The organism is Streptomyces sp. NPDC054796 (assembly GCF_053611545.1).
Window position 1 is genome coordinate 1 of sequence record NZ_JBSHAO010000020.1, and the last position, 56944, is coordinate 56944.

The window sequence follows — 56944 nt, forward strand, 5'->3', positions numbered from 1 at the left end:
GGCATGGGGTTGCCGGTCCCCGCGCGCGGCGGGGGGGAGAGCGGCCGGGCCCTCCACGTGATCGGGCCGTTCCAGGGCCGGAGCCGGGACCAGGGGCGGCCCGCTGGCCCGTGGACGTCGCTCCCGGAAACGCGTCCCGAAGCGCCGGTAGCGCCGGAAGCGGCGCTGACGACAGTGGCTCAGCGGGACTGCTGGGCCGGAACACCTCGGCTGACCGGCTCCTCCGAACCCTCGTCACCCTGCTGCACACCGGCGGCGGCAGCCGCACCCGTGAGGGTGGCCAGCATCTCGCGGACGTTGGTGAGCTGCGCGTTGATGCTGTCGCGGCGGTTCGTGAGCGCCGCCAGCTCGCGCTCGGACTCGCTGCGGACGCGGTCGGCCTTCGCGTTGGCGTCGGCGACGATGTCCTCGGCCTGGCGCTGCGCGGTCTCGACCGTCTGACGGGCGCGGCGCTCCGCGTCCGTACGCAGCTTCTCGGCCTCCAGCCGGAGCTGCTCCGCACGGTGCTCGATCTCCGCGAGACGCTTCTCGGCCTTGGCCTGACGGGAGGCCAGATCGCGCTCGGACTGCTCCCGGCGCTTGGCGAGGTTCGTCTCGAAGTCCGCAGCGGCCTGGGCGGCCTTGGCGCGGGTGTCCTCGAAGAGGGAATCGGCCTCCTCGCGCTTGGACTGCGCGTCCTTCTCCGCGTCGGCACGCAGAGTGGTGGCCTCGCCCTTCGCCTTCTCGACGATGCGGGCGCCCTCGTCCTCGGCCTTCGCCTTGCGCTCGGAGGCGAACGCCTCCGCGTCGTTACGGACCTGCTGGGCCGCGCCTTCGGCGAGTTCGCGGTGCTGCTCGGCGGCCCGGCGGGCCTCCTCGCGCAGGTCCTTGGCCTCCTCCTCGGCGAGGCGGAGGATCTTCTCGACACGAGCGCCGAGCCCGGCGTAGGACGGCTCGGCGTCGTTGACCTGTGCCTGGGCGTTCTGCGTTTCGAGGTGCAGCTCCTCGATGCGCTTTTCCAGAGAGGTGATTCGGGCCAGTGCGCTGTCACGGTCGGCGACGAGCTTCGTGATGCGGTCGTCCACCTGCCCGCGGTCGTAGCCACGCCGCACGAGCTCGAAGCCGAAGGGGGAGGAAGTGTCGCTCATGGGGTTCCTGTCGAGTCAGACGGGTTATCAGACGGGGGAAGTGATAGGGGGAATCCTAGAGGCCAAGGCGGCGTGTCATCGAGCCAATGCCGGTTTGATCTGGAGAATGCTCGCTCGTTCGAGTGGCTAAGAGCCTGATTCCTTGCCACTCGAACGGGTTGTACCTGCGCCAACACCCGCCTTGACGGCACCGTTTGACCCACCGTCGGCTCCGCCCTTCTTGCCGCCCCCGGAACCCTGGCCGCCACCGGCACCTGGCGTCTCGAAGGACTCCAGTGCTTCCAGCACGTCCTGGACACGGGAGATTTCGGCGTTGATGTCCTCCTGGCGCCTTACCAGCACGTCGAGTTCACGCTGTCCGTCGTCCACCGTACGCTTCGCCTCCGCCTCGGCCTCGGCGCGGATGGCCTCGGCCTCGCGGAGCATGGCGGCCTTCTTCTGCTCGGCCTCCTTGAGCAGCCCCTCCGCCTTCTTGACGGCGGCGATACGGACCTTGCCCGCCTCGGCGTTGGCGTCGTTCACCAGCTCCTCGGCCTTGTCCTGGGCCTCCTTGAGCTGCTCCTCTGCCGCCTTGACGAGCTTGTCGCAGCGCTCGCCCGCCGTCTGCATCGCCTCGGCCGACTCGCGCCGCGCCCGCTCGTGCAGCTCCTCGACCTCGGTCTCGATACGGGTGCGCAGCTCCTCGGCGCGCTCCCTTATCGCCGCCGCGTCGCTGCGGGCCTCCTCCAGCATGGTGTTGGAGTCCGACCTGGCGCTCTCGACCAGCTCCCTGCCCTCCTCGCGGGCCTCCGTCATCAGCCGCTCGGACTCCGAACGGGCCGCGCCCACCATGCTGTCCGCCTGCTCCTCGGCCGCGGTCTGGGTGCGCAGGGCCTCCTCCTGGGCCTTGGCCATGAGCTGGTCGGCCTGCTCGGCGGCCTCGCCGCGCTTCTTCGCGGCCTCCTGACGTGCCTCGTCGCGCAGCCTGTCGGACTCCTCGCGGGCCTCGTTGCGCCAGCGCTCGGTCTCCTCCAGCGCCTCCTCGCGCAGCCGCTCGGCCTCGGCACGCGCCCGCTCGGCTTCCTCCATCGCCTCCGAGACGGTGTGCTCGGCGAGGGACTTGGCCGCGTCCGACTCCTCCTTGGCCTCCTGGCGCATCGTCGCGGCGGCGTGCTCGGCCGCCGCGCGCATCCCCGCGATGTCCTCCTCGGCCTGGGCGTGCAGCCCGGCGACGGAGTCCCGTACCTGCTGGGCCGTCTCCTCGGCCGCCGCCACCAGCTCGGCGGCGCGCCGCTCGGCCTCCTCGACCAGGCGCTCCGACTCGGCCTGCGCCTCCTCGACCCGCTTGCGGGCCGCCGCCAGCAGCTCCTCGCTCTGCTCGCGGGCCTGGGTGCGCTCCTGGTGCGCCTCCTCGCGGGCCTCGGCGAGGAGTTCGCCCGCCTCGCGGTGCCTTCGTGCGGCCTCCTCCTGCGCCGCCGACAACGCCTCGGCCGCCTCCGCGTTCGTGCGCTCGGCCGCCGCGTTCGCCTCGGCCCGTACCCGGTCCGCTGTCTCCTGGGCCTCGGCGCGCAGCCGCTCCGCCTCCGAGGCGGCCTCGCTGCGCAACTGGACGGCAACGGACTCGCCCTCGGCGCGGGACTGGGAGGCGTCCGCGATGGCCTCCGTGCGCAGCCGCTCGGCCTCCTCCTCGGCCTGCTGCTGGAGCGTGCGGGCACGCTCCGCCGCCTCGGCGCGCACCCGCTCCGTCTCGGTGCGGGCCTCCTCGCGCAGCCGCTCGGCCTCGGCGCGTGCCTCCGTCAGCCGCTGCTCGGCGTCGGCGAGCTTGCTCTCCGCCTCGCTGTGCAGCCGCTCCAGCTCCTCGGCCGCCTCGGCCTTGCGGGCTCGCGCCGCCTCCTCTGCCTCCTCGCGGACCCGGCGCCCGGCCTCGTCGGCCTCGCTCCTGGTCTGCCCGGCCTGCTCCTCGGCGGAGGTCCGCAGCTCGTCGGCCTCGGTCCTGGCGCGCTCCAGTGCCTCCTCGGCCTGCTTGCGCAGCGTCGTCGCGCGCTCGATGGCCTCGGTGCGGACGCGCTCGCTCTCGGTGGCCGCGTCCTTACGGGTCTCCTCGGCGTCCGCTTTGGCCTTGGACAGCAGCTCCTCGGCGCGGCCCGCGGCCTCCTCGATCTGCTGGACGGCCTCGCGGCGCGCCTCGCCGCGGATCCGCTCGCCCTCCTCGACGGCCTCGGCCCGCAACTGCTCGGCCTCGCCGCGCAGCCGCCGCGCCTCCTCCTGGAGCTCGACGGTCTTGGCGCGGTACTCCTTGGTGTCGTCCTTGGCCGTGCCCTTGAGCTGCTCGGCGACGTCGTGCGCCTCGGCCCGGAGCCGGTCGGCCTCCACCTCGGCCTCGTGGCGGAGCCGCTCCGCCTCCTCGTTCGCGGCCTTGGTGGTGGCCTGGGCCTCCTCGGACGCCTTGTTCAGCACGTCCTCGGCCGTACGGGCGGCCTCCGCGAGCTGGTTCGCGGACTCCTCCGCCGTGGTGGAGCGCGCCTCCTCCTTGGCCTCCGCGATCAGCCGCTCGGCCTCCGCCTTGGCGTCCTCGCGCAACTGCTCCGCCTCGGCCTTGATGGCCTCGGACTCCTTGGTGGCCTCGCTCACCATGCGCGCGACCTCGCCCTTGGCGGTACGGGTGCGCTGCTCGTTCTCGGACTCGCAGTCGGTGAGCCGCTTGGCCGCCGACTCCTCGGCCTCCGTCAGCTTCCGCTCGGCCTCCGCACGGGCCTCGCGCAGTGCCGTCTCGGCCTCCCGCATCCGCTCCTCGGCCCTGCGGACCAGCTCGGCGGACTCGCGGCGGGCCGACTCCGACTCGCTCGCGGTGGAGGTGCGCAGCTCCTCGGCGTGGTCGCTGGCCTCCTGGGCCTGGGTAGAGGCGGCGTTCAGCAGCCGCTCGGCGTCGGCGCGGGCCCTGCGCAGGATCGCCTCGGCCTCGGCGCGGGCGTTCTCGGCCTCCCCCGACAGCCGCGCGCGGGCCTCCTCGGTGAGCCGGTGCGCCTCGGCGCGCGCGTGGGCCAGCGACTGCTCGGCCTCGGCCCGCGTCTCCTCCATGAGGCGGCGGGCCTGCTGCTCGGTGCGGGCGCGGAGCTGCTCGGCCCAGGCCACGTTCTCGTTGACGTGCGACTCGACGGAGGAGCGGCGCTCGGACAGCTCCTGGTCGAGCTGCTGACGCCTGCGTACGGCCTCGGCGTGCAGTTCGGACTCCAGGCGCGACTGCTGCTCGGCCTGCTCCTGGAGGAGCCGCTGGGTCTGGGAGCGTGCCTCGCGCAGCTCGCGCTCGGCGTCGGCACGCATCTGATCGGCCTGCATCTGCGCGTTGCGCAGCAACTGTTCGGCCTGGTGGGACAGGTTGTCGTACCCGGCCGGGCGCGTGGCGAGGGCGCGGCGCGCCTCGTGCAGCTTGGCGCGCAGCACTTCGACCTGATAGCCGAGGTCGTCGGCGTGGTCGACAGCCTTCTCCCGCTCCTTCTTCAGCCGCTCCATCTCGGCCTCGAACTGCGAGAGGTGGTCGTCAGCCTCGTAGCGGTCGTAGCCCCGCACTGCGCGGTCCCATCCGTCCCCTGGTCGTGGTGAAGGTGAACTGGCCCATTCTGCAAATGGTGTCAGATCATCGGCGGAACGTGGACCGAGCCCCCTGCCCGGAGCCCTCGTCTGCAAAAAGAGAGAGCTCGCCCCGACCGGGAGCCCACTCTACCGGGCCGTGAAGCGGACGTCAGTGGTCCGTTGTGGCCGAAGGGGCGGCAGAGGTGACCAGCTCGGTCAGAACGCCGTGGCAGTCCTTGGGGTGGAGGAAGGTGATACGGGAGTCCATGGAGCCCCTGCGGGGCTCGTCGTACAGCACGCGCACGCCCTTCTCGCGGATCGCGTCCGCGTCCGCGTCGACGTCCTCGGTGCCGAACGCGATGTGGTGGACGCCCTCGCCGTGGCGCTCCAGCCACTTCGCCACCGTGGAGTCCTCGCGCACGGGCTCCAGGAGCTGGAGGTAGGAGGCGCCGCCGTCGTCGGTGCCGTTGATGCGGAGCATGGCCTCGCGTACGCCCTGCTCCTCGTTGACCTCGGTGTGGAAGACCTCGAAGCCGTAGGTCCGTGCGTAGAAGTCGACGGTCCGCTCCAGGTCGAAGCAGGCGATACCGATGTGATCGATGCGCGTCAGCATGGGGACAGTGCAACGCCTGCGCGGCCGGTTACGCAACGTGCGCACGGTCACACCGACGGACCGGTGACCGGGGACCGTACCGCTCAGTACATTGGCGATAACCCTCGTTAACTTCCCGCTGGAAGGGACCCTCATGACTGGTACGTCCAGCAGCACCACCTCCGTGATCGTCGCAGGAGCCCGCACGCCCATGGGACGGCTGCTCGGGTCGCTGAAGTCCTTCTCAGGGGCGGATCTGGGAGGCTTCGCGATCAAGGCGGCACTGGACCGGGCCGGGATCGGCGGCGACCAGGTCGAGTACGTGATCATGGGCCAGGTGCTCCAGGCCGGGGCAGGGCAGATCCCGGCACGCCAGGCCGCCGTCAAGGCGGGCATCCCCATGAACGTCCCGGCACTCACGGTGAACAAGGTCTGTCTCTCAGGGCTCGACGCCATCGCGCTCGCCGACCAGCTCGTGCGCGCCGGCGAGTTCGACGTGATCGTCGCGGGCGGCCAGGAGTCCATGACCAACGCGCCGCACCTGCTCCCCAAGTCCCGCGAGGGCTACAAGTACGGCGCCGTCGAGATGCTCGACGCCATGGCGCACGACGGCCTCACGGACGCCTTCGAGAACGTCGCCATGGGCGAGTCCACGGAGAAGCACAACACCCGCCTGGGCATCGGGCGGCCCGAGCAGGACGAGATCGCGGCGCTCTCCCACCAGCGGGCCGCGGCGGCGCGGGAGAAGGGCCTGTTCGAGGCCGAGATCACGCCCGTCGAGATCCCGCAGCGCAAGGGCGAGCCGGTCGTCTTCAGCAAGGACGAGGGCATCCGCGGCGACACCACGGCGGAGTCCCTGGGCAGGCTGCGGCCCGCCTTCGCCAAGGACGGGACGATCACGGCGGGTTCCGCCTCGCAGATCTCCGACGGTGCCGCCGCCGTCGTCGTCATGAGCAGGGCCAAGGCCGAGGAGCTGGGCCTGGAGTGGATCGCCGAGATCGGCGCGCACGGCAACGTGGCGGGCCCCGACAACTCCCTCCAGTCGCAGCCCTCCAACGCCATACAGCACGCGCTGAAGAAGGACGGGCTGTCCGTCGGCGACCTGGACCTGATCGAGATCAACGAGGCGTTCGCCGCCGTCGCCGTGCAGTCGATGAAGGACCTCGGGGTAAGCACCGAAAAGGTGAACGTCAACGGCGGCGCCATCGCCCTGGGTCACCCGATCGGGATGTCCGGCGCACGTATCGTGCTGCACCTCGCGCTGGAGCTGCGGCGGCGCGGCGGCGGCACGGGGGCCGCGGCGCTGTGCGGCGGCGGCGGTCAGGGCGACGCGCTGATCGTCCGGGTGCCGGGCAAGTAGGCGCGGGCGGCGCGGGTACGGGCCCTTCGGGACGGCTGCCGTGCGGGGCGGCCGTCGCGGGGCGCGGAACCGCGTCACCAGGACCGTTGACCAGCACCGGTGACGGCAACCGGTGAAGAGAACCGGTAACGAGAACGAGGAGAGCGGCGCGCATGGCGGTGGACGTCCCCGATCTGGTGGCGCAGGCACGGGAGGGCAGGCCCAGGGCCGTGGCCCGGCTGATCTCCCTGGTGGAGGGGGCGTCCCCGCAACTGCGCGAGGTGATGGCGCAGCTCGCGCCGCGCTGCGGCAACGCGTACGTCGTCGGGCTCACCGGATCGCCCGGTGTCGGCAAGTCGACGTCGACGTCGGCGCTGGTCGGCGCGTACCGGCGTGCCGGGAAACGCGTCGGCATCCTCGCCTTCGACCCCTCCTCGCCGTTCTCGGGGGGCGCGCTGCTCGGTGACCGGGTGCGCATGGGCGAGCACGCCTCGGACCCCGGCGTCTACATCCGCTCCATGGCCACCCGCGGCCACCTGGGCGGGCTCGCCTGGGCCGCCCCGCAGGCGGTACGGGTCCTGGACGCGGCGGGCTGCGACGTGATCCTCGTCGAGACCGTCGGCGTCGGGCAGAGCGAGGTGGACATCGCCTCGCAGGCCGACACCAGCGTGGTGCTGCTCGCGCCCGGCATGGGCGACGGGATCCAGGCCGCGAAGGCGGGCATCCTGGAGATCGGCGATGTCTATGTCGTCAACAAGGCCGACCGCGACGGCGCCGACGCGACGGCGCGCGAGCTGAACCACATGCTCGGGCTCGGCGAGGCGCGAGAGGCGGGGGACTGGCGGCCCCCGATCGTGAAGACGGTGGCCGCGCGGGGCGAGGGCATCGACGAGGTCGTCGAGGCACTGGAGAAGCACCGCGCCTGGATGGAGGAGCGCGGCGTGCTCGCGCGGCGGCGCGCGGCGCGGGCCGCGCGCGAGGTCGAGACCATCGCCGTCACGGCGCTGCGCGAGCGGATGGGCGAGCTGCGGGGCGGGCAGCGGCTCGACGCGCTCGCCGAGCGCGTCGTGGGCGGCGAGCTGGACCCCTACGCGGCGGCGGACGAGCTGCTGGCCGGGCTGGCGGAGGTCGCCGACGCCGTGGACAGCACGCCGTCCGGGCCGTCGGGCTCGGCAGGGTGACGGGTCACTCCGTGGCCGTGGTCTCGACGGTGATGCCGGGGCTCTCCGCGTAGAAGCACAGGTGGTCCTTGATCGCGGCCACGGCCGGCTTCGGGTCCGGGTACGCCCACACCACGTCGGCGGCCTCCGTGCCCGTGCCGGTGACCGACCAGTACGAGGCGTCGCCCTTGAAGGGGCAGTGGGTGCGGCTGGCCGTCGGGGTGAGCAGATCCGTGCGGACGTCCTCCGGGGGGAGGTAGTAGCGCACGGGGTAGCCCGTCTCGTGCAGCAGCTTGGGGCGAGTGGTGTCGGCCAGGACGGTGCCGTCCTGGAGGACGCGCACGCGCTCCGTCCCCTCGCTCACCTCCACCACGTGCGTGCCCTTGCGGCCGTCGCCGTGCCCCTGCACCTGGTCCTGTGCCTGCCCATGGTCCTGTCCGTCCGTCATGGTCGCGCTCCTCGGGTGTCCTGTGGTGGTGTGTCTCCGGTCACAACACGTTCCCCGGCGCGGTTCTTCCCCGTCAGACGGCGCGGTACGAGGCGCGCGAGAGCGGCGCTGTCAGGGCCGCCGTCAGCAGGGACCGCGCTGTCGAGGTGGGGTGGACCGGGTTCGAGAGGGTGCCGACGTGCGCGACGCGGATCTCGACGGTGTCCTCCTCGCGGAGGGTGAAGCCGAGACCGGGCACCACTCCCGTGCCCGTGAAGAGCACGGCGCCGTCCGGGAAATCCTGGCAGCGGAAAAGGTGGTCCACGAGGTCCCGCGGGGTGCGGTGGAGCGCGGCGGTGGACGTCGTCGCCTCGTACGCCACCCGCCCGGAGCGCCGCACCGTGAGCGCGATCTCCAGCGCGGCGGGATCGGGGACCTCCCACGCGGGCACGATGCCGGACGAGACCGCCGTACTGCCCGCGTAGATCTTGGCCTGCGGGAGGTAGAGGGGGTTCTCGCCCTCGACGGAGCGGGAGCTGACGTCGTTGGCGACCACATAACCCACGGTCTGCGCCCGGCTGTTGAGCACGAGCCCCAGCTCGGGCTCGGGCACGTTCAGCTCGGAGTCCTCCCGTACGGCGATGGGCTCGCCGTCGGTCAGCACGCGCCAGGCGGGGGATTTGAAGAAGAGTTCGGGGCGCTCGGCGTCGTAGACCCGCTCGTAGACGGACTGTTCGGTGCTCTCCGCGACGCGGCCCTCGCGGGAGCGCTCGTAGGTGACGCCCGCCGCCCACACCTCCGTCAGCCCGTCGAGCGGGGGCAGCAGCAGGACGTCGGACCTCGCGTCGCCCGTGGTACTGGCGAGCGCCCCGCGGAGCTCGTCCGCCGACAGCCGCAGGAGGTCGGCGACGCGGGGCGTGTCCTCGAGGGCGCGTACGGCGCCGGACGCGTCCTCGACGCCCGTACGGACGGTGCCCTCGGCGTCGGCGAAGCGCACGATGCGTGTCATGGGTGCCTCTCCCGTCGTGGTGCGGTGGTCCGGAACGTCACGCTGGTCACGGTGGTCTTCCCGCGCGCCGCGGCCGGGAACCGGAAACGGCCAGGACCCGCGCTCGGCGGGCCCTGGCCGTGTTCCGTGTCCGGCGACCGGTGCCGGGTGTGCGGCGGCGGGGTGTCAGTCGTCGTCGCTGTCGTCCTTGTCGTTCTTGTCGTCGTGGTCGTCCCTGTCGTCCGCCTTGTCGTCACGGTCGTCGGAGTCGTTGTCGCCGTCGTCGTCGGCGAGCTGCGACACCTTGCCGGAGGTCACGTCGACGGCGAGGTTGTGCTCCTTGCCGTCCTTGCCGACGGTCTCGACCTCCCAGACCGTGCCGTAGCGCTCGCTGTCGTCGTCCAGGTCGACGGAGGTCACGGTGCCGCCCGCGTGGGACGCGCCCTTCTCGGCAGCGGCGGCGGCGTCGGTCTTCGCGCCCTTCAGGTCCTCGCGGACGTAGCTCTGGCCGCGGTCGTCGTCGCCGTCGTCGTCCTTGTCCACGTGCGTGTCGAGCACCTTGCCGTTGCCCGCGTCCAGGGTGACGTCGTGCCACTTGTTGTCCTTGCCGAGGACGTCGACCTCCCAGACCAGGCCGTTGCCGTCGTTGTCGAGGTCGGCGCCGGTGACCGTGCCGGGCACCGACTTCAGCGCGTTCGCCACGGCCTCGGCAGCCGTGATCTTGGCGGCCTTGGCCTCGCGGCCCGAGTCGTCGCCGTCGTCGTCCCGGGAGTCGTTGTCGTCCTTGGCGTCCGCCTTGTCGTCGCGGTCGTCCGCGTCGTCGTCGGAGAGCTGGACGCTGGAACGGTTCTGCTGCTGCGACTGCGGCAGCGTGTTCGGGGCGCTGTCACCGGCGAAGGCGACGGTGGAGGCGGCTCCGCCGCCCACGAGGGCCGCGGCGGCGACGGTGGCGATGACGATCTTGCGCTTCATGGTTTCTGCTCCCCCAAGGGGTCGGTTGCCTTGCGATGTGTTCACCACCGTGGCGGTCCGATGCTGAACAGAAGCTGAAGCCACCTGAAGAACGCTTCAGGAAGGCTTTGGCAAGCTGGCCCCATGCGCTTGCTGATCGTGGAGGACGAACGGCGACTTGCCCAGTCGCTCGCCAAGGGCCTGACGGCCGAGGGCTTCGCCGTGGACGTCGTCCACGACGGCACCGAAGGACTGCACAGGGCGAGCGAGGGGGACTACGACCTGATCGTCCTCGACATCATGCTCCCCGGCATGAACGGCTACCGCGTCTGCGCCGCGCTGCGCGCGGCGGGCGACGAGACCCCCGTGCTGATGCTCACCGCCAAGGACGGCGAGTACGACGAGGCCGAGGGCCTGGACACCGGCGCCGACGACTACCTGACCAAGCCCTTCTCGTACGTCGTCCTCCTCGCCCGCGTCCGCGCCCTGCTGCGCCGCCGCACCCGGGGTGCCAAGACCTCGCTGCGGGTCGGCGAGCTGACCGTGGAGCCGGGCAGTCAGCGGGTGACGGTCGGCGAGCGCGAGGTGGAGCTGACGGCGAAGGAGTTCGCCGTGCTGGAGTACCTGGCGGTGCGCGCCGGGGAGGTCGTCTCCAAGTCCGAGATCCTCGATCACGTGTGGGACTTCGCCTACGACGGCGACGTCAACATCGTCGAGGTGTACGTCAGCGCCCTGCGCCGCAAGGTCGGGCAGGGCTGGATCGCGACCGTCAGAGGCGCGGGATACCGGTTGGTGGACGCGGGTGCGTAAGGGATCGGTACGGGCACGCGCCGCGGCAGGCGCCACCGCCGTTGTCGCCGTGGCGCTCGTCGCCGCGGGGCTCGTGGTGATCGCGGTGCTGCGCAGCGGCCTCGCGGACAACGCGCGGCTGAAGGCGGAGACCTCGGCGCGCGAGACGGCGGCGCAGGTCACGGACGTGGACGCGCGGGACGTCGGCGACATCGACGCGCTCGGCGAGGACGAACCCGCGCAGGTCGTGGACGGCGCGGGCAAGGTGCTGGGCGCGAACGACGCGCTGCGCGGACGCGGCCCCGTCGCGGACTTCAACCGCCCGGACAAGCCCGACAAGCCCGACACGCCCGACACTCCCGACTCCGACGACACGGAGGAGCCCTCGTCGGGGGACGACGACGATGACGACGAGCAGGGCGCGGACGAGCAGGGCGCCGACGACGAGAGCGACGAGCCCGTCGAGGTCGACCGGGACAGCGAGTCCGGCACCGTCACCTTCCCCGTCGACGACGACGGCGAGGTGACCTACGACCGCGCGGACGCCGTCGCCGACCAGGACTTCAGCGTCGTCGCCGTGCAGAGCGCCACCCGCGACGGCACGCCCGTCACCGTCTACACGGGCGCCTCCCTCCAGGCGCAGGAGGAGGCCGTCTCGGACGTCACCCGCGCCATGCTGATCGGGCTGCCGGTGATGCTCGTCGTCGTCGCCGGGGTCACCTGGCTGGTGACGCGGCGCGCGCTGCGGCCCGTGGAGGGCATCCGCGGCGAGATGGCCGCGATCACCGCGAGCACCGACCTGTCGCGGCGCGTGCCCGAGCCCGACACGGGGGACGAGGTGGCCAGGCTCGCGCGCACCACCAACGAGACGCTGGCCGCGCTGGAGTCCTCCGTCGAACGCCAGCGCCGCTTCGTCGCGGACGCCTCGCACGAGCTGCGCAGCCCCATCGCCTCCCTCCGCACCCAGTTGGAGGTGGGCGCCGCGCACCCCGAGCTGCTCGACGTGGACGGCGCCGTCGAGGACACCGTCCGCCTCCAGGGGCTCGCGGCCGACCTGCTGCTGCTGGCCCGCCTCGACGCGGGGGAGCGGCCCTCCGACGCGCGGGTCTCGCCCGCCGCGCTCGTCCGCGAGGAGGTCGCCCAGCGGGCGGGGGACCGGCATCCCGTGCGGGTCGGTGAGCTGGCGGACGGCGAGGTGACGGGGTCGCGCGGGCAACTGGCCCGGGTCCTGGGCAACCTCCTGGACAACGCGCAGCGGCACGCGGCGTCCGAGGTGACGGTGTCCGTCCGGCGGGTGGACGGTTCCGGTTCCGGTTCCGGCTCCCCCGAGGGCGGCGGGCCGTGGCTGGAGGTGGAGGTCGCCGACGACGGGGACGGGGTGCCCGAGGGGGAGCGGGAGCGGATCTTCGAGCGGTTCGTGCGGCTCGATGACGCGCGCAGCAGGGACGAGGGCGGCGCGGGCCTGGGGCTCGCCATCGCCCGCGACGTCGCCACCCGCCACGGCGGCTCCCTGACCTTGGCGCCGACGTCCCCCTCGCCCCGTGGAGCCCGCTTCCGCCTCCGCCTCCCGGAGGCGAAGGCGGCCCCCCAGGGCTAGAAGCGGCCCCTGCGGACCCTCAGCTTCTCCGCGATGGGCCGCAGCGAGTCGTGGAGGTGGGCGAGGTCCTCGGGGGACATCTGGTCGATGAAGTGGCGACGGACGGAGGCGACATGGTGCGGCGCCACACTCCGCATCGTCTCCCACCCCTGTTCCGTCAGCACCGCGAACAACCCCCGCTTGTCCGACTCGCAGCTCTCCCTCCGCACCAGCCCCGCGTTCTCCATCCGCGTGATCTGGTGAGAGAGACGGCTCTTCGACTGGAGCGTGGACGCGGCGAGGTCGCTCATCCGCATCCGGTGCTCCTCGGACTCCGAGAGGTTGACGAGGATCTCGTAGTCGTTCATGGTCAGGCCGAACGGCTGGAGATCGCGCTCCAGCTGGTACATGAGCAGGCGGCTGACGTCCAGGTGCGCCCGCCATGCGCGCTGCTCGTCATCGGTGAGCCAGCGTGTGCCGTTGTCGGTGTCCATGGGATGAGAGATTACCTAGCCTCGTACAAGCGTGCTCACACGGTCTTCACAGACCGAACCGGCGCTGGAGGCCGCCGAGCTGTCCGGGCAGTTGCGGCGTTTGCTGACCGCTGTGGCCGCCTCCCTGACCCTGGCCGTGGCCCCCGCCACCCGGCACCCCGGCCTGCTGCGGAACCGCCCCGGTGTCCTGTTCCGCCATCAGCACCTCGGTGGACTGGATCAGCACGCTCCCGGCGCCCACGAACTCGAACTGGTGCTCCTCGCCGGACGCGCCGCCGATCCCCGTGAGGGCGCGGACGCCGCCCATGACGCCCTTCATATAGCCGTGGTCGTAGTGGTGGCACGGCGAGGGGCAGTCGGCCCAGCCGACGAGGGCCTGCGGGTCGACGCGCACGGGCGGCTCCACGAAGTGGACCTCGCCGTTCGACGCGGCGACGAACTTCCCCGTGCCGATCAGGGTCAGAAAGCCCGGGATGATCGACTGCTTCAGGGAGAGCGAGGGCTCGAAGGCCAGCAGGTTGCCCGAGCGGATGGTGAGGTTGCCGTCCGCCAGGTCGTAGGAGTTGACGTCGAAGGCGCGGTCGGCCAGCAGCATCTTGCCCCGGCCCTCGGCGACGACCCAGTCGGAGGCGTGCAGCGGCGAGTGGAAGCTGGTGGCGACGAGCCGGTCCAGGGCGCCGTGGCCGACGCCGTTGAAGTCGATCTGCCCGTAGTAGGCGATCATCTTGCCCTTCTGGAGGAACCACTGGCCGTTGAGTTCCACACAGAAGGTGTAGGAGTTGACGTTGTCGTTGGACGGGAGGGTGTGCGCGTCCAGCGGCTGCGGGGCGGTGGTCACAACTTCTCCTCACTTGCCTGTACGAAAACGGCGCCGTTGCCTGACAGCTCCAGTTGGAAGCCCTCGCCCGAGCCCCGGCCGACCATGTCCCGCCAGCCCAGCGCGGTGGAGAGCTTGTTGCGCACGTCCCCGTGGTGGGCCACGTACGCCTGCGGGTCCACGTGGACGGGCCGGTCCGGGGTGATGGGGAGCTGGATGATGCCGCCGTGCGCCATCACCGCGACCGCGCCCTTGCCCTTGAGGGTGGTGGTGAACAGGCCCTGGCCCGAGATCTGGCCCCTGACCATGCCCATGACGCCGCCGTCGGAGCCGAGGAACAGCGTCCCCTGCTCCAGCGTCCCGTCGAAGGCGAGCAGCCGGTCGGCCTCGACGCACAGGGTGTCCCCGTCCAGCTCGACGACCTCGACGTGGTGGCCGCCGTGCCCGAACAGGACCGTGCCGTCCCCGTCGACCGTCATCAGCGGCGTCGCCTCGTTCGCCACCCGGCGCCCGATCATGGACATCACGCCGCCCTGGCCGCCCTGCATGTTCGGTGTGAAGCGGACGTCGCCCGTGTACGCGATCATCGCCCCGCGCTGGCTGAACATGCGCTGTCCCGGCAGCACCCGGGCCTCGACCATCTTCGAGCTGATCTCCCTGAACGGCATCAGACGTCACCTCCCAGGGTGTTTCGCTCGCTCGGCTGCACATAGACGAGCCCGTCGCCCTCGAAGCGGATCTGGAAAGACTCGCCCGAGCCCTCGCCCATGAGGGTGCGGAAATTGACCCCGGTCTGGAAGTGCTGCTGGAGGTTGCCCTGGTGCGCGATGTACGCGCCCGGGTCGACCTGGAGCGGCATGCCGGGGGACACGCGCAGCAGCACGGCCGGGCCGTCGGACATCAGGGCCGCCTGGCCCGTGCCCTCGACGGTCGTCGTGAACAGGCCGTTGCCCTGGGAGGCGCCGCGCAGCCCGGCGAAGGACGTGCCGGTGCGCAGGCCGCCGTCGGTGCAGAGCAGATTGCTCGCCTCGACGTGCAGTTTCTCGCCGTTGAGGTGTACGAGGTTGATGTCGCTGGCGCGGTCGGCGAAGTAGCAGGTGCCCTGCCCCTTCACCTCCATGACCGTCATCTGTTCGCCGGTCAGTCTGCGGGTGACCATGCCGCGCATGCCCTCACCGCCGCCGGACATCTTCTTGAAGGCCATCTGGCCGTCGTAGGCGACCATCGACCCGTTCTTCGCCTTGACGGTGTCGCCGGTCAGCGAGACGGCGAGCACCTTCGCGCCTTGAAGTCGGAACTGAGCCACATGGGGGAACCTACCCTGCGCTCCGCGCGCGGGCGCGGTACTGCCACAATGGCAGCGCTTGTGCATCCCTTCACAAACGATCAGAGGACCCTGCCGTGGCCATACTGGAAACCCCCAGCGGTCTGCCGCCGAAGGCGGTCACCGCCCTGCGCCGTCTCCGTCTGACCTCGACCCCGGAGGCCGTGTCCTTCCTCCTCCTGCTCGTCTGCTCGGTACTGAAGCGGACGACCGACTTCAACGCCGTCCCGGTGATGGGCGCCGTGCACGGGCTGCTGTTCGTGCTCTACGTGGTCTTCTGGGCCGACGCCTGGAACCGCGTCAAGTGGCCCCTGAAGACCGCGGCGCTCTACTTCGTGCTGTCCGTCCTGCCGACCGGCGGCTTCTTCGCCGACAAGATGCTGCGCCGCGATGAGGAGGCCGGAGTGATCGCCGCCCGCGCCCGCCAGGAGCAGCACGGGAGCGTCGTCAACTCATGATCGTCGCCTTCTCGGTCACCCCGCTCGGCGTCGGCGAGGACGTGGGTGAGTACGTGGCCGACGCGGTGCGGGTCGTACGCGAGTCGGGGCTGCCGCACCGTACGGACGCGATGTTCACCTCGCTGGAGGGCGACTGGGACGCGTGCATGGACGTGGTGCGGCGCGCGGTGGAGGCCGTCGAGGCGCGGGCGCCCCGGGTCTCCCTCGTCCTCAAGGCCGACATACGTCCCGGTGTCACGGACGGGCTCACCGCCAAGGTCGAGACGGTGGACCGACTCCTCGCCGAGTAGCGGAGCGGCCGTACGGGCACACGGCCCCGTGGCGGGGGCCGCCACCCCCGCCACCCTGCCCGTGCCCTCAGCCGGACGCCGCCTCCCCGGCCAGCAGGGCGACCCCCAGCGCCGTCCGCTCGTACAGCACCCGCGCCCCCGCACGGCGCGCCGTCAGCAGGCCCGCGTCACGCAGCGTCGAGAGATGCGCCGAGACCGACGACGGGGCCAGCTCGTGCCGCTCGGCCAGGTCCTTCGTGGAGGCCGGTTCGTCGAGCCCGGTGAGGATCGCGGCCCGGTTGGCGCCCAGCAGCCGTACCAGTGCCCCGGTGGCGTCGGGCGTGGGCCGCTGCCACAGCCCGCCCACCCCGCGCGCCGGATAGATCACCGTCGGCTGCCACGGTGGCGCGAACCCGCTCACCACGTCGGGCCATACGAAGACGCTGGGCATCAGCAGCACCCCGCGCCCGCTCAGCTTCCGCGTCATGACCTCCCTGAAGCGCGTACGGACCGTCAGCGTGCCCGCCGACCACGTCACCCCGGGGTGCAGGTCGGCGAAGAGCCGTTCCAGGCCGCCCTCGGCGAGCTGATGGGCGCGGTACGCGATGTCCGCCTCCAGCAGCGTGCGCAGCCTCGGCCAGTCCGGTTCCAGCAGCGCGTGCCAGGCGTGCCCTGTGAGGTCGGCCAGCTCCCGCACGGCCCCCGCCGGGTCGGCGAGCATCGCACGCCCGCGCGGGGACCCGGCGGCGCCCGGGGTGCACTCCAGGGAGCGGACCAGTTCCTCGTGCGCGATGTCCGGGTCCGTGGCCCGCACCCGCGCCAGCTCCTCGTCGAAGACGGCGGAAGGGGAGGCCGAGGGGGAGAGGAACGGCAGTGGGGGCGGGCCCAGGAAGTCGGGCGTGTAGCCCGAGGGCGTGGGCATCAGCAGCGCCAGCGGCGACAGGTCCAGGCCCCGCACGGCGCCGCGCATCCGCCGCAGCCAGGGCAGGTGGTAGCCGTGCCGCTCGGTGCGCCGCAGGGTGCGCACCGCCTCGTGGGTCTCGCAGAGCGGGGAGACGGCGAAGCGGCAGCGCAGCAGGTCGTCGGCGCCGAACCGCAGATGGAGGGGCACCGGGCCTCCCGCCTCGGAGAACGCGGACGGCCCGCGGCCGTCGCGGCCCGCTGGTGCGGACAGGGCCGAAAGAGTAGAGGCACCCCCGGGGCGTACGACAGTGCCCGCACGCCCCGGGACACGTGAACGGGGTGACACGGGAGGCGCCGGAGGGCGTACGGGGACAGGATGCGGAAAACGGCGCGGCCCGACTGCTGAGACGCCTATGGCCAACATATGACTGGCCGGTAAGGTCGGGGGCGTGTCGAAGCCGCTCAGCCTGCCGTTCGATCCGATCGCCCGCGCCGACGAACTCTGGAAGCAGCGTTGGGGATCCGTGCCCTCCATGGCCGCGATCACCTCGATCATGCGCGCTCACCAGATCCTGCTGGCCGAGGTCGACGCCGTCGTCAAGCCGTACGGACTGACCTTCGCCCGCTACGAGGCGCTGGTGCTGCTCACCTTCTCGCAGGCCGGTGAGCTGCCCATGTCCAAGATCGGTGAGCGGCTGATGGTCCACCCGACCTCGGTCACCAACACCGTGGACCGGCTCCAGCGCTCCGGGCTCGTCGACAAGCGCCCCAACCCGAACGACGGGCGCGGCACGCTCGCCTCGATCACCGACAAGGGCCGCGAGGTGTGCGACGCCGCGACGCGCGATCTCATGGCCATGGACTTCGGGCTCGGCGCGTACGACGCGGAGGAGTGCGGGGAGATCTTCGCGATGCTCAGGCCGCTGCGGGTCGCCGCCGCCGACTTCAAGGCCGACGAGTTCAAGGCCGACGGCTTCACGAGCGCCCCCGCCCCCGCCCCCGCGCAGGACTGAGCGGGCGCGGTTCCCGTGCACGGGCCGCTTGAAGATCGGCCGGAACAGCCGGTTACGCTCGTTGCCATGAAGAAGTCCGTGCTGACCCGATACCGGGTGATGGCCTACGTCACCGCCGTGATGCTTCTGGTGCTGTGCACCTGCATGATCTTCAAGTACGGCTTCGACATGGGCGAAGACCTCACGTTCATGGTCTCGCAGGCCCATGGCGTGCTCTTCATCATCTACCTGATCTTCGCCTTCGACCTCGGCCAGAAGGCCCGCTGGCCCTTCGGCAAGCTCCTCTGGGTGCTCGTTTCCGGAACGATCCCCACCGCCGCGTTCTTCGTCGAGCGCAAGGTGGTCCGTGAGGTCGAGCCGCTGGTCGAGGACGCGCGGACCGCTCCCGCGAAGGCCTGAGCGCACCCGCCGCACCCCTCCTCCCACCGCCCGGCACAGGACGCGCCGGGCGGTTGACCATCGACAATTACTTGGACGTCCTAGTAAATTCGGGGGTATGGACGCTGACGCCATCGCAGAGGGCCGCAACCGCTGGCAGGCCCGTTACGACGCCGCGCGCAAGCGGGACGCCGACTTCACCACGCTGAGCGGTGACCCCGTCGAGCCGGTCTACGGGCCGGGGCCCGGCGACACCGTCGAGGGTTTCGAGCGGATCGGCTGGCCCGGCGAGTACCCGTACACGCGAGGGCTCCACCCCACCGGCTACCGCGGGCGCACCTGGACCATCCGGCAGTTCGCCGGGTTCGGGAACGCCGAGCAGACGAACGAGCGGTACAAGATGATCCTGGAGGCCGGGGGCGGCGGCCTCTCCGTGGCCTTCGACATGCCCACCCTCATGGGCCGGGACTCCGACGACCCCCGCTCGCTCGGCGAGGTCGGCCACTGCGGCGTCGCCATCGACTCCGCCGCCGACATGGAGACCCTCTTCTCCGGCATTCCGCTCGGCGACGTCACCACGTCGATGACGATCAGCGGGCCCGCCGTGCCCGTCTTCTGCATGTACCTCGTGGCGGCCGAGCGCCAGGGCGTGGACCCGGCGGTCCTGAACGGCACGCTCCAGACGGACATCTTCAAGGAGTACATCGCGCAGAAGGAGTGGCTCTTCGAGCCCGAGCCCCATCTGCGCCTCATCGGCGATCTGATGGAGCACTGCACCCGCGACATCCCCGCCTACAAGCCGCTGTCCGTCTCCGGCTACCACATCCGCGAGGCGGGCTCGACGGCCGCGCAGGAGCTGGCGTACACGCTCGCCGACGGCTTCGGCTACGTCGAGCTGGGCCTCAGCCGCGGGCTCGACGTCAACACCTTCGCGCCGGGCCTGTCCTTCTTCTTCGACGCGCACGTCGACTTCTTCGAGGAGATCGCCAAGTTCCGCGCGGCCCGGCGCATCTGGGCCCGCTGGATGCGGGACGTGTACGGCGCGACGAGCGAGAAGGCGCAGTGGCTGCGCTTCCACACCCAGACGGCGGGCGTCTCGCTCACCGCGCAGCAGCCGTACAACAACGTGGTGCGGACCGCCGTGGAGGCGCTGGCCGCGGTGCTCGGCGGCACCAACTCGCTGCACACGAACGCGCTCGACGAGACCCTCGCGCTCCCCAGCGAGCGCGCAGCGGAGATCGCCCTGCGCACCCAGCAGGTGCTGATGGAGGAGACGGGCGTCACCAACGTCGCGGACCCGCTGGGCGGGTCCTGGTACGTGGAGGCGCTGACGGACCGGATCGAGGCCGACGCGGAGAAGATCTTCGAGCGGATCATGGAGCGGGGGCGCCGGGCAGTCCCTGACGGGCAGCACCCCATCGGCCCGATGACCTCGGGCATCCTGCGCGGCATCGAGGACGGCTGGTTCACGGGCGAGATCGCCGAGTCCGCCTTCCAGTACCAGCGGGCGCTGGAGAAGGACGAGAAGAAGGTCGTCGGCGTCAACTGCCACACCTCGTCCGTCACCGGCGATCTGGAGATCCTGCGCGTCAGCCACGAGGTGGAACGCGACCAGGTGGCCGCGCTCACCGAGCGCAAGGCCGCACGGGACGAGGCCGCGGTGCGCGCGGGCCTGTCCGGGCTGGTGGCCGCGGCAAGGGGCGGCACGAACATGATCGCCCCCATGCTGGACGCGGTACGCGCTGAGGCGACCCTGGGCGAAATCTGCGACGCCCTCCGCGAGGAGTGGGGCACCTACACGGAACCCCCCATCTTCTAGCGCGCCCCGTAAGGGGCGCGGGGAACTGCGCGCTAAGCCACGACGCTCCGGCACCCCGCAACGCCGCCCCAGGGGCACTTCGCACCCGGTGCGGCGCGGCGCCCCGTCAGGGGCGGCTCGTGGCGGCGAGGCCGTCCAGGAGGAGCGTGGTGAAGCTGCGTGCCCACACCTCGTCCACGGCCTCGCCGCTGACCAGCGAACGATGCACCACCGCCCCGGCGATCACGTCGAAGATGAGGTCCACGACGCGCGCGGTCTCCTCCCCGTTCCCGGAGTCCGGCGGCAGTTCCCCGCGCGCTTGCGCCCGCTCGCGCCCCTCCAGCACCAGCCGCTTCTGGCGCTCCACGATCGCCTCCCCGATCCGCGCGCGCAGCGCCGTGTCGTACGTGGACTCGGCGACGACGGCCATCAGCGAGGTCTTCGTCTCGGGCCTCTCCAGCAGCGCGGCGAAGGAGAGGACGACGCCCTCGATGTCGGCGCGGAGGCTGCCGCGGTCGGGGAGTTCCAGTTCGTCGAAGAGGACGGCGACCGCGTCCACCACCAGTTCGCTCTTGTGCGCCCAGCGCCGGTAGAGCGTGGTCTTGGCGACGCCCGCACGTGTCGCGACGTGCCCCATCGTCAGCTTGCTCCAGCCCAGTTCGACCAGCGCGCCGCGCGTCGCGTCGAGGATCGCGTGGTCCGCGTCGGCGCTGCGCGGGCGGCCGAGGCGCCGGGGTGAGGGGGCTGGGACTGCCATACGGGGGACCATACCGGCCGGTACGCGCCACGCCGTGAGCCGGATCACGGCGGGGGCGCCCTGTTGGCCTTGCGGGCGCAGGGGGCGCACGAGTTACGCTACGAGCCGTAGCGGAATAGGGATCACCGTTGCGACAACCACACGCTGGGTGGGGACCCAGCGCACACCGCCGCGCGAAAGGGGGAGACTGGTCTCATGCAGCCACGCAATATGTCCATGAGCGGAGTGGTCGACCTCGCCGCGGTGAAGGCGGCCGGAGAGGCCAAGGAGAAGGCGGAGCAGGCGCGTGCCCGCTCCGCCGAGGGGGGCGGCCAGGCCGCCCCGGCCGGTCTGGTGATCGACGTAGACGAGGCGGGCTTTGAAGCGGACGTACTCCAGCGTTCCGCCGAGGTCCCGGTCATCATCGATTTCTGGGCCGAGTGGTGCGAGCCGTGCAAGCAGCTCTCGCCCCTTCTGGAGCGTGTGACGCGGGAGTACGCCGGGCGCGTGCTCCTCGCGAAGATCGACGTGGACCAGAACCAGATGCTGATGCAGCAGTTCGGCGTGCAGGGCATCCCCGCGGTGTTCGCCGTCGTCGCAGGGCAGGCGCTGCCGCTGTTCCAGGGTGCCGCGCCCGAGCAGCAGATCCGGCAGACCTTCGACCAGTTGATCGAGGTCGCCGAGCAGCGCTTCGGCATCACGGGCCTCCAGGGCGTCGTGGACGAGGGGGCGCAGGCGGAGGCCCCCGAGGAGCCCGCCGTTCCCGAGGACCCGGCGCTCGCCGCCGCTCAGCAGGCGCTGGACGCGGGCGATTTGAACGGTGCCGTGCAGGCGTACAAGAACGTGCTCTCCACCGACCCGGCCAACGTCGAGGCCAAGGTGGGTCTCGCCATGTCGGAACTGCTCGCGCGGGTGCAGGATCTGGACGCGCAGCAGGTGCGCAAGGACGCCGCCGAGCGGCCCGGTGATGTCCCCGCCCAGTTGAAGGCGGCGGATCTGGACATGGCGGGCGGCCATGTGGAGGACGCTTTCGGGCGTCTCGTGGAGACGGTGAAACGCTCCGCTGGAGACGACAGGGAGAGTGCGCGGCTTCGCCTGCTGGATCTCTTCGAGGTGATTGGCGCCGACGACCCCCGGGTAGTCACGGCGCGTAGCGCACTCGCGCGCGTACTGTTCTGACCAGGGTCACCCCGCGTCACCACACATGGATTTAGCGACAACAGCGGCTGCGCTTTGCCAAAACTTGGTAATCGCAGCCGCTGTTACTCGTAGTAAGCCGTAGGCGGAGCTTTCTCCCGCCGTGTCCGTATGGTCCTCTCTACTCGGGCCAGGTGGCGGCGACCCTGTGTGCCTGCCCTATGCTGTTCGGCCGCCGATCGGTTATCTCGCCGTTACTCGCAAGTAACGGAACCCCTTGTGCACAGCCCGCAGATAGACCACGATCGGCCAAGCTCGGTCCATTGCCCGCGGTCCGACCACCATTCGGATCTCCGCGGCACTGGGTCCCCACCGAGCAGACCGGCACCCGCACCACCCCAGCAAGCACCACAGAACGACGCCGGTCTTCCGGGCAGGGGGGTCTTCGTCGAACGACGGAGCCTGTCCGAACAAAGCAGGTTGCGCGGGAGCGTGGCCAGTGGTTGTCGCTCGGGGGTGATCGCCGACAGCTCGGACGCACGTAGCTCTACGGCTCCGAAGACGGCGCTCTCCTTCCCGAGGACGTAGCACTTCTCCCATCCCAGGCAGGGAGACCCATTGAGGAGTGGGTCCTTCAGGCCGGAGATGTACGTCCGAGAAGGAGGAATGTCATGGAGTCCCTGGCTCGTGGCGGGACCAGATGGAAGCGGTTCGCCGTCGTCATGGTGCCGAGCGTCGCGGCAACGGCAGCGATCGGTGTCGCGCTCTCGCAGGGCGCGCTGGCGGCGTCGTTCAGCGTCTCCGGCCAGCAGTTCAAGGTCACGGCCGACCGTCTGGATGGACAGGGTTTTGTCCAGTACGGCGCCATCGACAGCACGAAGGCGGGCAAGAAGCCCGTCGCGGTGGTCGGGTTCAGCTCGGCCCAGATCCGCAGCCTGTGCCAGTCCGTCGTCGTCCCGGTGCCGGTCTTCGGCGACGTGACGATGAAGCTGAGCGCGGGTGGTGCCGGCGGTCCGAAGGTAGAGGCCAAGAAGCTCTACATCGACGCCGACGACATCTCGGCCGACGCGACGTTCAAGAACGTCGACATCGGTGTCTCGGTGGACGACACCACCAAGGGCCCCGGCCCGTCCAAGGGCGACAAGTACCTTCCGGGGTCCTTCGCCCAGCAGGCCGAGACCGCGACGTTCAAGGACGTCAAGCAGCGGGCGTGGGCGACCACGGCCGGCACGTTCAAGCTCAGCGGCCTCAAGATGGCCGTCAAGAAGGGCAAGAACGAGTGCTACTGACGCACTGATCCGTACGGGCGGGGAGCGGCCGGCTCAGCTCTCAGCGTGCTCCGCGCCCGTACGGCCCGCTCCACCCAAGCAAGCTAGCTTTGTGCCAGTCCCGAGGAGCTGTACGACATGAGCGCCGACACGCGACAAAGGCTGACGGACGGATTCGGCCGGAAGCGCAGTTCGTTCCGGGGATGGCGCGGACAGCGCCCGTTCTGGGGCGGACTGCTGACGTTGCTCGCCGGCATCCCGATCATGTACATCCCGTACCAGAACTTCACCCTGGGCTCGCTGACGATCCGGATGTCGACGACGGCGGGCGCGGGCTCGCTGATCATCGGCGTGCTGCTGGTCGTCCTCGGGCTGACCATGTGGTTCCAGCCCCAGTCCCGGGTGTTCGCGGGTGTCGCGGCGATTCTGCTGGCCCTGGTCTCCCTGGTCGTCTCGAACGTCGGCGCCTTCCTGATCGGCTTCCTGCTGGGGCTCATCGGCGGCGCGCTCGGCGTCTCCTGGGCGCCAGGGAAGCCCGCCTCAGCGAAGGGCGGCGGCGCGGGCAAGGACGAGGGGCCGGGCCCGGAGAGGGCTCCGTCGAGCCCGACGTACTCCTCCGACGGCTCGTCCGGTTCGGACGCGGACAGGGGCCCCGACGCCGCTGCCCCCGGCTCCGGCAAGGCACAGGACGACCTTTCAGTCTTTGGAACGGCTTCGTCGACCGGAGCCGATGCGAACCACGGGAACGGGAGGCACCGTGCCGGGTGACGAGGTGCACGAGGAGGCGGGCGCGTCAGCGGGAGCATCGCTGGACGCCGTCCGCGTAAGAACCGGGCCGCGGCACGCGGCGCCCAAGAAGCCGCTGCTGACCCGGTTGCACGTTCCCGCGGGCAAGGCCATCGCCATCGCGGCCATGCCGTCCGCGGTCCTGATGGGCATGGGCCTCACGCCCCAGCTCGCCAACGCCAAGCCGCTGCCCAAGAACCCCTTCAAGTCCGGCCCCTGCGTGTCCCAGCAGGACAAGGAAGAGGCCGAGCAGGAGAAGGAGGCCGAGGAGAAGGCAGCGAAGGCGGCGAAGGAGAAGGCGGCCAAGGAGAAGGCGGCCAAGGAGAAGGCGGCCAAGGAGAAGGCCGCCGAGGACAAGGCGGACGAGGACAAGGCGGACGAGGAGAAGGCGAAGAAGGACGGCACCTCCGGGTCCGCCGACTCCGGTTCCGATTCCGGCTCCGAGGAGTCCGGTTCCACCGGCTCCGGTTCCGGCTCCGACTCCTCCTCCGGTTCGGACGACAGCACCACGGAGCCCGAGCCCGAGCCCTCCGAGTCCGAGAAGGCCAAGAACCCGCTCGACCCGCTGGGCCTGGGCGACAAGATCAAGGACGCCTTCACCCCGGACGAGGAGAAGGAGGAGTCCGCCTCCTCCGGCACCGGCTCCACGTCCGGGGAGTCCCCGGCTCCGGAGTCCACCGAGGAGTCCTCCTCGACGGAGAAGAAGTCCGGGTCCGACGTCGGCAAGGCGGCCGAGGACACCGTCAACAAGGTCGAGGACGGCGTCAAGGACACCACCGACAAGGTGGGGGAGTCCGCGGAGAAGGCCGCCGAGGACGCGAAGGACGCCACCGACAAGCTGGGGAAGTCCTCCTCGTCCGAGGAGACCAACAAGACGGCGGAGGACGAGGACGGCAAGAAGGCGTTCCCCTGCGTCGAGGAGAAGAAGGTCGACGGGAAGGACGAGCAGACCCAGGTCACGCTCCCCAACGACCCGTGGACCCTGGAGTCGAGCAAGCTGTCGCTGCACGGCCTCAACTACGAGGGCGTCGTCAACGTGAGCACGGCGAACGGCAGCCAGAAGCAGGCACTCAAGTTCACCGCCGACAGCATAGACATCGGCGACCTGCACCAGATCGTGGAGGGCCCCGGCGGGACCCGGTACCACGTGGAGGCCGCCAAGGGCTCCAACTCCACCATCACCGGCGGCAAGGTGACGATGTACACCGAGAGTCTGAAGGGCAACCTCTTCGGCCTCATCCCGATCACCTTCGACCCCGAGCACCCGCCGCCCCTCAACATTCCCGAGGCGATGTTCACCAAGGTGACCGTCAAGCAGGCCGGTCAGTTCGGCGGCAACCTCACCGTGCCAGGACTGCACCAGTACGTCGGCAAGTAGGCCGCCGTACGCCCCCAGCCCCACCGGGAGCCGACGACCAGGGGCCCGCCCTCTCAACGGAGAGAGGAGCGGGCCCCTGGTTTTTCCGGGTCACGCGCGGTGCGTCACGCCTGGCGGCGCCGCTTCCGGGGTTTCCGGGTCACGCCTGGTCGTTGCCCAGGTGGTGCACCCGGACCATGTTGGTGGTGCCGGGGACGCCGGGGGGCGAGCCGGCGGTGATGATCATCGTGTCGCCCGCGTCGTAGCGCTGGAGCTTCAGCAGCTCCGCGTCCACCAGCTCGACCATCTCGTCCGTGTGGTCCACGTGCGGCACCACGTACGTCTCGACGCCCCAGCTCAGCGCGAGCTGGCTGCGGGTGGCCGCGTCGGTCGTGAAGGCCAGGATGGGCTGCGCCGTGCGGTAGCGGGACAGGCGGCGCGCCGTGTCGCCGGACTTGGTGAAGGCCACCAGCGCCTTGGCGTCGAGGAAGTCCGCCATCTCGCAGGCCGCGCGGGCCACGGAGCCGCCCTGGGTGCGCGGCTTCTTGCCCGGGACCAGCGGCTGGAGGCCGCGCCCGAGCAGCTCCTCCTCGGCGGCCTCGACGATCTTCGACATCGTCTTGACCGTCTCGATCGGGTACTGCCCGACGGAGGACTCGGCCGAGAGCATGACCGCGTCGGCGCCGTCCAGGATCGCGTTGGCGACGTCGCTCGCCTCGGCGCGCGTCGGACGCGAGTTGGTGATCATGGACTCCATCATCTGCGTCGCCACGATGACCGGCTTGGCGTTGCGGCGGCACAGCTCGACGAGCCGCTTCTGCACCATCGGGACCTTCTCCAGCGGGTACTCCACCGCGAGGTCGCCGCGGGCCACCATGACGCTGTCGAAGGCCATGACGACCTCCTCCATGTTGGCGACCGCCTGGGGCTTCTCCACCTTGGCGATGACCGGCACGCGCCGTCCGACCTCGTCCATGACCCGGTGCACGTCGCGCACGTCGGAGGCGTCCCGCACGAAGGAGAGCGCGACCATGTCGCAGCCCATGCGGAGCGCGAACTTGAGGTCGTCGATGTCCTTCTCGGACAGCGCGGGCACGTTCACGGCCGCGCCGGGCAGGTTGATCCCCTTGTGGTCGGAGATCACGCCGCCCTCGATGACGATGGTGCGCACGCGCTGGCCGTCGACCTCGGTGACCTGGAGCGCGACGTTGCCGTCGTTGATCAGGATCGGGTCGCCCTTGGCGACGTCGCCGGGCAGGCCCTTGTAGGTGGTGCCGCAGATGGTCTTGTCGCCCGCGACGTCCTCGGTGGTGATGGTGAATTCCTCACCGCGGACCAGCTCGACGGGGCCCTCGGCGAAGGTCTCCAGGCGGATCTTGGGGCCCTGGAGGTCGGCCAGGACGCCCACGGCGCGGCCGGTCTCCTCGGAAGCCTTGCGGACGCGGTGGTACCGCTCCTCGTGCTCCGGGTGGGTCCCGTGGCTCATGTTGAAGCGGGCCACGTTCATACCGGCCTCGATCAGCGTCTTGAGCTGATCGTAGGAGTCGACGGCGGGGCCCAGGGTGCAGACGATTTTGGAACGGCGCATGGGGGCGATCCTATCGTTTTGTTTAAGTGCGGAACGTATGGGGGTGAGCTGAGTCACGCGATCTTGGAGGTCAGGGTGTTCAGGGCGTTCAGGGCGTGCGGCCCTCGTCCGGCGCGTCCTGCCCGGCGCTGACGAGCGCGTAGGTCTGCTGTGCGATCTCCAGTTCCTCGTCGGTAGGGACGACGGCCACCGCGACCCGCGCGTACTCGGGGGAGATCAGCCGCGCCTCCCCGGAGCGCACGGCGTTCAGCTCGCTGTCGACGGCGAGGCCCAGCTCCTCGAGGCCCGCGAGCGCCGCCTCGCGCACCGGCGCCGCGTTCTCGCCCACGCCCGCGGTGAACACCACGGCGTCGACGCGGCCCAGCACCGCGTAGTACGCGCCGATGTACTTCTTGAGCCGGTGCACATAGATGTCGAAGGCCAGCCGCGCCGCCTCGTCCCCTTCCTCGATCCGGCGCCTGATCTCCCGCATGTCGTTGTCGCCGCACAGGCCGACCAGGCCGCTGCGCTTGTTCAGCAGCTCGTCCACCTCGTCCACCGACATTCCGGCGACCCTGCCCAGGTGGAAGACCACGGCGGGGTCTATGTCCCCCGAGCGGGTACCCATCACCAGGCCCTCCAAGGGGGTGAGCCCCATGGAGGTGTCCACGCAGCGCCCGCCCCGTACGGCGGAGGCCGAGGCGCCGTTGCCCAGGTGCAGCACGATGACGTTGACGTCGGAGGGCGCCTTGCCCAGCAGCGCGGCGGTCTGCCGGGAGACGTAGGCGTGCGAGGTGCCGTGGAAGCCGTAGCGCCGGATGCGGTGCGCGTCGGCCGTCTCGACGTCGATGGCGTAGCGCGAGGCGTGCTCAGGCATCGAGGTGTGGAAGGAGGTGTCGAAGACGGCGACCTGCGGCACGCCCGGGTTGAGGGCCTGCGCGGTGGTGATGCCCGTGATGTTGGCCGGATTGTGCAGCGGCGCGACGGGCACGAGGCGGCGGATCTCGGCCAGCACCGCGTCGTCGATGACCGTCGGCTCGGTGAACCGCTTGCCGCCGTGCACCACGCGGTGGCCGATCGCGGCCAGCTCGGGGGAGTCCAGGCCGTAGCCGTCAGCCTCCAGCTCCTCGGAGACCGCCTTCAGCGCGGCCTCGTGGTCGGCCACCGGGTCCGTGCGCTCGCGCTCGCCGCCGCCCGTGGCCAGCGGGGTGTGCGTCAGCCGGGAGGTCTCCTCGCCGATCCGCTCCACGAGGCCCAGCGCGAGCCGGGAGCCGTCGGTCATGTCGAGCAGCTGGTACTTGAGCGAGGAGGAGCCGGAGTTGAGGACGAGGACGCGGGAGGCGGTCACGGGCGCGGTCGCTTTCTGCGTGGGTGCGGGGGTCGGAGTGGGGGAGGGGGCGAGGGGCGGGCGGGTGTTCAGGCGCCGGGGCGCACGGGCGTCTCGCCCTGCGCCTGCACCGCGGTGATCGCGACGGTGTTGACGATGTCCTGGACCAGCGCGCCGCGCGAGAGGTCGTTGACGGGCTTGCGCAGGCCCTGGAGCACGGGCCCGACGGCCACCGCGCCCGCCGAGCGCTGTACGGCCTTGTAGGTGTTGTTCCCCGTGTTGAGGTCGGGGAAGATCAGCACGGTCGCCTGGCCCGCGACCTTGGACCCGGGCAGCTTCGTCGCCGCGACGGAGGGCTCCACCGCCGCGTCGTACTGGATCGGGCCCTCCACCAGCAGGTCGGGGCGGCGCTCGCGCACCAGCGCGGTCGCCTCGCGCACCTTGTCCACGTCGGCGCCCGAGCCCGAGGTGCCCGTCGAGTACGAGAGCATCGCGATGCGCGGCTCGACGCCGAACCTGGCCGCTGTCGCCGCCGACTGGATGGCGATGTCCGCGAGCTGCTCGGCATTCGGGTCCGGGTTCACAGCGCAGTCGCCGTAGACGAGGACCTTGTCGGCCAGGCACATGAAGAAGACGGACGAGACGATCGACGCTCCCCCAGAGGCTGCGCCCTGGGAGGTGCCCCCAGGCTTGGTCTTGATCACCTCGAACGCGGGCCTGATCGTGGCCGCCGTGGAGTGGACGGCGCCGGAGACCATGCCGTCGGCCAGGCCCTCCTGCACCATCAGGGTCCCGAAGTAGGAGACGTCCGCGACCACGTCGTAGGCCAGCTCGAAGGTGACGCCCTTGTGGGAGCGCAGCTTCGCGTACAGCTCCGCGAAGCGGTCCCGCAGCGGCGACGTGTGGGGGTCCACGATCCGTGCCGTCGCACCGGTGCCCTCCGGCACCTCGCCGTCGTCCAGCAGGGCGAGCCCTACGCCGAGGTCGGCTGCGGCCTTGCGGACGGCGCCGGGCTCGCCCAGCAGCGTCAGATCGCAGATGTTGCGGCGCAGCAGCACCTCGGCAGCGCGCAGCACCCGCTCCTCGGAGCCCTCGGGCAGCACGATGTGGCGGCGGGCCGCGCGGGAGCGCTCCACGAGCTGGTGCTCGAACATCATCGGCGTGACCCGCCCGCTGCTGGCCACCGCGAGGCGGGCCGTGAGCTGGGCCGTGTCCACGTGCGTCTCGAAGAGGCCGAGGGCGATCTCGGCCTTGCGCGGGGTGGCCGCGGTGAGCTTGCCCTCCAGCGCGATCAGCTCGGCAGCCGTGGGGAAGGAGCCGCCCGGCACGGACAGCAGGGGTGTACCGGGCGCGAGCCGCTCGGCCAGCGCCATGGTCTCCTCGCCGGGACGCTCGTCCAGGGTGAGCACCACACCGGCTATCGCGGGGGAGCCCGCCGAGTGCGCCGCCAGCGAGCCGACGATCAGATCGGCGCGGTCGCCCGGCGTGATGACCATGCAGCCCTCGGTCAGCGCGGGCAGGAACGTGGGCAGGTGGGCGCCGCCGAAGACGAAGTCGCGCACGTCGCGCGCGAGCCCCGCGTGGTCGCCGAGCAGCACCTCGGCGCCCAGCGTGTCCTTGACCTGGCCGACGGTGGGCGCGGAGAGCGCGGGCTCCTCGGGCAGCACGTAGACCGGCTCGGGCAGGTGCGAGCCGAGCGCCCGCGCCGCCTCCTGGGCCTCCGCGCCGCGCACCCGGTTGGCGATCATGGCGATGACGTCGCAGCCGAGTGAGGTGAAGGCGTGGTGGGCGTTGCGCACCTCGGCGGCGACGGACTCCGCGCTCTGGTCGGTCCCGGCGACGACGGGCAGCACGGCGGCCCCGCACTCGTTCGCCAGCCGGGCGTTGAAGGCCAGCTCGGAGGGGATCTGGGTGTCGGCGTAGTCGGTGCCGAGGACGAGCACGGCCTCGTACTCGGCCGCGACCTCGTGGAAGCGGTCGACGAGCCGGGAGAGCAGCTCGTCCGTGCCCCGCTCGGCCTGGAGCGCCGCGGCCTCGTCGTAGCTCATGCCGAAGACGGAACCGGCGGGCTGGGTGAGCCGGTAGCGGCTGCGCAGCAGGTCGTAGAGCCGGTCGGGCCCGTCGTGCACCAGGGGGCGGAAGACGCCCACGCGGTCCACCTGGCGGGTCAGTAGCTCCATGACTCCCAGCTCGACGACCTGGCGGCCGTCCCCCCGGCTGATGCTGGTCACATACACGCTGCGCGTCACGCGTGCTCTCCCTCTCCGTCGCGTCCGTACTGGCGGAGGTGCCGTATGCGCGTTCGCGGTGTGAATCGCCCCTGGTCACACCGGGCGGTATTCGCCTGAAAAGCGCCCGTAATGGTGCACCTATACCCTTGACAATACCTGCGTGTCTGGCTAGGCCGCTCGTCCGGGAGGTGCCGAAGAGACCGGCCCAAGGAGTGGACGGGCGGTGCCGTGTGCGTTCAAGACATGAAACAATCGCACCGGCTCATCACCCATGGAACCCAGGGAACCCGTGGAACCCAGGGATCAGCAGCACCAGGGTCCGTCTCTCCGCGGGCCACTCACCGAGCAGGAGAAGCGAACGCCATGCGCATCGGAGTCCTCACAGCGGGCGGCGACTGCCCCGGTCTCAACGCCGTGATCCGATCCGTCGTCCACCGAGCCGTGCACGACCGCGGTGACGAGGTGATCGGCTTCGAGGACGGCTTCAAGGGCCTGCTCGAAGGCCGCTACCGCCCGCTCGACATCAACTCCGTCTCCGGCATCCTCGCCCGCGGCGGCACGATCCTCGGCTCGGCGCGGCTGGAGCGGGACAAGCTGCGCGAGGCGTGCGACAACTCCGAGGAGCTGGTGGAGCGCCTCGGGCTCGACGCGCTGATCCCCATCGGCGGCGAGGGCACCCTGACCGCCGCGCGGATGCTCGCCGATGTGGGGCTGCCCGTGGTGGGCGTGCCCAAGACCATCGACAACGACATCTCAGCCACCGACCGCACCTTCGGCTTCGACACCGCCGTCGGCGTGGCCTCCGAGGCCATGGACCGGCTCAAGACCACCGCCGAGTCGCACCAGCGCGTCATGGTCGTCGAGGTCATGGGCCGCCACGCGGGCTGGATCGCCCTGGAGGCGGGCATGGCCGCCGGTGCTCACGGGATCTGCATCCCGGAGCGCCCCTTCGAGATCGACGACCTGGCGAAGATGATCGAGGAGCGCTTCGCGCGCGGCAAGAAGTTCGCCATCGTCTGCGTGGCCGAGGGCGCGCACCCCGCCGAGGGCTCCATGCCCTACGAGAAGGGCGCCATCGACCAGTACGGGCACGAGCGCTTCGTCGGCATCGGCAACCGGCTGGCCAGCGAGCTGGAGCACCGGCTCGGCAAGGAGGCCAAGCCGGTCATCCTCGGCCATGTCCAGCGCGGCGGCACCCCCACCGCGTACGACCGCGTCCTCGCGACCCGCTTCGGCTGGCACGCGGTGGAGGCGGCGCACCGGGGCGACTTCGGGCAGATGACGGCGCTGCGCGGCACGGACATCGTGATGGTGCCGCTGGCCAGCGCGGTGACGGAGCTGAAGCGGGTGCCGCAGGACCGCATGGACGAGGCGGAGGCGGTTTTCTGAGCCGCGCGACGGCGCGGCGCGGGGTCAGTCCTTGCCCGTACCGGTACCGGTGCCCGTGCTGAGGAGACCGGTGACCGTGCCGAGCTGCTTCCACTTCCCGTCGGTGCGGCGGTCCACCCAGACCGGGCGCTCGCGCGCCTGGTGCCCGTCGAAGTCGTACGTGCCCAGGAGCCCCTTCACCTCGACGTCCGCCAGCTCCTTCCTGACCCGCTCGCGGGCCTTCACGGGCGCCGGGCCGTCCGGGAGGACGCGGGCGAGGGCCTGGCCGACGGCGAGCGTCGCGTCATACAGCTCCACCGCGTCGCGGTCCCTGAGCAGCACGCGCAGTTCGTCGTCGGGCACCGAGCACAGCTTCGGGAAAGAGGCGCAGTCGGGCTCCTGCGAGGGGTCGTGGAAGGCGCGGAAGCGCAGCGAGCCCTCGGGCAGGCCCTTCTGCTCCTCCTCGGGGTCGCCCAGGGAGCCCGTGCGTACGCAGCCCGCCGCGTAACCGTCCTGCACGAGCAGCCTCGGTCCCTCCCGTCCCTCCCGTCCCTCCCGTCCCTCCCGTTCCGTCAGTGCGTCGATCCAGGTGCGCATGCTGCCCTCGGGGAGCGTCACCGCGTCCGCCTTCTTGGCGCGCGCGTCCCTGCGCACGTCCGGCGCTTCCATCAGGTCCGGGTCGGCCTCCGCAGGTACGGCCCTCACCCCTCCGGCGCGCAGGGCGCGGCCGAGCGCGGTGTCGTCCCGTGCGCCGTCGCCGCCCTCGCCGCCCTCGCCGCCCTCGCCGCCGTCGTCGTGGTCCGAGCCGACGAGCACCGTGTCCACGCCCTCGGCCCGCAGATAGCGGCCCTCCTGCTCGCCGACCTCCGACAGCGGCGCGCTCACCGCGAACGTGCCCATCACCTCCCCGCCGCCCTCGCAGGTGTTGACCATCGCCAGGTCCGCGCTCAGCCCCGTCGAGTCGTCCAGCGCGTCGGTCTCGCCGAGGACGGCGAGCATGCCCGGGTGCCGCTTCAGCAGCGTCGCCGCCGCGTCCGCGTCGAGATCGGCCTCGTCGGCGTCGTCGGTCTCGCCCGCGTTCACGGGCAGGACGGGGAGATCGCGGCCGCTCCGCTCCTCCGCCTCCTTCAGCGCGGCGGTGACCACGGCCTTCCGCTCCTGGTAGCCGGGTCCCTGGGCTTCGTCCTCGCTCCCCTCGTAGGCGATGCCGAGGGTGTAGCCCGTGGTCGCCGGGCCGTTGCTGGGGCTCGGTGCGGGGGAGGCGCTGGGGGGCCTGGCCTCGACGGAGGGGGCCGCGGCTTCGTCCGTCTCCGCGCCGAGGGCCACGGGGACGAGGACCGCGGCCAGGACGCCCAGCGTCGCCAGGCCCTTCCACGGCGGCTGCCGGGGCGAGGCGGGCGCGGGCTCGCCGGTCGCGGCCTCCAGCAGGGGTTCGACGGGGCTGGCGCTGGGCTGGGTGGTCTCGCCGACGGCGCCGGCCCGGACGGGCGGCGGGCCCGCGCCGGGGGCGGTGGCCTCGGGCTCGGGCGCGGACGCGGGTCCTGGCTCGGCTTCGGATCCGGGTTCCGGCTCGGGGAGCGCGTCGAGGGTCGCCCGTACGCGCTCCAGTGCCGCTTCCGCGTCCGCCGGGCGTCCTTCGGGGTGCTTGGCCATCAGGGCGAGGACGAGCCGGTCGACGGAGGCGGGCACCCCGGCGCGTGCGCGGCTGGGGAGCAGCGGCACATCGTTGAGGTGGTTGAACATGACGCCCGCCGCGTTGCCGGTGAACGGCGGGCGTCCGACGAGGAGTTCGTAGAGCACGCACCCCAGCGCGTACAGGTCCGTCCTGCCGTCGCCCGGCTCCTGGCGGAAGCGTTCGGGCGCGAGGTAGAGCACGCTGCCGAACGGCATCTGGCCCGTGTGCGTCAACTGCGGGTCGCTCGCCCGGGGTTCGGTGAACCGGGCGATGCCGAAGTCCACGACCTTGGCCGTGCCGTCCTCCGTCACCATGATGTTGGCCGGCTTGATGTCCCGGTGGACGACGCCCGCCGCGTGCGCGGCGCCCAGCGCCTCGCAGACGTGGCCCGTCCAGCGCAGCGCGTCGCGCAGCGGGGCCCGGCCCTCGGCGAGCAGCAGTTCGTGCAGCGTCCGGCCCTCGACGAGGGACATCACGAGGTACGGGGTGTCGCCGTCGGTGCCGTGGTCGTGGACCGCGACGATGTACGGGCTGTCCAGCGCGGCGGCGGCGCGGGCCTCGCGCAGGAAGCGGCCCAGGTGTTCGCGCCGCGCCGTCTCGTCCGAGCTGTGCAGCGGGATCAGGATCTTGACGGCGACGTCCCTGTCCAGCTCCTCGTCGCGCGCCCGCCAGACCTCCCCCATGCCGCCCGCGCCGAGCGGTTCCCGCAGCTCGTATCGTTCGTTGAGACGTCGCCCCCGCACGTGTCCCCCTCCCGTGGCTGCGGGAAGGCTACCCGGGTGCGCCCGGGGCGTACGCCTGTGCGCTGGGCTCTTCGACGGTGGGCGACGACGTGCCCCGTCCGTCGCCTCTCCGCCGGCTGTCCCGCGCCCGGTGATGGGGCGGGGCGGGTGTCCGGGGACAGGGCAGGCGGTCAGGCTGTGCCCAGTCGCTCCCAGAAGTGGTCGAGTATCCGCTCCAGGAAGGTGCCGCCCGCGCCCGCCGCTCCCGGAGTTCCTTGCGCTGACGCCCAGTTGAGGGAGCCGGCCGTCGCCGACTGGTACGCGCCGTGCAGCTCGCGCAGCACCCGTTCGGTCTCAGCGCGCGGCACCTCGGGCGGCAGCAGCACGGCGACGCGTCCCACGTACGGCTGCCAGCGCGCCCGTACCGCGCCGCGCAGCAGTTCCGCGAGGCGGTCCGCCTTTCCTGTGAGGACGAGGGCGGCGTCCAGCGGGAGGCGCAGGGCGTGGGCGAGCGCCGCGGACCGGCGGTCGTCGCCGCGCCACTCGCCGTCGCGCTCGGCCCGCGCGTACGCCTCCTCGTCCATCCCGATGCGCAGCGCGAGATCGGACAGCGCCAGGCCGCGCGCCAGCCGGTGTCCGCGCAGCGTCGTGGGGCGGCCCATGAGATCGGAGGGCGCGCACCACAGGGCACCCGCGAGGGCGCCGAGCTGGGCCGGGTCCGGTGCGCCGATGCCCGCTTCCCAGGCGGCGACGGTCTGCGGGGCGATCCGCATCCCGTACGCGGCGCCCATCCCGTAGGCGACGTTCTCCGGCGTCAGCCCCAGCGCCTCGCGCAGCCGCCGGGCCGCCCCGGCGTCGAACGGCGAGGAGGCGGCGGAGCCGGAGTCGGGGGTGGGGCCGGGGTGACGCATCCGCACACCGTAGGAGCGCCACGTGTGCCGCTCATACGGTGCGTTCCGCCGAAGTCACGGCTCGTAGGAACCTCCGTCGCGTCGCCCCCGCTTCCGCCACCGGCCCCGCCCACGGGGGCGCCCGCCACGCGGCCACGCCACCCCCAGTGCGAGCAGCGCCAGCGCCCCGCCCAGCCACATGACGCCCGGCTCGCCCAGCGCGTCGGCGGCCCGGCCGCCGAGCAGCGCGCCCATCGAGATCGCGATGTTGAAGACGGAAGCGAAGAGCGCCGAGGCCGTCTCCCGCGCTCCCGGTGCCCCCGGCGTCAGCGCGAGCAGCCACGTCTGGGCCGCGACGGACACGCCCCCGTACGCCAGCCCCCACACCAGCAGCAGCACGACGGCGCCGGGGGCCGACGTCCCCAGCAGCGGCGTCGCCAGCATGGCCGCGGCCAGGCCCGCGCACAGCACGAGCAGGGTGCGGTCCGCGCGTCGGGAGACGGTGGCCCCGGCGAGGAAGTTGCCCGCGATGCCCGCGACGCCGTAGGCGAGCAGCAGCACGCTGAGCAGCCCGGTGGCGATCCCGGACAGCTCCTCCAGCACGGGCCGCACATAGGTGTACGCGGCGAAGTGCCCCGCCACCAGCAGCAGGACGACCAGCAGCCCGGTGCGCAGCCGGGGTGCGCGCACGAGCGCGGCCAGTTCGCGCGGCCGTGCCCTCCCGTCGGCCGGGAGCGGGGGCAGCAGCAGCGCGAGGGCGGCGGCGACGGCCAGCGATACGGCGGCCATGAGGGCGAACGCGGCACGCCAGCCCGCGAGTTCGCCGACGAGCGTGCCCGCGGGCACTCCGACGACGGAGGCGACGGCGATGCCGCTGAACACGGCGGCGGTGGCGGGCGCGACCGAGCGCGCCGGTACCAGGCGTACGGCCAGGCTCGCCGCGACGGCCCACACCCCGCCCATGCCGAGGCCGACGAGCACGCGGGCGAGCAGCAGCACGCCGAAGACGGGTGCCCAGGCCGCGAGCAGGTTCGCCGCCGCCAGCAGCACCATCAGGCCCGCGAGCACCAGCCTGCGGTCGGCGCGCCGCGCCGTCAGCGGGACGACGGGCGCGGCGAGGGCCGCGACCAGACCGGTGGCCGTCAGGGTCAGCCCGGCGGCGCCGTCGGAGACGCGCAGGGTGGCGCCGATGGGTGTGAGCAGGCCCACCGGCAGCATCTCCGCCGTGACGACGGAGAACGTGGTGGCGGCGACGGCCAGCACGGCGGGCCACCCGCCCGCCGTGGCGGGTGCGGGTGCGGGTGCGGGTGCGGGCGCGGAGGCGTGGGCGTGGGCGGATAAAGGGGCGGGCACCTGGGGCGGGTGGCCCCCGCCCTGGGCGGAGGGGGGAATGTCCGTGGGGTTCGACATGCGTCCAGATTCAGCCGCTCGACCTGCGCGAACAACGTCGGTTCACCTTCTTCGACAGGTGCCCGGCGGTTACCCCTTCACCGCGCCGCCCAGCGTGAAGCCGCCACCGAGACGGCGCGAGATGAGGATGTAGAGCAGCACGACGGGCGTCGAGTAGAGGAGGGAGAACGCGGCCAGCTCACCGAAGGCGATGGCCCCGTAGTTGCCGAAGAACGTGAAGATGCTGACGGAGGCCGGAAGCTGCTCGGGGCTGAGGATGAGCATGAAGGGGACGAAGAAGTTCCCCCACATCATGATGAAGCTGTAGACGGTCACGACCGCGATGCCGGGGCCCATCAGGGGCAGGATGACGCGGGTCAGTGACTGGAACCAGCTCGCCCCGTCCGTCCACGCCGCCTCCTCCAGCACCACCGGGACGCCGTCCATGAAGTTCTTCATCAGCCATACGGCGAAGGGAAGTTGCGAGGTGGCCAGGAAGAACGAGGTGCCGTACAGGGTGTCGATCAGCTCGACCTGTACGAAGAGCCCGTAGACCGGCACCATCACCGCCGTGATCGGCAGGCAGGTGGTGAAGAGGATCGTCAGCAGGTACGGGCGCGAGAAGCGCGACCGGAAGCGGGAGAGCGGATAGGCGGCGAGTGCCGCGCAGCCGACGGTCATCAGCGTCGCGCTGCCGCACAGCAGCAGGCTGTTGAGCATCGGCGTGAAGGTGATCTCGTCGGTCAGGACGGCGGAGAAGTTGTCCAGCGTGGGCGATCCTGGCGGGCTGACGCGCAGCGTGGCCTCGGCGTCGACGGAGGCGAAGAGCAGCCACAGCAGCGGGATCACGAAGCACGCCGCGAGGACGAGGAGCCCGAGGTCGGCGGCGAGGCGCTGGCGCGTGCGGCGGGTCAGCAGCGGGCGCGGCAGCAACGCGCGGCGGGGGACGTCGCGTCGCGGGACGGTGCGGGGGAGCGCGGTCATGGGCGGGCTCAGACCTCCTCGCGCATCAGGCGCAGATAGACGACGGAGAAGAGCGCGCCGACCAGGAGGAGCAGGAGGGCGACCGCGGTGCCGTAGCCGATGAGGGACTTGTTGAACGCCTGGTCGTACATGAACACGGGCAGCGTCTGGCTGCGGTTGCCGGGCCCGCCGCGCGTCATGGCCCAGATGAGGCCGAAGACGGACAGGGTCTGGAGGGTGTTGAGCATCAGATTGGTGCCGATCGAGCGGCGGATCATCGGCAGCGTGATGTGCCACAGCCGCTGCCGGCCGCCCGCGCCGTCCACCTCGGCCGACTCGGTGATCTCCTTCGGGATCTCGGACAGTGCCGCCGAGTAGACCAGCATCGAGAACGCCGTGCCCCGCCACACGTTCGCGAACGAGACGGCGAGGATGGGCAGCGTGTAGAGCCAGTTCTGGACGGGGAGGTGGAGCCAGTCCAGGAGCGCGTTGAGCGTCCCCTCCTTGCTGAAGAACGTGTACAGCAGGAAGCCCGCCACGATCTCCGGCAGCACCCACGCGCTGATGACGATGGCCCCGGTGACCGAGCGGACCGTCTTCGAGCCGCGCCGCATCAGCGCCGCCAGCGCGAGCCCCAGGGTGTTCTGGCCGAGGATCGAGGAGATGAGGGTGAAGACGAGGGTCAGGACGACGGCGTTGCGGAAGCCCGCGTCCCCGAAGGCCCGCCGGAAGTTGTCGAACCCGACGAACGAGGCCGAGGTCTGGCCCGTGAGTTGCATGTCGGTGAAGGCGATGTAGACGCAGTAGCCGATGGGCCCGGCGAGGAAGAGCAGCAGGAGCAGCGTCGCGGGGGCGATGGGCAGCCAGCGCCGGCGGCCCCCGCGCCCGGTCGTCCGGCCCCGCGCCCCAGGGCCGCCCGCTCCCGCCGCTGCCGGGGGCCGCTTCGGGCCTGGCCCCGTGGCGAGGTCGGCGGCGCTCACCTCGTCGTGACCGCGCCGTCGGCGATGGAGCCGAGCTGCTCGTCGTAGGTCCTGGCCGCCTCGTCGACGGAGGCGTCGCCCGTGGTCACCGACTCCATGGCCTCGGTGATGGCCGTGGACACCTGCGGGTAGACGGGCAGTGCGGGGCGGTAGTTGCTGTGCTCGACGCGCTGGGTGAAGAAGTCGATGCCCGGCATGGACTTCTTGTACTCCGGGTCCTCGGCGACGTCCTTGCGTACGGCGATCTGCGCGCCGCGCACGCACCAGTCGACGGCGTTGCGCCGCGTCTGGAAGGTCTCGATCATCTTCCAGGCCAGGTCCGGGTTCTGGGACTTCGCGGGGATCGACCACGTCCAGCCGCCCGACATGCTGACCTCGCCGGGCGCCTGCCCGTGCTGCGTGGGCATCGGGGCCAGGCCCATGGTCTCGTCCCACTCGGGCCAGGGGTGGCCGCCGGTCTTGAGCCACTGCTGGCCGAGCCAGGAGCCGTCGATGTCGATGGCGAGCTTCCCCTCGGGGAGCATCTCGGTGACGACCTTGGTCTGGATGTTGGGGTTGAGCGCCTGGTCGACGTCCGGGCCGAGCTTCTCCTTGTAGACGGTCTCGACGAACTCCAGGCTGTCCTTGAACCCCTCGCCGCCCTTGATCCACTTCTTGGCGCCGGGATCGTAGAGCGGGTCCTCGCCCGTCCCGTACAGCAGCATCTGGAAGCCCTGCATGGCGGCGGCCTCCCCGGCCGCCTTGCCGGTGAAGATGTTGAGCGGGTGGACGCCGGGGACCTCCTTCTTGACGGTGCGCGCCGCTTCGAGCACGTCGTCCCAGGTCTTCGGCTTCCAGTCCTGGGGGAGCCCGGCCTTCTCGAAGATGTCCTTGTTGAACCAGAGGCCGCGGGTGTCGGTGCCGTCGGGCACGCCGTAGGTCTTGCCGTCGGGCGCCTTGGCCGCGCCCTTCACGGAGTCTTCGAACTGGTCCCAGTCGTCCCACTTGGCGAGGTAGCCGTCCAGCGGGCGCAGATAGCCGCTCTTGATGTCCGAGTTGATGAGGAACGTGTCCTCGTAGACCACGTCGGGAGCGGTCTTCGGGGACCGCATCATCTGCTGGACCTTGGTGTAGTAGTCCTGCTGGGACGCCTGGATGGGGACCGGTTCGGCCTTCTTGCCCTTGTTCCGCTTCTCGAAGTCGTCGACGACCTGTTTCACGTAGTCGTCCATGAGCGTGACCGCCTTGTCGGTGTCCTTGCGGAAGGCGATCTTGATCGTGTTCTTGTCGCTGCCGGAACCCCCGCCGCAGCCACTGAGCGTGGCGGCGGCGAGAGCGGCGGTGAGGGAGAGGACCAGCGGAGCGGTGGGGCGCACGGGCATGACCTCCTGGGGCCACGGCCAGGGCGGACCTGCGGGCCGCCGGCCACGTGGAGCTGCGTCTGCCCGTACGGTGACCTGTCCGCGCTGCCCGGGTCAATGGGCGTGCAGAGGCGTGCGGAAGGGCCGGTCACTGACCAACCGGCAGTGGTCCGGTCCGGTCCGGGCCGGGCCGACGGGAAAGCCGAGGGGGTGCCCCGGACCCGCTCACGCGGATTCGGGACACCCCCGCCTCCCCCCCACGGGAGACCGGCAGACCGGCAGACCGGACGGGCGGTTACTTGTCCGACGGCTTGCCTTCGCCCGCGGCACCGTCCTTGGCACGGGGCTTGGTCGGCTTCGCGCCCTCCATGTTCTCCAGCTCCTCCTTGGTGAGCTTCCGGACGTTCATCCCGTCCTTGGTGCGCTGGACGGCGACGCCCTCGGGCTTGTCACCGGGCTTGGCGTCGGTCCTGCCTTCGGGAGCGGTGCTGCTGGACTGCTTGGCCGGCTTCGCGCCGCCGGAGCCGTCCCCGCCGCCCGAGAACGCGCCCGCCGTGGTGGCCGCGCCGCCCGTCAGGCCGAGAGCCACGATCGTCGCCGCCGCAAAGCCGATGACCCGGTTCCTGCGCATGGAATCCTCCTGAGGGAAATGAGTGGACGGACGAGCGGTTCGTCGTCCGGTGAAAGAGCCGCAGCGGTCTCCCCGCCGTGCTCGGTGATCTCATTCCATCCCGCAGCGGTGTTCAGCGCGGTAAGCGTGCGAAGGGGAATGCTCGCCCCGTCCTTATCTCCTTGGCACACGCGAACCCCTTGCACGCGCCGAGGCCCGGTCCCCCGGGACCGGCCTGCCGGTTCCGTCAGGCGAAGCGGACCGTGACCCTGAGGCCGCCGTCGGGACCCGGCTCGGCGTGCGGATCGGTCCCGTGCGCACGGGCGATGGACCGGACGATGGACAGCCCGAGGCCATGGCCCGTGGTGCCGGTGCGGTCCTGTCCAAGACGCCGGAACGGTTCGAAGAGGCCCTCGATGCGCTCGGGGTCGACCGGCCGTCCGGTGTTGGTGACGGTGAGCGTCTTGCCGTGCAGCGTCACGTCCACCCGGCCGCCGGGCCGGTTGTACCGGAGCGCGTTGCTCACCAGGTTGGAGATGAGATGACGGAGCAGCACCGGCTCGCCGGTCACCCGTGCCGGGGTGTCGAACTCGGTGTGCAGTGCGAGTCCCCGCTCCTCGACGAGGTGCCGCAGATCGGCCGTGGCCGCGTCGGCCAGCTCTGCCAGCTCCACCTCCTCCGTGCGCTCGAGTCCGCGGTCGCTGCGCGCCAGGAGCAGCAGGGACGCGATGAGCCGCTCGGCCTCACGGTTGGTGGCGAGGAGGTCGTCGCGGGTCTCCGCGAGGTCGTCCGGGAGCGGATCGGCGAGCCCGACCTCGATACTGGCGCGCTGTACGGCGAGCGGGGTGCGCAGTTCGTGGGAGGCGTTGGCGACGAAGCGGCGCTGGCTGTCGAAGGAGCGCTCCAGGCGGTCCATCATGGAGTCGAAGGCGTCGGCGAGACGGTGCAGTTCGTCGTCCGGGCCGGTCAGGCCGAGCCGCCGGTCGAGGCTCTGCTCGCTCATCCGCAGCGCGGTCTCGGTGACCGCGGCGACGGGGCGGAGCGCCCGGCTCGCCAGCCATCTGCCGGTCAGCGCCGCGACGACGGTCATGAGGACCAGGCCGATCACCGACCAGAAGAGCATCTGCTGGAGCGCCGTGGTCTGCACGGTGTGCACAGTCTCCCTGACCAGGGCGAATGCCTCGCTCTCCGTGCCGTCCACCGCACTGGGCCGGGCATGTCCCTGCGAGGGCTCCGTCGGCGACGCCGCTCCCCCGGAGTGCGCCGATTCCCACTCCTCGGGCGGCGACACCGTGTCGTCCGGACCCACCGGGGTCTTGCTGACGGAGATGTCGGCCGTCTTCTCCGCCGTCCCGTAGCGCGCCAGGAGGACGACGAACGCCAGCAGCGAGGTGCCGGCCAGCAGAAAGAGACCGCCGAACGCGAGGGCCAGCCGGGAGCGGAACGGGATACGGGAGAGCGAGATCCGGCGGTGGAGACGCAGAGGGGTACGGGGTATGCGGGGCAGGCGGCGGGTGGTGTTCATGGGGTGAGGCGGTAGCCCCGTCCGGTGTCGACGGCGATCGTGCCGGGACCGCCGAGTTTTCTCCGCAGTCTGCTGACGAGAGCACGGACGGCGCTGGTGCGGGGGTCCAGGTTCTCGTCCCAGACCATTCGCAGGAGGTCCTGGTGGGAGACGGCCTCGCCGCGGGACTTCAACAGCACGTCGAGGACGTCGAACTCCTTGGGCGTGAGATCGACGGAACGGCCGTCGACGAGCACCTCGCGGCGCGCGCGGACCAGTCGGATACCGCCGTACCGCAGCACCGCGTCCGGCGGTTCGGGCGCGCGGCGGTACAGAGTCCTGATACGGGCCACGAGTTCGACGAAGTCGAAGGGCTTCGCCAGGTAGTCGTCGGCACCGAGTTCGGTCAGACCGTAGACCTTGTCCTCGGTGCCGTCGGCCGCCGTCAGCATGAGGATCCGGGGGCGCCTCGTCAGACCGGCCAGGCGCCGGCACACCTCGTCGCCCGTCAGCACCGGCAGATCGCGGTCGAGTACGAGCACGTCGTAGTCGGTCAGCAGACACATCCGCTCTGCCTCGTCGCCGGAGGCCGCGACATCGACGGCGATCGACTCGCGGCGCAGCCCCTTCGCGATCGTGCGCGCCAGCACACGGTGGTCTTCAGCTACCAGAACCCTCATGGTGCTCATGAAAGCAGCCGCACGATTACAGGCACATAAGAGTCTTAGCGAGAGAAGAGGCAAAGAGGCTGGTGCGGGCGGCCGTTCAGAACCGCCAGCGGTAGCAGAACTCCGGGCGCCCGACGTGCCCGTACTGCGGACGGCGGTCGGCGCGGCCCGCCTCCACCAGATGCTCCAGATAGCGGCGCGCCGTGATCCGGTTGACGCCGATCTCCTCCGCCGCCGCGCTCGCGGTGAGCCCGGCCTCGCCGACCGCGCGCAGCGCGTCCGTCACCGCGTCCATCGTGGGCGCGCTCAGCCCCTTGGGCAGCGTCGTCGGCTGCGGCGCGCGCAGGACGGAGAGCGCCCTGTCCACCTCGGCCTGGCTGCCCGCCTCGCCGCTCGCGGCCGCCGTGCTGCTGCGGAACTCCGCGTACCGGCGCAGCCGGTCGCGCAGCGTCGGGAACGTGAACGGCTTCAGCACGTGCTGCACCACGCCGAGCGACACGCCCTCCCTGATGACGGTCAGATCGCGCGCCGAGGTGACCGCGAAGACGTCCGTGGTACGGCCCGCGCCGCGCAGGGCGCGCAGCAGGGCGAGGCCGTGGCCGTCGGGGAGGTAGAGGTCGAGCAGGATCAGGTCCACGGCGGGCAGGCGGTCGAGCGCGCGGGTGGCCTCGGCGCGGGAGTGGGCGATTCCGGCGACCGCGAAGCCGGGGACGCGTGAGACGTAGAGCGCGTGCGCGTCGGCGGCGACGGGGTCGTCCTCGACCACCAGCACCTGGATCGCGCCCGTGCCGGGGCCCGGGGTGTCCGGGCCGCCGCCGCTGCGGCTGTCGCTGTCGCGTCCCGTCATGTCCCGGCTCCCTGACGTGCGGGGAAGGGCGCGTCGCGACGGGGGTGCGGCGGCGTGGTGCCGGGCGGCGCGGTGTCGAGGGGGAGGCGGACGGTGAACTCGGCGCCCCCGCCCGGCGCCTCGGCCACGTCCACGGTGCCGCCGTGGCGGCGCGCGGTCTGCTGGACCAGGGCGAGGCCGAGGCCCCGGCCGGCGCCTGGCGCGGGCTTCGTCGACCAGCCCCGCTCGAAGATCGCGCCCACGTCGTCGGGGGAGACGCCGGGCCCGGTGTCGGCGACCCGCACGAGCAGGTCGGTGCCTCCCCGGCCCGCGTCGCCCCGCGCGGCCACACCGACGGTGACGGTGACCCGGGGCGACGGCCCACTGCCACTCGGGCCCGCACCCGCACGGGCACCCGTGTCCGTACCGGAGCTCGTGTCCGTACCGGCACTCGCGGACGTATCCGCACCGGCACCGGTGTCCGCGTCCGCACCCGCGTCCCTGCGGGCACCCGCACCCGTACCCGCGTCGCCATCCGTACCGGTGTCCGCGTCCGTACCGGCACCCGCATACGCACCCGTACCGGTATCCGAGCCGCCACCCGCATACGCACCCGCACCGGCGCCGGGGCCGGGGCCCGCACCCGCACGGGCACCCGCACCCGTACCGGCACCCGCATGCGCCGTCCCCGCCACCGGCCCCTCCCGCAGGGACGCCGCGTCGACCGCGTTGTCGATCAGGTTGCCCAGGACCGTGACGAGGTCGCGGGCCGTGAGGTGGCCGGGGAGGAGGCCGTCGTCGATGTGGCTGTCCTCGGTGAGGGACAGTTCCACGCCGCGCTCGTTCGCCTGCGCCGCCTTGCCCAGCAGCAGCGCGGCCAGCACGGGCTCGCCGACCGCCGAGACCACCTGGTCCGTGAGGGCCTGCGCCAGTTCCAGTTCCTCCGTCGCGAAGTCGACGGCCTCCTCCGTGCGCCCCAGTTCGATCAGCGAGACGACCGTGTGCAGCCGGTTCGCCGCCTCGTGGGCCTGGGAGCGCAGGGCCTCGGCGAAGCCGCGTACGGAGTCCAGTTCGCCCGCGAGCGATTGCAGCTCGGTGTGGTCGCGCAGGGTCACGACCGTGCCCCGCTGCTCGCCGCCCGAGACGGGCGAGGTGTTGACGACGACGACCCGCTCGGCCGTCAGATGCACCTCGTCCACGCGCGGCCCTGCCGACAGCAGCGCCCCCGTCAGCGAGGGCGGCAGTCCGAGGTCGTCCACGCCGCGTCCCACCACTTCCGGCTCGCCCAGCAGTCCGAGCAGTTCCCGGGCGCCGTCGTTCATCAACGCTACGCGCCGCTGCCCGTCGAGCATCAGCAGCCCCTCGCGCACCGCGTGCAGGGCCGCCTCGTGGTAGTCGTGCACGCGGCTCAGCTCGGCCGCGTTCATGCCGTGGGTGTGGCGACGCAGCCGCGCGTTGATCACGTACGTGCCGACGCCGCCCAGCGCCAGTGCGGCCGCGGCGACGGCGAGCAGCAGCACGACCTGCTGGCGCAGCTCCTCGCTGATCGTGTCCACCGCGATGCCCGCGCTGACGAGCCCCACGACCCGCCCGTCGTCCCGCACCGGCGTGACCACGCGCACGGAGGGGCCGAGCGTGCCCGTGTACGTCTCCTCGACGCTGCCGCCCCGCACCGCCGCCTCCGTGTGGCCGACGAAGCGTCCGCCTATGCGCGCGGGGTCCGGGTGCGTCCAGCGCACGCCGTCGGTGTCCATGATGGTGATGAAGGTGACCCCGGTACCGCGGCGCACCTCCTCCGCGTAGGGCTGGAGCCGCTCCGTCGGGTGCGGGGTGCGGATGGCCTCGCGCACGGAGGGGGAGCCCGCGACCGCGCGGGCCGTCGCCATGGCGCGGTGGCTCGCGGACTCCTCGGCCTGCATACGGTCGGTGACGTACGCGAACACCGCGCATCCCGCGACCACGACGGCCACCAGCACGACCTGCATCGCGAAGAGCTGACCTGCGAGGCTGCGCGGGCGGTGGGGTGGACGGGGGGCACGCATGGGGCCAGTCTGCCTTCCTCTCACGTGGAGTTTCCGTGCACGTAATGCACGTAACAGTGACGGGCGTCACGTGCCATTGCATAGTCACCGGGACTCGGAACGAGTCAGAGCCGCTATGACGCATGACGAGGAGCCCGACGTGTCGCAGAAGACACCGCCGCCGTCACCTTCGGCGACGGCCGAGGCCCAGGGGCCGAACGCTGGGGGAAAGAAACGGGACCGCACCCACTACCTCTACATCGCCGTGATCGGTGCGGTGATCGTCGGCATTGTGCTGGGCCTGGTCGCGCCCGACTTCGCGACGCAGCTCAAGCCGATCGGTGAGGGCTTCGTCAACCTCATCAAGATGATGATCTCGCCGATCATCTTCTGCACGATCGTGCTCGGTGTGGGTTCGGTGCGGAAGGCCGCCAAGGTCGGGGCCGTGGGCGGGCTCGCGCTCGGCTACTTCCTGGCCATGTCGATCGTCGCCCTCGCCATCGGCCTCGTCGTCGGCAACGTGCTGGAGCCCGGCCACGGGCTGCACCTGAGCGAGGCGGCGCGGAACGCGGGCGCGGAGCAGGCCGACGGTGCCAGCGAGGGCATGGCCGACTTCCTCCTCGGCATCATCCCCACCACCATGGTGTCCGCCTTCACCGAGGGCGAGGTCCTCCAGACCCTGATGATCGCGCTGCTCGTCGGCTTCGCGCTCCAGGCGCTGGGCAGCAAGGGCGAACCGATCCTGCGCGGCATCGGCCACATCCAGACCCTGGTCTTCCGGGTCCTCGCCATGATCATGTGGGCGGCCCCGGTGGGCGCCTTCGGCGCGATGGCCGCTGTGGTCGGCGAGACGGGCGTGGACGCGCTCAAGTCCCTCGCCGTCATCATGATTGGCTTCTACATCACCTGTGCGCTGTTCATCTTCATCGTGCTGGGGCTGATCCTGCGGGTCTTCGCGGGCGTCAACATCTTCAAGCTGCTGAAGTACCTGGGCCGCGAGTTCCTGCTGATCCTCTCCACCTCCTCCTCGGAGTCGGCGCTGCCGCGGCTCATCGCGAAGATGGAGCACGTGGGCGTCAGCAAGCCCGTCGTCGGCATCACCGTGCCGACCGGCTACTCCTTCAACCTCGACGGCACCATGATCTACCTGACCATGGCCTCGCTGTTCATCGCCGAGGCCATGGGCGACCCGCTCTCGCTCGGCGAGCAGATCTCGCTGCTGCTGTTCATGTTCGTCGCGTCCAAGGGCGCGGCGGGTGTCACGGGCGCCGGTCTCGCCACGCTGGCGGGCGGGCTCAGCTCGCACCGGCCCGAACTCGTCGACGGTGTCGGCCTGATCGTCGGCATCGACCGCTTCATGAGCGAGGCCCGCGCGATGACCAACTTCGCGGGCAACGCCGTGGCGACGATCCTGATCGGCACCTGGACGAAGGAGATCGACAAGGACCGGGTCGGGAAGGTGCTCGCGGGTGAGCTGCCCTTCGACGAGAAAATGCTGGTCGACGACCACGCACCGGGCGGCGACGGCGAGGCGGAGGGCGTCCCCGGGGCCCGTGAGGGCGACGCCGCCGAGGGCCGCGTCGACACGACGAAGGCCGGGGCCAGCGCGTGACATCCCCCTGGCGCGTCGGCGGCGCGCGGCGCGGTGCTCGTACGGGGCTGCGCGCGGGCGCCGTCGCCGCCCTGCTCCTCGGCCTCACCCTGGCCGCCGGTGCCGCGCCCGCGCAGGCGGGCGCCCCGGCGGACCGGGGCGCGGACCGGGGCGGGGCGCGCCCCTCGGCGGGCTGCGGCCAGGACCCGGGCCAGGCGCCCGGCACCTCCGCGACCCGCACCCTCACCTCGGGCGGCCAGGAGCGCTCCTACGTCGTCCACCTGCCCGACGGCTACCGCGACGGGCGCGCCTACCCCGTCGCGCTCGCCTACCACGGCCAGGGCCGCACCTCCGCCTACATGGAGGAGCTGACCGGGTTCTCCGGGCTGAAGAACACCATCGCGGTCTACCCGCAGGGCGCGCCCGGCACGGAGGACGGGAAGCCGTCCTGGCAGGGCGCCCCGTACTCGGCGCCCGGCGTGGACGACGTGCGCTACACGGCCGACGTCCTCGACGCGCTGGAACGCGACCTGTGCGTGGACCAGCGCCGGGTGCACGCGGCGGGCAAGTCCAACGGCGGCGGGTTCGTCGCGCTGCTCGCCTGCCGCATGCCGGAGCGGATCGCCTCCTTCTCGGCCGTGTCCGGCGCGTACTACCCGCAGGCGGGCACGTGCGAGCCCACGCGCGAGGCGCCGGTGCTCACCTTCCACGGCCAGGCCGACACGACCATCCCGTACGGGGGCGAGCCCGCCAAGGGCCTGCCCGCACTGCCCGACTGGCTCGCCGAGCGTGCCGCGCTCGCGGGCTGCGCGCCCGGCGCGCGGGACCGGGACAAGGGCGACGGTGTGACGGTCCGCACGTGGCACGGCTGCGACGGGCGCGGCGCCCTCGTCCACTACCGCATCGCGTCACTGGCCCACGACTGGCCCAGCACCACGCCCAACCCGGACTCCGAGACCCCCGCGGTCATGGACGCCACCCCCGTCATCGAGCGCTTCATGAGGACGCATCCTCTGGGCGGTTGAGGGCAGGGGACAACTGAACAGGTGAACAGGCTCACGGGGCCCGCCGTCCGTACCACGCGCGAGCCCCGTCCCCAGGCGGCCCCGTACTCCCCCGAACGGAGCCGTCCCACACCGCCCCGGCACCCACTCCCCCCTGGTGCCGGGGCGGTGCGTTGCGCTGCGCTTTGCTGTTTGGCGTTTCGGGGTGCGCCGGTTCGCCGGGGGTGTTGCGCGGGTCCCCTTCGCGGGGTGCGGAAGGGAACGGGGGGTTGCCGGTTCGTCGGGGGTGTTGCGCGGGACGGTCACCCCGTGCGGTGCGCACTGTAGGGTCCCGCGCTGATTGTTGTGCTGCTTCACGGGGTGCGGTGTTTTCGGGTGCGGCTGTGTGGCTTCGGCGCGGCGTGTGGTGACGGTGCGGTGCGGCTGGCGCCGCGTGGTTCTTGGCTCGGGTCGTGGATGTGGGGTGCCTGGGTGGTGGGGGTCGGTGCCGTGGTGGGGTGTCTCCTCGGCGTGAGGGTCTCGTGTTCGGCTTTCGGCCGGTGACTTGCTCGTCCTGCGGGGACACCCCACCACGTCCCCTCCCGGCAGTGGCCGACTCCTGGCCGGTGGCCGGTACCGGTCTGCTCATGCTGTGGGCGGCACGGTGGTGAGGTGGAGGGTGCGTCCGCTGACGAGGGGTGCGGTGAGGATGACGGTGCGGCCGTCGTGTTGCAGGGCTTTGCCGATGCGGGTGTGGCGGGCCTGCCACCAGTGCCGGGGTGCGAGGAGGGTGCTGAGGCAGTCGCGGGGTTCGCCGTCGACGGTGATGCGTTCGCCCTTTTCGTTGCAGGCGGAGGGGGTGGCAGGCGTGGGCGGTGAGGAGGGTGGCGAGGTTGCCTTCCATGATTTCGATGGTCTGGCCGGAGGGCATGGGGCGCGGGTAGGTCGTCAGGAACGCGGTGCCGTGTGGGAGTTCGTACATGAGGCGTACGGCGCGGTCCTGGATGCGGCGCATCACGAAGCGTGGTTGCTGGCCGTCGAGTACGGCGACGGGGAAGCCTGCGGTGGTGGCCCAGCCGTGGGGGTCGTAGAGGACGTCTTCGGGGTCGGCGGGGATGAGGACGGTGTGATCGCGAGGCACGGAACTACTCCATGGGTCAGTGGCGAGTGACGGCGTAGAAGAGCAAGGTGACGGAGCGATCTGCTCGCGTCATTCCGGCGGACGGAGGGGGCAGGCGAGGACTCACCGGGCGCAGATCCCGGTCATCGCCGCCACCCGGAGGGGTGGGGCACGAACTGGTGAAGCGTCTGCGGTCGTAGAACGAGAAGGGGCTCGGGGCCGATGACCAGGGTGCTGCCGTCGACGAAGAGGAGATGGCGGCGGTCGCGGCCCACGGCGCGCAGGTCCCCGACAGTGCGGTACGCGCTGCCGACGACGAGGACATCGTCCACACGGACGGTGCGCGCGGTCACCGCGACCGGCGCGAGCAGCCGCGCAGGGGTCGCAGACCTTCACGGGGACGGTGCGTGTGCGTGTCTGCGGGCTGGCGCCCCGCTCGTCGCCGGAGTACAGGTCGAGGACAACCTGCGTGCCGGGGGCCTGGCGGCAGCGGAAACAGCACTCGGTGGCCCGTCGCGCACACTCGTCGCAGATCCGCACCGGAACAGTGCGCGAGGCTGCCGCATCCCCGGCGGGCACGACGTAGATCTCCACCGTGCCCGGCAACCGGCGGCAACGGACGCAGCGCGGACTCACCGCCCGGCCCCGCTCACATCTTCGCGGGGCCCGTACTCGGCACGGATCACCGCGTCGAGCACCACGTACAGCAGCCGCGCATCCGTCAGCCCGTGCTCGGCCCACCCCCGCACCCAGCGCGTGAAGGACGAACGCGTGCACCAGCCGGGCGGAACCGTCACATGCTGCGCGGTGCTGAGGAGTTGCACACACGATGTCTCGGGCACCGCCCACCCCCGCGTCGTGCCGGGCGGCACCAACCAGGTCAACCGGCGCCCGTACGGGTCACGGATCACCGCCCCCGACTCACGGCCGAGCCGCACCAGCACCCGATCTCCCAGATGTGCGGGCACTTTGCAGGCGTCCCAGTGCACCCCGGCGGGCAGCAACTCGGCGGCGACCCCGGTGGGCGGGGCCCACGGTGGCGTGCTCGTCGGGGCGCTCACCGGACCACCCCCGCCGCAGAGCCGTACCGGGGATCGTTCTTCAGCATGCTGACGCTCCTCGACAGCGGTGGCCACGCCCCCGGACCGTTCACACGGTCGCGGAGGTCCGTACCCTTCGATGTTTCGATGACCGTGAGCAGTGCGGTAGTTGACGAGTGCTGACTAACCTGAAGAGTCAACGGTCAACGTTCATACGGAGCCCGACGATGACTGAGTTCGCCACACGTGCCCGTGCCGCCCTCGCGGACAGTGGTGTCTCGATACGCGGGGCAGCGCGCGCGCTCAGTTACGACGTCGCCTACCTCAGCAGGGTCCTGAGCGGGAAGCAGATGCCGTCAGCGAAGCCGGCACACGGGCTTGACCGGCTCGTCGGTGCTGACGGCGCGCTGGCGGCGCTGGCCAGTTGTGACCCTCACCCGCCGACCGGTTCAGCCGACCCGACCGGCATGGATTACGGGCCCGGCTCCGATGATGACCTGGACGCGCTGGAACTCGCGCGACGGGTCGAGACGAGCGATGTAGGGGCCGAGACGCTGGACCGCCTCGAAGCTGCCTTCGACAGGCTGGCCGTCGCGTACCAGACGGCGTCGCCGTCCGCCCTCCTGCGGGACGTACGGCGGCACTCCGCGTATGTGACCAGGCTTCTGGACGAGCGGAAGACCCTCGCGGAACACCGCCGCCTTCTGGTGATCGGCGGGTGGCTGTCGCTGCTCGCCGGGACCCTTCACGTCGATCTCCAGGAGGGCGCCGCCGCGACGTCCAGGCTGCGGACGGCGGCACTGCTCGCCCAACACGCCGACCACTCCGAGATCTACGCCTGGACCTACGAGACGAGGGCGTGGACGGCCCTCACCGCAGGCTCCTACGCACGCGCCGCCGAGCTGTCCCAGGCCGCCCAGAACATCGCTCCCCGTGGCGGCTCCGCGGAGATCCAGGCGACCGCGCAGGAAGGGCGGGCGCGCGCACGGCTCGGGGAGAAGAAAGAAGCGTATGCCGCTGTCGATCGCGTGCAGCGGCTCGCCTCCACCATGGTCATGAGGGCGCAGGCCGAACACCATTTCCAATACGATCCGCGCAAGGCGACGTCGTACACCGCCACCACCCTCGCGTGGCTCGGTGACCCCGCAGCCGAGGGTCCGGCACGCGAAGTGATCGGACACCTGGCCCCAGGAACCCGTCCGAGCGCGTGGCCCCGTCGCATCGTCACCGCGCATCTCGACCTCGCGCTGACGCTGCTGTCCCTCGGGCGGCTCGACGAAGCCACCCATGCGGCCCAGCAAGCGGTCTCCTCCGGACGTCTCCTGCCCGCCAACTACTGGCGGATCCTGGAGGTCATCCGGGCGGTCGAAGCGCGGCAGCTCCCAGAGGCGGCGGAGTTGCGGGAGGCATACGCGGAACTGCGTCCATCGCCCGCGTAGCGTCGGCCCCAGTGTGCACAGCGCCCCGTCACATGGATCTGACCGAGGACACCGTTCCCCCGGTGCGGGCCGGGCCGGAGCGGGTGCTCGCGTGGTATGAGGCGTCGGCTCTGACCGGTGTCTCGTACATCGCGAAGGGGGCGGACCCCCTGTTCGCGGAGGTGCTGCTCGTGGTCGGCGGGCGGCTCGTCGTGGTCGTGCCGAGTGCGGACTACCGGCGGGCGAAGGTGAAGCCCGCGCATGCCGTCACGTTCGACCGGCTCGTCGAGGCGGCTGACGTGGTGCGGGAAGCACGCGGGGCCGGGCTGTCGGTGGACGTGGTCTGGCCGGAGGGCGCCGCGCGCGGGTGAGCATGCCCCGACAGCGTGCGAAGGGGAGCACAGCGCCGGCACCTCGCGCCGGGCGCACTCACCTCTGCCGGGTCACCGGCCCCCGGGGTCACCGGGCCCCGGGACACACGCCCCGGGGCCATACCGGTCACACAGGCCGCAGCCACACCGTCGCCAGCGGCGGCAGCACCGGCGCGATGGAGACGGGGCGGCCGTGGGCCGGGTGGGGGTCGCGCTTCAGGGGTTCGGGGTTGAGGACGCCGCTGCCTCCGTAGCGCAGGTCGTCGGTGTTGAGGACCTCGCGCCAGGTCTCCCACTCCTCCGGCACGCCGAGCCGGTAGCCGGGCCTGGGCACGGGCGAGAAGTTGGACACGGCCACCAGCGGGCTGCCGTCGGCGGCGAAGCGCAGGAACGCGAAGACGTTGTCCTCGCTCGCGCCCCCGTCGATCCAGGAGAAGCCGCCCGGATCCGTGTCCCGCTCCCACAGCGCGGGCGTCCGCACGTACTCCTGGTTCAGCGCGCGCACCACGTCCCGCACCCCGCGGTGGTCGCACTCGGCGGCGTAGGAGGAGTCGAGCAGCCACCAGTCGGGCCCGTGCCCCTCGGCCCATTCGGCACCCTGCGCGAACTCCTGTCCCATGAAGAGCAGTTGCTTGCCCGGGTGGGCCCACATGAAGCCGAGGTAGGCGCGGTGGTTGGCGCGCTGCTGCCACCAGTCGCCGGGCATCTTGGCGACGAGGGAGCGCTTGCCGTGGACGACCTCGTCGTGGGAGATGGGGAGGATGTAGTTCTCGGAGTAGGCGTAGACCATGGAGAAGGTCATCTCGCCGTGGTGGTACTTCCGGTGAACGGGCTCCTTGGTCATGTACGTCAGGGAGTCGTGCATCCAGCCCATGTTCCACTTGAACCCGAAGCCGAGGCCGCCGAAGCCGCCCTCGCCCACATGGTGCGTGGCCCTGGTGACGCCGTCCCACGCGGTGGACTCCTCGGCCGCCGTGATGACGCCGGGGCAGCGCCGGTAGACCGTCGCGTTCATCTCCTGGAGGAAGGCGACCGCGTCCAGGTTCTCCCGGCCGCCGTGCTGGTTGGGGGTCCACTGGCCGTCCTCGCGCGAGTAGTCGAGGTAGAGCATCGAGGCGACGGCGTCCACGCGCAGCCCGTCGATGTGGAACTCCTCGCACCAGTAGACGGCGTTCGCCACCAGGAAGTTGCGCACCTCGCGGCGCCCGAAGTCGAACTCCAGGGTGCCCCAGTCGGGGTGCTCGGCCCGCGCCGGGTCGGCGTGCTCGTACAGCGGCGTACCGTCGAAGCGTGCCAGCGCCCACTCGTCCTTCGGGAAGTGCGCGGGCACCCAGTCCATCAGCACCCCGATGCCCGCGCGGTGCAGCTCGTCGACCAGGTACCGGAAGTCGTCCGGTGTGCCCAGGCGCGCGGTGGGCGCGTAGAAGCCGGTGACCTGGTAGCCCCACGAGCCGCCGAAGGGATGCTCGGCGACGGGCATCAGCTCGACGTGCGTGAAGCCGAGGTCCTTCACATAGGCGGGCAACTGCTCGGCCAGCTCGCGGTAGCTGAGCCCAGGGCGCCACGAGGCGAGGTGCACCTCGTACACCGACAGCGGCGCGGCGTGCGCCGGGCGGTCGGCGCGGGCCGCCAGCCACGCGGCGTCGTCCCACTCGTACGTGGAGGCTTCCACGATCGACGCGTTGGCGGGCGGGCACTCGGTGCGACGGGCCATCGGGTCGGCGCGCAGGGCGCGGGCGCCGTCGGGCCCCGTCACCTCGAACTTGTAGAGCGCGCCGGTGCCGACGCCCGGCACGAACAGCTCCCAGATCCCGGCGGAGCCGAGCGAGCGCAGCGGGAGCGCGGTGCCGTCCCAGTAGTTGAAGTCACCGGCCAGCCGCACGCCGCGCGCGTTCGGCGCCCACACCGTGAAGCGGGTGCCCGCCGTGCCCGCGTATGTCATGGGGTGCGCGCCCAGGACCCGCCACAGGTCCTCGTGCCGTCCCTCGGTGATCAGGTGCAGGTCCAGTTCGCCGAGCGAGGGCAGGAAGCGGTACGGGTCGGTCAGCCTGACCTCGTCCTCGCCCGGCTCAGCTCCGTAGCGCACCAGCAGCTCGTACTCCGGCACCTCGGTCATCGGCAGCACCCCGCCGAAGAACCCGTCGCCCTCGTCGCGCAGCTCGGCCCGCAGGCCCCTGGACAGCACGGTGACGGCGCGCGCGTACGGGCGGAGTGTGCGGAAGGCGATGCCGCCGCGTACGGGGTGGGCGCCGAGGTGCGCGTGCGGGTCGTGGTGTGCGCCGTCGAGCAGCCGACGCCGCTCGCTCTCGGGCAGCGGCGGCGCGGGCCGCACACCGTGCTGGCTGCCGCTGGGCCCGTCGGGTGCGGCGGGTTCTCCGGGTGCGACGGGTTCCTCGGGCGCGGCTCCAGCTCCAGCTCCGGGTCCGGTTGTTCCGGTTCCGGTCGCGGTACGGGGCCGCGCCTGTGCCGGGGTCCTGGCGCCGGGCCTGGCGGCCCTGGGCCGGGGCGCCGTCGTCCGGGGCTCGGCCCCCGCCCCCGCTCCGGAACCGGCCCCCGCACCGGTACCGGAACCCGTACTCGTACCCGTGTCGTCCGTCCCGCCCCCCGCAGGACGTTCCACGTCGGCGCCGTCCCCCTCGGAGCCGGGCTGGAAGGTGGCCGGGACGCGGGGCGCGTCAGGCCCTGAGCGGGGGTGGGGCTGAGGGGCGGTCACGGTGGAAACCTCCAGGTGATGTGCGGGTTCGTCGAGGTGGGGTGAGAAGGGGGCGCGCAGGCTCACCCGTGCGGGGAGGACGCCGCCGCGAGCCTGCGCACGGCGGACAGGGGGATGGGCAGCCAGGCGGGCCGGTGCCGCGCCTCGTACAGCACCTCGTAGACGGCCTTGTCCGTCTCGTAGGCGCGCAGCAGCACCGCGTCGTCACGCGGGTCGGTGCCGCACGCCTCGGCGTAACCCGCGCAGTAGGCGTCCCTGTTGGCGGCGGCCCACCCGCGCGCCCAGGGGTCGCCGGGGCCCGAGGGCTGCTGGCTGGCGGCGTAGTCGAAGGAGCGCAGCATGCCCGCAACGTCGCGCACGGCGGGCTGCGGGCGGCGCCGTTCAGCGAGCGGCCTGGCGGGCTCGCCCTCGAAGTCGATGACGCTCCAGTGGCCTTCACCGTCCCCGAGCACCTGGCCCAGGTGCAGATCGCCGTGCACGCGCTGGGCCGCCGCCGCGTGGCCGCGCCGCCCCAGGTCGGCGACGGCGCTGAACGCGTTGCGCAGCTCGGAGTGGTACGGGCGCAGCGCGGGCACCGCCGCCGACGCCGCCTTCAGCCGCTCGGCCATCCCGGCCGCGACCTGCTCCAGCTGCCCCCGGCGCAGCACGACCGTGGGCAGCGCCTCTGCCAGGCCCGTGTGCACCTGCGCGGTGGCCCGGCCCAGCGCGTACGCCTCCTCCGTGAAGCCGCGCCGCCCGGCGAGCGCGGCCAGCGCGAGCTGCCAGCCGTCCCGGTGCCCCGGCAGGAAGGGCTGGAGCACGCCCAGGGTGAGCGGCCCGGCCCCCGCGCTCGCCTCCCGTACGACGGCCTCGAACCAGGCGGTGGGCGCGGGCACCCTGTCCGAGCCGGGCGAGGCGTGCCGGGCCAGCGCCAGCGGGAGTTCCAGGTCGGGGTTGACGCCGGGGCCGACCCGGCGGAAGAGCTTGAGGATGTAGGCGGAGCCGTAGACCACCGAGGAGTTGGACTGCTCGGCGGTGAGCGGGCGCGGCGCGAGGCCCGACGGGATGGTGGCTGTCTCCTCGCGGGTGAAGCGCAGCGGCCCCAGCTTGCCCGGGGCGCGCAATCGTTCCAGCAGCAGCCCGGCCAGCCGCGGGTCGTCCAGTGCCTCGTAGACGGCGCGGCCGTTCAGCGGGCCCCCGGTGGGGCGGCCGATCAGCGCCTGGGCGAGCGGCGGAGGCAGCACGTCCCGGACGCCGAGCAGCAGTTGGTAGCAGTCGGCGGAGGAGCCGGGCGCGTGCCGCTGCGCGGGCGCGGCCGAGGGGCCGGCGGCTGCGGGCGGCGCGGGCTGCCTGGCCCGCAGCAGCAGATGGAGCAGCCCAGGGGCCGCGCCCCCGGCGGCGCACGGCAGCAGTTCGGTCACGGCGACGAGGCCGAAGCCCGAGATGGGGCGGCCCTTCCCCGCGAACCAGCGCTGCCGCGGCAGCCATTCGGCCAGCAGCGGTGTGAGCGAGCGCAGAAGGGCCTGGCCGGGACCCGGCACGGCCCCTCCGGCACTGTCCGGGACCGCGGTGAGGGGCAAGGAGCTTTCCGACATGGCGTCCTTTCCCCGGGCACACGAAAAGTACGCAGAGTGTCCCGGATTGCGGCGTGAACTGTCCGGCTGTGCGGGACGTGTCGAGTGATATCGACCGTGCGGGCTATCGGCCGTACGGGCTACAGGTGTCTCCCCGGAGCACGTCGTGGAACCGCCGGGAGCGGGGCGACGTGCCCCGGAACCGGGAGCCGCACGGGCCCCGGGCGCGCAGTGATGGGGAGAAGAGTGCCCATGGAGCCCGGGGCCAATCGCCCTCGGGCTCCTTTACGGGGCCGGGCACGGGACGCGGGGAAACCGCGCGTCCGTTCCCCTGGACGCACGGCTGTACGTCTACGGGCGCGGCGCCGTGCGTCCGCGCCGCCAACCCGTACCGTCGGTCAGTCCTGCTTGCGCAGCCGGAACCAGTAGAAGCCGTGACCGGCCAGCGTCAGCAGGTACGGCCACTCGCCGATCGGCGGGAAGCGCACCCCGCCGATCAGTTCGACGGGGACCCGCCCGTTGAGGGCCTGGAGGTCCAGTTCCGTCGGCTGCGGGAACCGCGAGAAGTTGTGCACGCACATGACGAGGTCGTCCTCGTGCTCGCGCAGGAAGGCGAGGACGGCCGGGTTGGACGAGGGCAGCTCGGTGTACGTGCCGAGCCCGAAGGCCGGGTTCTGCTTACGGATCTCGATCATGCGCCGGGTCCAGTGCAGCAGCGAGGAGGGGCTGCTCATGGCCGCTTCGACGTTGGTGACCTGGTAGCCGTAGACCGGGTCCATGATCGTGGGCAGGAACAGCCGGCCCGGGTCGCAGGAGGAGAAGCCCGCGTTGCGGTCGG

General features: G+C 71.8%; 49 protein-coding genes (1 of these 49 cut by a window edge). 18 read left to right on the top strand and 31 right to left on the bottom strand.

Annotated elements, in window-relative coordinates; all coding sequences use genetic code 11:
* Positions 1-179 precede the first annotated feature (179 nt).
* The 3 genes from ACWGJ2_RS18370 to mce form a co-directional block, all read right to left on the bottom strand.
* Positions 180-1127 (bottom strand): cellulose-binding protein, encoded by a 948-nt coding sequence (locus ACWGJ2_RS18370; protein WP_453347152.1) that lies wholly within the window; start codon positions 1125-1127, stop codon positions 180-182.
* A gap of 126 nt (positions 1128-1253) precedes the next feature.
* A complete protein-coding gene (scy, locus tag ACWGJ2_RS18375) occupies positions 1254-4673 on the bottom strand; it encodes a polarized growth protein Scy (RefSeq protein ID WP_453347153.1) in 3420 nt (1139 codons plus the stop codon).
* A gap of 172 nt (positions 4674-4845) precedes the next feature.
* Positions 4846-5289 carry a methylmalonyl-CoA epimerase gene (gene mce, locus ACWGJ2_RS18380; protein ID WP_453347154.1) on the bottom strand — a complete coding sequence of 148 codons (444 nt, stop codon included), beginning with the start codon at positions 5287-5289 and terminating at the stop codon, positions 4846-4848.
* 133 nt (positions 5290-5422) lie between these two features.
* Here mce and ACWGJ2_RS18385 point away from each other — a divergent pair, with 133 nt between their 5' ends.
* Together ACWGJ2_RS18385 and meaB are read left to right on the top strand one after the other, a co-directional pair.
* Positions 5423-6628: an acetyl-CoA C-acetyltransferase gene (locus ACWGJ2_RS18385; protein WP_453347155.1), complete on the top strand. Its 1206-nt coding sequence runs from the start codon at positions 5423-5425 to the stop codon at positions 6626-6628.
* Positions 6629-6780: 152 nt separating this feature from the next.
* Positions 6781-7788, top strand: a complete 1008-nt coding sequence (gene meaB / locus ACWGJ2_RS18390; RefSeq protein WP_453347156.1) for a methylmalonyl Co-A mutase-associated GTPase MeaB — start codon at positions 6781-6783, stop codon at positions 7786-7788.
* Between the two features lie 4 nt (positions 7789-7792).
* Here meaB and ACWGJ2_RS18395 read toward each other — a convergent pair whose 3' ends face one another.
* The 3 genes from ACWGJ2_RS18395 to ACWGJ2_RS18405 form a co-directional block, all read right to left on the bottom strand.
* The gene (locus ACWGJ2_RS18395; protein WP_453347157.1) at positions 7793-8215 is read right to left on the bottom strand and encodes a DUF427 domain-containing protein; all 423 of its coding nucleotides are present in this window, start codon (positions 8213-8215) and stop codon (positions 7793-7795) included.
* A gap of 73 nt (positions 8216-8288) precedes the next feature.
* Positions 8289-9203, bottom strand: a complete 915-nt coding sequence (locus ACWGJ2_RS18400) for a fumarylacetoacetate hydrolase family protein (RefSeq protein ID WP_453347158.1) — start codon at positions 9201-9203, stop codon at positions 8289-8291.
* Between the two features lie 165 nt (positions 9204-9368).
* A complete protein-coding gene (locus ACWGJ2_RS18405) occupies positions 9369-10154 on the bottom strand; it encodes a PepSY domain-containing protein (protein WP_453347159.1) in 786 nt (261 codons plus the stop codon).
* A gap of 123 nt (positions 10155-10277) precedes the next feature.
* On the opposite strand from ACWGJ2_RS18405, the gene ACWGJ2_RS18410 reads away from it, so the two are divergent.
* Positions 10278-10943 (top strand): response regulator transcription factor, encoded by a 666-nt coding sequence (locus ACWGJ2_RS18410; RefSeq protein WP_453347160.1) that lies wholly within the window; start codon positions 10278-10280, stop codon positions 10941-10943.
* A complete protein-coding gene (locus tag ACWGJ2_RS18415; RefSeq protein WP_453347161.1) occupies positions 10936-12519 on the top strand; it encodes a sensor histidine kinase in 1584 nt (527 codons plus the stop codon). Before ACWGJ2_RS18410 ends, ACWGJ2_RS18415 begins: the two co-directional genes overlap by 8 nt.
* Here the strand turns inward: ACWGJ2_RS18415 and ACWGJ2_RS18420 are convergent.
* From ACWGJ2_RS18420 to ACWGJ2_RS18435, 4 genes are read right to left on the bottom strand one after another with little or no spacing between them, the layout of a single operon-like run.
* Positions 12516-12992 (bottom strand): MarR family winged helix-turn-helix transcriptional regulator, encoded by a 477-nt coding sequence (locus ACWGJ2_RS18420; RefSeq protein ID WP_453347162.1) that lies wholly within the window; start codon positions 12990-12992, stop codon positions 12516-12518. The genes ACWGJ2_RS18415 and ACWGJ2_RS18420 overlap by 4 nt on opposite strands.
* A 46-nt stretch (positions 12993-13038) precedes the next feature.
* Positions 13039-13830: an AIM24 family protein gene (locus tag ACWGJ2_RS18425; protein WP_453347163.1), complete on the bottom strand. Its 792-nt coding sequence runs from the start codon at positions 13828-13830 to the stop codon at positions 13039-13041.
* Entirely contained in the window at positions 13827-14477 is a 651-nt protein-coding gene (locus ACWGJ2_RS18430; RefSeq protein WP_453347164.1) for an AIM24 family protein, read from the bottom strand. Before ACWGJ2_RS18430 ends, ACWGJ2_RS18425 begins: the two co-directional genes overlap by 4 nt.
* A complete protein-coding gene (locus tag ACWGJ2_RS18435; RefSeq protein ID WP_453347165.1) occupies positions 14477-15115 on the bottom strand; it encodes an AIM24 family protein in 639 nt (212 codons plus the stop codon). Before ACWGJ2_RS18435 ends, ACWGJ2_RS18430 begins: the two co-directional genes overlap by 1 nt.
* Positions 15116-15237: 122 nt before the next feature.
* Here ACWGJ2_RS18435 and ACWGJ2_RS18440 point away from each other — a divergent pair, with 122 nt between their 5' ends.
* Complete coding sequence (locus ACWGJ2_RS18440) at positions 15238-15591, top strand: DUF3817 domain-containing protein (RefSeq protein WP_453347259.1); 354 nt, start codon at positions 15238-15240, stop codon at positions 15589-15591.
* On the top strand, positions 15588-15881 hold the full coding sequence (locus ACWGJ2_RS18445) for an MTH1187 family thiamine-binding protein (RefSeq protein WP_453347166.1): 294 nt from the start codon (positions 15588-15590) through the stop codon (positions 15879-15881). Before ACWGJ2_RS18440 ends, ACWGJ2_RS18445 begins: the two co-directional genes overlap by 4 nt.
* Before the next feature lie 67 nt (positions 15882-15948).
* On the opposite strand, the gene ACWGJ2_RS18450 is transcribed toward ACWGJ2_RS18445, so the two are convergent.
* A complete protein-coding gene (locus ACWGJ2_RS18450; protein WP_453347167.1) occupies positions 15949-16971 on the bottom strand; it encodes a DUF5937 family protein in 1023 nt (340 codons plus the stop codon).
* 241 nt (positions 16972-17212) lie between these two features.
* Here ACWGJ2_RS18450 and ACWGJ2_RS18455 point away from each other — a divergent pair, with 241 nt between their 5' ends.
* The 3 genes from ACWGJ2_RS18455 (at position 17213) to ACWGJ2_RS18465 (ending at position 19973) form a co-directional block, all read left to right on the top strand.
* Positions 17213-17776 carry a MarR family winged helix-turn-helix transcriptional regulator gene (locus ACWGJ2_RS18455; RefSeq protein ID WP_453347168.1) on the top strand — a complete coding sequence of 188 codons (564 nt, stop codon included), beginning with the start codon at positions 17213-17215 and terminating at the stop codon, positions 17774-17776.
* A gap of 66 nt (positions 17777-17842) precedes the next feature.
* Positions 17843-18175, top strand: a complete 333-nt coding sequence (locus ACWGJ2_RS18460) for a DUF3817 domain-containing protein (protein ID WP_453347169.1) — start codon at positions 17843-17845, stop codon at positions 18173-18175.
* 97 nt (positions 18176-18272) lie between these two features.
* Complete coding sequence (locus tag ACWGJ2_RS18465; RefSeq protein WP_453347170.1) at positions 18273-19973, top strand: acyl-CoA mutase large subunit family protein; 1701 nt, start codon at positions 18273-18275, stop codon at positions 19971-19973.
* A gap of 106 nt (positions 19974-20079) precedes the next feature.
* On the opposite strand, the gene ACWGJ2_RS18470 is transcribed toward ACWGJ2_RS18465, so the two are convergent.
* The gene (locus ACWGJ2_RS18470; protein WP_453347171.1) at positions 20080-20709 is read right to left on the bottom strand and encodes a TetR/AcrR family transcriptional regulator; all 630 of its coding nucleotides are present in this window, start codon (positions 20707-20709) and stop codon (positions 20080-20082) included.
* 195 nt (positions 20710-20904) lie between these two features.
* On the opposite strand from ACWGJ2_RS18470, the gene ACWGJ2_RS18475 reads away from it, so the two are divergent.
* From ACWGJ2_RS18475 to ACWGJ2_RS18490, 4 genes are all read left to right on the top strand, one after another.
* On the top strand, positions 20905-21867 hold the full coding sequence (locus ACWGJ2_RS18475) for a tetratricopeptide repeat protein (protein ID WP_453347172.1): 963 nt from the start codon (positions 20905-20907) through the stop codon (positions 21865-21867).
* Between the two features lie 629 nt (positions 21868-22496).
* Positions 22497-23114, top strand: coding sequence for a DUF6230 family protein (locus ACWGJ2_RS18480; RefSeq protein ID WP_453347173.1), 618 nt, complete (start codon positions 22497-22499; stop codon positions 23112-23114).
* A 117-nt stretch (positions 23115-23231) separates the two neighbouring features.
* Entirely contained in the window at positions 23232-23861 is a 630-nt protein-coding gene (locus ACWGJ2_RS18485; RefSeq protein ID WP_453347174.1) for a DUF6114 domain-containing protein, read from the top strand.
* Positions 23851-25257: a hypothetical protein gene (locus ACWGJ2_RS18490; protein WP_453347175.1), complete on the top strand. Its 1407-nt coding sequence runs from the start codon at positions 23851-23853 to the stop codon at positions 25255-25257. The genes ACWGJ2_RS18485 and ACWGJ2_RS18490 overlap by 11 nt, the downstream gene beginning before the upstream one ends.
* Positions 25258-25396: 139 nt before the next feature.
* On the opposite strand, the gene pyk is transcribed toward ACWGJ2_RS18490, so the two are convergent.
* The 3 genes from pyk to pta all read right to left on the bottom strand — a co-directional run bounded on the left by pyk (position 25397) and on the right by pta (position 30379).
* Positions 25397-26824 (bottom strand): pyruvate kinase, encoded by a 1428-nt coding sequence (gene pyk, locus ACWGJ2_RS18495; RefSeq protein ID WP_453347176.1) that lies wholly within the window; start codon positions 26822-26824, stop codon positions 25397-25399.
* A gap of 88 nt (positions 26825-26912) precedes the next feature.
* A complete protein-coding gene (locus ACWGJ2_RS18500; protein WP_453347177.1) occupies positions 26913-28151 on the bottom strand; it encodes an acetate kinase in 1239 nt (412 codons plus the stop codon).
* Between the two features lie 68 nt (positions 28152-28219).
* Positions 28220-30379, bottom strand: a complete 2160-nt coding sequence (gene pta, locus ACWGJ2_RS18505) for a phosphate acetyltransferase (RefSeq protein WP_453347178.1) — start codon at positions 30377-30379, stop codon at positions 28220-28222.
* Between the two features lie 345 nt (positions 30380-30724).
* On the opposite strand from pta, the gene ACWGJ2_RS18510 reads away from it, so the two are divergent.
* Positions 30725-31750 (top strand): ATP-dependent 6-phosphofructokinase, encoded by a 1026-nt coding sequence (locus ACWGJ2_RS18510; protein WP_453347179.1) that lies wholly within the window; start codon positions 30725-30727, stop codon positions 31748-31750.
* A gap of 24 nt (positions 31751-31774) precedes the next feature.
* Here the strand turns inward: ACWGJ2_RS18510 and ACWGJ2_RS18515 are convergent, their stop codons facing one another.
* From ACWGJ2_RS18515 to ACWGJ2_RS18565, 11 genes are all read right to left on the bottom strand, one after another.
* Complete coding sequence (locus tag ACWGJ2_RS18515; RefSeq protein ID WP_453347180.1) at positions 31775-34147, bottom strand: protein kinase domain-containing protein; 2373 nt, start codon at positions 34145-34147, stop codon at positions 31775-31777.
* Positions 34148-34317: 170 nt separating this feature from the next.
* The gene (locus ACWGJ2_RS18520) at positions 34318-35037 is read right to left on the bottom strand and encodes an XRE family transcriptional regulator (protein WP_453347181.1); all 720 of its coding nucleotides are present in this window, start codon (positions 35035-35037) and stop codon (positions 34318-34320) included.
* A 54-nt stretch (positions 35038-35091) separates the two neighbouring features.
* The gene (locus tag ACWGJ2_RS18525) at positions 35092-36279 is read right to left on the bottom strand and encodes an MFS transporter (protein ID WP_453347260.1); all 1188 of its coding nucleotides are present in this window, start codon (positions 36277-36279) and stop codon (positions 35092-35094) included.
* A gap of 216 nt (positions 36280-36495) precedes the next feature.
* Positions 36496-37389, bottom strand: coding sequence for a carbohydrate ABC transporter permease (locus ACWGJ2_RS18530; protein ID WP_453347182.1), 894 nt, complete (start codon positions 37387-37389; stop codon positions 36496-36498).
* Between the two features lie 8 nt (positions 37390-37397).
* The gene (locus tag ACWGJ2_RS18535; RefSeq protein WP_453347261.1) at positions 37398-38231 is read right to left on the bottom strand and encodes a carbohydrate ABC transporter permease; all 834 of its coding nucleotides are present in this window, start codon (positions 38229-38231) and stop codon (positions 37398-37400) included.
* Positions 38232-38344: 113 nt separating this feature from the next.
* Positions 38345-39703, bottom strand: coding sequence for an extracellular solute-binding protein (locus ACWGJ2_RS18540; protein ID WP_453347262.1), 1359 nt, complete (start codon positions 39701-39703; stop codon positions 38345-38347).
* Between the two features lie 280 nt (positions 39704-39983).
* Positions 39984-40319, bottom strand: a complete 336-nt coding sequence (locus tag ACWGJ2_RS18545) for a hypothetical protein (RefSeq protein ID WP_453347183.1) — start codon at positions 40317-40319, stop codon at positions 39984-39986.
* Positions 40320-40545: 226 nt separating this feature from the next.
* Positions 40546-41823: a sensor histidine kinase gene (locus tag ACWGJ2_RS18550; RefSeq protein WP_453347184.1), complete on the bottom strand. Its 1278-nt coding sequence runs from the start codon at positions 41821-41823 to the stop codon at positions 40546-40548.
* A complete protein-coding gene (locus tag ACWGJ2_RS18555) occupies positions 41820-42482 on the bottom strand; it encodes a response regulator transcription factor (protein ID WP_453347185.1) in 663 nt (220 codons plus the stop codon). Before ACWGJ2_RS18555 ends, ACWGJ2_RS18550 begins: the two co-directional genes overlap by 4 nt.
* Positions 42483-42567: 85 nt before the next feature.
* Positions 42568-43317 (bottom strand): response regulator, encoded by a 750-nt coding sequence (locus tag ACWGJ2_RS18560; RefSeq protein ID WP_453347186.1) that lies wholly within the window; start codon positions 43315-43317, stop codon positions 42568-42570.
* Positions 43314-45338 carry an ATP-binding protein gene (locus ACWGJ2_RS18565; protein WP_453347187.1) on the bottom strand — a complete coding sequence of 675 codons (2025 nt, stop codon included), beginning with the start codon at positions 45336-45338 and terminating at the stop codon, positions 43314-43316. The genes ACWGJ2_RS18560 and ACWGJ2_RS18565 overlap by 4 nt, the downstream gene beginning before the upstream one ends.
* A 139-nt stretch (positions 45339-45477) precedes the next feature.
* On the opposite strand from ACWGJ2_RS18565, the gene ACWGJ2_RS18570 reads away from it, so the two are divergent.
* Positions 45478-46929: a cation:dicarboxylate symporter family transporter gene (locus ACWGJ2_RS18570; RefSeq protein ID WP_453347188.1), complete on the top strand. Its 1452-nt coding sequence runs from the start codon at positions 45478-45480 to the stop codon at positions 46927-46929.
* Positions 46926-47933 carry an alpha/beta hydrolase family esterase gene (locus ACWGJ2_RS18575; protein WP_453347189.1) on the top strand — a complete coding sequence of 336 codons (1008 nt, stop codon included), beginning with the start codon at positions 46926-46928 and terminating at the stop codon, positions 47931-47933. The genes ACWGJ2_RS18570 and ACWGJ2_RS18575 overlap by 4 nt, the downstream gene beginning before the upstream one ends.
* A 1221-nt stretch (positions 47934-49154) precedes the next feature.
* Here the strand turns inward: ACWGJ2_RS18575 and ACWGJ2_RS18580 are convergent.
* Positions 49155-49364: a hypothetical protein gene (locus ACWGJ2_RS18580; RefSeq protein WP_453347190.1), complete on the bottom strand. Its 210-nt coding sequence runs from the start codon at positions 49362-49364 to the stop codon at positions 49155-49157.
* Positions 49365-49643: 279 nt separating this feature from the next.
* Positions 49644-50072, bottom strand: a complete 429-nt coding sequence (locus ACWGJ2_RS18585) for a hypothetical protein (RefSeq protein ID WP_453347191.1) — start codon at positions 50070-50072, stop codon at positions 49644-49646.
* Positions 50073-50278: 206 nt separating this feature from the next.
* Here ACWGJ2_RS18585 and ACWGJ2_RS18590 point away from each other — a divergent pair, with 206 nt between their 5' ends.
* Entirely contained in the window at positions 50279-51490 is a 1212-nt protein-coding gene (locus tag ACWGJ2_RS18590) for a helix-turn-helix domain-containing protein (protein WP_453347192.1), read from the top strand.
* 32 nt (positions 51491-51522) lie between these two features.
* Complete coding sequence (locus tag ACWGJ2_RS18595) at positions 51523-51840, top strand: hypothetical protein (protein WP_453347193.1); 318 nt, start codon at positions 51523-51525, stop codon at positions 51838-51840.
* A 127-nt stretch (positions 51841-51967) separates the two neighbouring features.
* On the opposite strand, the gene glgB is transcribed toward ACWGJ2_RS18595, so the two are convergent.
* The 3 genes from glgB to treS all read right to left on the bottom strand — a co-directional run.
* On the bottom strand, positions 51968-54553 hold the full coding sequence (gene glgB / locus ACWGJ2_RS18600) for a 1,4-alpha-glucan branching enzyme (RefSeq protein ID WP_453347194.1): 2586 nt from the start codon (positions 54551-54553) through the stop codon (positions 51968-51970).
* Positions 54554-54615: 62 nt separating this feature from the next.
* The gene (locus ACWGJ2_RS18605; protein WP_453347195.1) at positions 54616-56127 is read right to left on the bottom strand and encodes a maltokinase N-terminal cap-like domain-containing protein; all 1512 of its coding nucleotides are present in this window, start codon (positions 56125-56127) and stop codon (positions 54616-54618) included.
* A gap of 377 nt (positions 56128-56504) precedes the next feature.
* Positions 56505-56944: the end of a maltose alpha-D-glucosyltransferase gene (treS, locus tag ACWGJ2_RS18610; RefSeq protein ID WP_453347196.1), read on the bottom strand. It continues 1258 nt past the right edge of the window; the window shows 440 of its 1698 coding nt (coding positions 1259-1698); its start codon lies off the right edge, out of view — the gene reads right to left on this strand; its stop codon occupies positions 56505-56507.

Coding starts and splice junctions, on each gene's coding strand:
- ACWGJ2_RS18395 (WP_453347157.1), bottom strand. CDS start 8,215: ATGACGGACGGACAGGACCATGGGCAGGCACAGGACCAGGTGCAGGGG.
- ACWGJ2_RS18470 (WP_453347171.1), bottom strand. CDS start 20,709: ATGGCAGTCCCAGCCCCCTCACCCCGGCGCCTCGGCCGCCCGCGCAGC.
- ACWGJ2_RS18400 (WP_453347158.1), bottom strand. CDS start 9,203: ATGACACGCATCGTGCGCTTCGCCGACGCCGAGGGCACCGTCCGTACG.
- ACWGJ2_RS18520 (WP_453347181.1), bottom strand. CDS start 35,037: ATGCGTCACCCCGGCCCCACCCCCGACTCCGGCTCCGCCGCCTCCTCG.
- ACWGJ2_RS18405 (WP_453347159.1), bottom strand. CDS start 10,154: ATGAAGCGCAAGATCGTCATCGCCACCGTCGCCGCCGCGGCCCTCGTG.
- ACWGJ2_RS18590 (WP_453347192.1), top strand. CDS start 50,279: ATGACTGAGTTCGCCACACGTGCCCGTGCCGCCCTCGCGGACAGTGGT.
- ACWGJ2_RS18430 (WP_453347164.1), bottom strand. CDS start 14,477: ATGCCGTTCAGGGAGATCAGCTCGAAGATGGTCGAGGCCCGGGTGCTG.
- ACWGJ2_RS18530 (WP_453347182.1), bottom strand. CDS start 37,389: ATGACCGCGCTCCCCCGCACCGTCCCGCGACGCGACGTCCCCCGCCGC.
- ACWGJ2_RS18445 (WP_453347166.1), top strand. CDS start 15,588: ATGATCGTCGCCTTCTCGGTCACCCCGCTCGGCGTCGGCGAGGACGTG.
- ACWGJ2_RS18510 (WP_453347179.1), top strand. CDS start 30,725: ATGCGCATCGGAGTCCTCACAGCGGGCGGCGACTGCCCCGGTCTCAAC.
- ACWGJ2_RS18385 (WP_453347155.1), top strand. CDS start 5,423: ATGACTGGTACGTCCAGCAGCACCACCTCCGTGATCGTCGCAGGAGCC.
- ACWGJ2_RS18480 (WP_453347173.1), top strand. CDS start 22,497: ATGGAGTCCCTGGCTCGTGGCGGGACCAGATGGAAGCGGTTCGCCGTC.
- ACWGJ2_RS18560 (WP_453347186.1), bottom strand. CDS start 43,317: ATGACGGGACGCGACAGCGACAGCCGCAGCGGCGGCGGCCCGGACACC.
- ACWGJ2_RS18605 (WP_453347195.1), bottom strand. CDS start 56,127: ATGTCGGAAAGCTCCTTGCCCCTCACCGCGGTCCCGGACAGTGCCGGA.
- ACWGJ2_RS18410 (WP_453347160.1), top strand. CDS start 10,278: ATGCGCTTGCTGATCGTGGAGGACGAACGGCGACTTGCCCAGTCGCTC.
- ACWGJ2_RS18595 (WP_453347193.1), top strand. CDS start 51,523: ATGGATCTGACCGAGGACACCGTTCCCCCGGTGCGGGCCGGGCCGGAG.
- ACWGJ2_RS18550 (WP_453347184.1), bottom strand. CDS start 41,823: ATGAACACCACCCGCCGCCTGCCCCGCATACCCCGTACCCCTCTGCGT.
- ACWGJ2_RS18370 (WP_453347152.1), bottom strand. CDS start 1,127: ATGAGCGACACTTCCTCCCCCTTCGGCTTCGAGCTCGTGCGGCGTGGC.
- ACWGJ2_RS18565 (WP_453347187.1), bottom strand. CDS start 45,338: ATGCGTGCCCCCCGTCCACCCCACCGCCCGCGCAGCCTCGCAGGTCAG.
- ACWGJ2_RS18545 (WP_453347183.1), bottom strand. CDS start 40,319: ATGCGCAGGAACCGGGTCATCGGCTTTGCGGCGGCGACGATCGTGGCT.
- ACWGJ2_RS18465 (WP_453347170.1), top strand. CDS start 18,273: ATGGACGCTGACGCCATCGCAGAGGGCCGCAACCGCTGGCAGGCCCGT.
- pyk (WP_453347176.1), bottom strand. CDS start 26,824: ATGCGCCGTTCCAAAATCGTCTGCACCCTGGGCCCCGCCGTCGACTCC.
- mce (WP_453347154.1), bottom strand. CDS start 5,289: ATGCTGACGCGCATCGATCACATCGGTATCGCCTGCTTCGACCTGGAG.
- ACWGJ2_RS18555 (WP_453347185.1), bottom strand. CDS start 42,482: ATGAGGGTTCTGGTAGCTGAAGACCACCGTGTGCTGGCGCGCACGATC.
- meaB (WP_453347156.1), top strand. CDS start 6,781: ATGGCGGTGGACGTCCCCGATCTGGTGGCGCAGGCACGGGAGGGCAGG.
- ACWGJ2_RS18475 (WP_453347172.1), top strand. CDS start 20,905: ATGCAGCCACGCAATATGTCCATGAGCGGAGTGGTCGACCTCGCCGCG.
- ACWGJ2_RS18485 (WP_453347174.1), top strand. CDS start 23,232: ATGAGCGCCGACACGCGACAAAGGCTGACGGACGGATTCGGCCGGAAG.
- ACWGJ2_RS18420 (WP_453347162.1), bottom strand. CDS start 12,992: ATGGACACCGACAACGGCACACGCTGGCTCACCGATGACGAGCAGCGC.
- ACWGJ2_RS18460 (WP_453347169.1), top strand. CDS start 17,843: ATGAAGAAGTCCGTGCTGACCCGATACCGGGTGATGGCCTACGTCACC.